We start from the raw sequence: 57,331 nt of genomic DNA, 5'->3' as shown, positions 1-57,331 counted from the left end.
CGGAATTGCAGGGTGCGCTCTAGGCCCATGCCAAAGGCAAAACCAGAGTATTCCTGTGGATCCACCCCTACGGCACGCAGCACATTGGGATTGACCATGCCGCAGCCGCCCCACTCGATCCAGCCCGCACCGCCCTTCTTATTGGGGAACCACACGTCCACCTCGGCGGAGGGCTCGGTGAAGGGGAAGTAATTGATGCGCATGCGGGTGCGCGTCTCCGGGCCAAAGAGCTCCTTAGCCAGGTGATCGAGGGTGCCGCGCAGGTGCGCCATCGTCAGCCCCTTATCCACCGCCAGCCCCTCTACCTGGTGGAACACCGGGGTGTGGGTGGCGTCCAACTCATCGGTGCGGAAAACGCGCCCCGGGCAGGCGATATAAAGCGGAACCTCGCGTTCCAGCATGGTGCGCACCTGCACGGGAGAGGTGTGGGTGCGCAGCACCTGGCGAGAATCCTCGGCACCCACGTAGAAGGTGTCCTGAAGAGTGCGCGCGGGGTGATCGGGAATGAAGTTCAAGGCATCGAAGTTGAAGTACTCCGCCTCCACCTCGGGCCCCTCGGCAATCTCCCAACCCATGCCCACAAAAATATCCGCGATGGCCTCGCTCAGCGTGGTAATCGGGTGCAGGGCGCCGGTCTGGCTGCGCGTGGTGGGCACGGTAACGTCCACCGTCTCCCGGCGCAGCACGGCCTCGGCGTGCTGGCGTTCCAGCACCTCTTTGACCTCGGCATAATGCTTCTCCGCTCGGCCTCGGGCCTGGTTCACCAGGCGGCCGGCGTCCTTGCGCAGGGCCTTGGGCAGGGAACCCAGCGCGCGGCGGGCCTGCATGATGGGCGCGCTATCGGAGAGGTGATCCCTGCGCGCCTGGGCCAACTCTTCCAGGTTCTTTGCAGCCTCGAAGGCCCCCAGTGCCACCTGCGCGGCGCGGTTGAGGGCTTCCTCGGTTATCTCCGGTGCGGAGTGCTCGGATTGTTGCTCAGCCACCGTGTACTCTTCCTGCTCTCTCGTATCTCTTGGACTCGTTTATTCTAGTCCGGCCACCCGGGCCTGCGTTCGGGCAGACTCATAAAGGCATATCGACGCCGCCGTGGCCAGATTCAGCGATTCCGCCCGGCCCCGAATGGGAATACGCACCCGGTGGTCGGCCTGACTCAACAACTCCTCCCCTAATCCGTGCGCCTCGTTGCCAAAGAGCCAGGCGGTGGGGGCTTCGAGGAGATCGCCGGCTTCATCGAGATCTACCTCTCCATCGGCGGCCGTCGCCAGTATCTGTAGCCCGCGGCTGCGCAGGGAATCCATCACCGCCTCCACCTGAGTTTCCCGCGATACCGGGAGGTGAAAGAGAGACCCTGCCGAGGAACGCACCACCTTATTGCCCAGGGGGTCCACCGTCTCTCCGGCAAAAACCACGGCGTTCGCCCCCATCGCATCGGAAACCCGAATCAGCGTGCCCGCGTTGCCGGGGTCCGAGGTGTGCACCGGCACCGACACCAAACGGGGCGTGCCCGTGAGTGCTCGCTTCATGGGCCACAGCACCGGATCGCAGACCGCGAAGATGCCGGTGGTGGTCACGGTATCGGATAGGGAACGCGCCGCCTTATCGCTGATCGGGTGCACGTACACGCTGAGGTACTGGGCGGATTTCACGATAGCCTCGTAGCGCTGCGCCGCCTGTTCGGTGACGTACACGTCCCGGGCGGCCCCCGTGGTCACCGCCGCTTCCACCGCGTTTTCCCCCTCCACGAGGAAGGCCTTTGCTTTGCGACGAGCCGCCGCCCGATGGAGCTTGGCCGCCGCGACGATGCGCGGGGTGCGCTCCGTAAAGGGAGCGGAGAAATCAAGAGACATGGCCCCGAGGATACCTGGGGCTAGATGAGTTCCCGCCCATAGGGATCGGTGGCATAGGTGCCCGAGCGCAGCAGAATCATCACGAACTCCACGAAAGCCCAGATCTTCACGGCGATCACGATGGGAATACCGATGAGAACGATAGATAGGGCGTATCCCACGATGGCGATGACGAGCTGAATAATAGCCCGCTGGCGGTATCCCAGATAAAAATTATGCACGCCGAACTCGCCCAAAAAGAAAGCCAAAAGGGCCGCCGCAATATAAGAACGCGGCGCCGGTAGCGGTTCTTGAAGATACTCAGGTGAGGTATATTGCTGGCCAAACTGCGGCATAGTCATGGTTATCCAGGATAAACGAATCCCCGCCAGCATGCACTGGCGGGGATTTTTATGGCAAGATCCGTTTTAGGCGGCCTTGGCCTTGGGGGCGTTCACGTCCTCCGGCAGAGCAGCCTTAGCCTTCTCGCAGATGGCAGAGAAGGTGGCAAAGTCATTCACAGCCAGCTCGGCCAGGATCTTGCGATCCACCTCGATCTCGGCCAGCTTGAGGCCCTGGATCAGGCGGTTGTAGGTGATGCCGTTCATACGAGCGGCGGCGTTGATGCGCTGAATCCACAGCTTACGGAACTCGCGCTTGCGGGCGCGACGATCCCGGTAAGAGTAGGTCATGGAGTGCAGCCACTGCTCCTTGGCCTTGCGATACAGGCGGGAGCGCTGACCACGGTAGCCCTTGGCGGACTTCAGGATTTCGCGACGCTTCTTCTTGGCATTCACTGACCGCTTAACACGTGCCACGGTAATACTCTTCTTTCAAATCTCGTTGGTGGTGTAGGGACAAGCGGCCTTTTAGGCCTGGCCGAGGAGACGCTTCACGCGCTTGGTATCCGGCTTGGCAACATCCACCGTGCCCTTGAGGCGACGGGTGCGGGTGGAGGGCTTGCCCTCCAACAGGTGACGGCGACCAGCCTGCTCACGACGCAGCTTTCCGGTGCCGGTCTTTTTGATGCGCTTAGCGGTGCCCTTGTGGGTCTTTTGCTTCATGGCTCGATCCTTACAATCCCTGATTAACGTGTTTACTTCTTACCCTTGCGAACCGGCCCCAGAACCATCGTCATGTTCCGGCCGTCCTGCTTGGGTTTCATTTCCACGACGCCCACTTCCTCGACGTCCTGGGCCAACCGATCCAGCAAGCGGAACCCCAGCTCCGGGCGAGACTGCTCACGGCCGCGGAACATGATCGTTACCTTGACCTTGGAGCCCTTCTCTAGGAACCGGACTACATTACCCTTCTTCGTCTCATAATCGTGATCGTCGATTTTGGGACGAAACTTCTGCTCTTTGACTACAGTCTGCTGCTGGTTCCGGCGTGCCTCGCGGGCCTTTTGATCCTGCTCGTACCGGTACTTCCCGTAGTCCATGATCTTGCAGACCGGGGGCTTGGCCTTGGGGGCGACCTCAACGAGGTCCAGATCAGCTTCGTAGGCCAGCTTGCGGGCATCATCAGTACGGACAATGCCTACCTGTTCCCCACCGGGGCCAACGAGGCGAACCTCGGGAACTCGGATTCGCTCATTAATGCGAGCTTCAGCGCTGATGTGTACTCCTCAAGTAGCAGGGTAAATAGTGTCATTCGTACCGCAACACATTTGGATATACATACCCAATGAAAAACCTGCATGTGTGCGCACATGCAGGAGAACATTACCGTTACAGAGTTCTTCTATAACATGACCCGTGGCCTACCTTTCTAAAAGGCGGCGTGGGGTGGGATGATCTCCTCTTGCGGCCCAAGCATAACGCTCTGGGCGGTAGTAACTGGCACTATAGCGGCTTTATACGGGGGTCGCAAATCAGCAGCGGGAACCGCCCTTGAGCTTTCCCTCCGCCAACAATTCCCGCAGACCACGAGCTATATCGTCAAGCATCGCTCGCCCCTCAGATTCCTGATCGTCCTGGGGATGCACATACATGGCAATACCAACCCCCTCCACTGTTCCCAGTTGGCGCATAGTAAATACACCGTCATCGTCCGGGCCCCAACCCCCCTTAAAGGCAGAACCCTCTAAGAGCCCCAGGCCGTACTTGTGCTCCTCGGATATTTCCCCCATCAATTCCACCACCGGATCGGCGCTGTCAATACACGCCAGGTGAGAGGCAAAGAGCGCCTGACCACTCAGAGGCCACGAGACCTCACCAAAAGACACATTCGAGCTATGCCCCCACTGCCGGGCCACGTCCGTGGGGTCACCCGCCTGAGAAAGAACCTTTTGCACGGCAGCGCTGGCCTCCGTGCTGCTGCCCAAGGAATCCCAGAGTTCCACCGAGGCATCATTATCGGAATAAGTGATGGCCGCTCGGGCAGTATCATCATCCGCCGTGCCCTCCTGGTAGGCGGCGATAGCAATGGGCACCTTGATCGTGGACCACGCGGCGCTATGCCCCGGATCGCCAGCGGAGTACACCTGCCCCCCGGATACCACCGCTATCCCGGCTTGACCTCCATGATGGGCGATGGCCCCCTCCACGATACGGCGCAGCTCCTTGCCCAGCTCGCTGCTTCCAGGCTCAGCCCCTCCACGCTCAGAGCCGGAAGATTTCTCCGTACTGGTGGATAAAGATTCCACGCGCGCAACGGGAGCGGGTTCGGTGGTAGGAGCACACGCTGTACACAGAGCGCTCACGACGATAGACGCGCCGATCATGCGGCATCGACTCACGGTGTAGGGCCTCCCCACGGGCAGATTTTTGGGAACGCCCCATCATAGCCTCAGAGCAAGTCCTTGAGAAAACGCCCAGTATGTGTACCTTCTGTGGCTGCCACGTCCTCCGGCGTGCCTTGAGCCACCACGCGGCCACCGCCAGAACCTCCCTCAGGCCCCATATCCACAATCCAGTCCGCAGACTTAATCACGTCCAGGTTGTGCTCAATGATGATGACGGAATTGCCCTTATCCACCAGGCCTTGAATCACCAGGAGAAGTTTGCGGATGTCCTCAAAGTGCAGGCCCGTGGTGGGTTCATCGAGGATATACACGGTGCGCCCATTGGAACGCTTTTGCAGTTCACTGGCCAGTTTCACGCGCTGGGCCTCACCGCCGGAAAGCGTGGTGGCCGATTGCCCCAGGCGCACATAGCCCAGCCCCACCTCCACCAGCGTATTGAGGTAGCGGTGAATGGAGGTGATGGATTCAAAGAAGCCCGCGGCCTCGGAGATAGGCATATCCAATACCTCCGCGATGTTCTTGCCCTTGTAGGTCACCTCTAGGGTCTCGCGGTTGTAGCGCGCGCCGCCGCAGGCCTCACAGGGCACGTACACATCGGGAAGGAAGTTCATCTCGATCTTGATGGTGCCGTCACCCTGGCAGGCCTCGCAGCGCCCACCCTTGAGGTTGAAGGAGAAGCGCCCGGCCTTATAGCCGCGCACCTTGGCCTCCGGGGTTTCGGCAAAGAGGGTGCGGATTTTATCGAATACGCCGGTGTAGGTGGCCGGATTGGAGCGCGGGGTACGCCCGATGGGCGATTGATCCACCTGCACCAACTTATCCAGGTGCTCCATTCCCTCTACGCGGCGAGCACGCCCTGGCACCTGGCGAGCACGGTTGAGCTCATTGGCCAGCACCTTGGCCAGAATCTGATTGACCAGCGTGGACTTTCCGGAGCCCGAAACACCCGTGACGCAGGCCAATACACCCAGGGGAATCTCCACATTGATGCCCCGGAGGTTGTTCTCCCTGGCGCCTACCACCTTGAGCATGCGGGAGCGGTCAATGGGGCGGCGTTGCTCTGGAACTCCGATCTCCCGGCGCCCGGAAAGATAGGCGCCGGTGATTGAATCCTCCGATTTCAGTATTCCCTCGGGTGCACCCTGATAGACCACCTCGCCACCGTATTCTCCGGCGCGCGGCCCCACGTCCACCAGCCAATCCGCGGCTCGGATGGTGTCCTCATCGTGCTCCACCACGATGAGGGTGTTGCCCAGATCGCGCAAGCGCTCCAGGGTGCCGATGAGGCGCTGATTATCCCGCTGGTGCAGGCCAATAGAGGGTTCATCAAGTACGTAGAGCACACCGGCCAGGCCGGAACCAATCTGGGTGGCCAGGCGAATACGCTGGGCCTCACCACCGGAAAGCGTGCCCGCAGAGCGATTCAAAGTGAGGTAATTGAGCCCCACGTCCAGCAGGAAACGCAGCCGAGCCTGAATCTCCTTGAGCACCGCCCCGGCAATCATCTCCTCGCGCTTACCCAGCACGAGGGTATCCAAAAAGCCAAAGGCGTCCTCAATGCTCAGCTCCGTGAGCCCGGCAATAGAAAGCTCCCCCTTCTCCGAGGCCAGGCGCACCGCCAGAATCTCCGGGCGCAGGCGCGCCCCCTGACAGGTGGGGCAGGCCACCTGGCGGGTATAGGCCAGGAACTTTTCACGGACGTTCTCGCTGGTGGTCTCCTCCATCTTGCGCTTGAGGTAGCCCATCACGCCTTCAAAGGGAGCCGTCCATTGCCTCATGCGGCCATAACGGTTCTTATAGCGCACCGTCACCTCGGTGGCGGTGCCGTTAATGAGGGCGTCGCGCTGCTGCTTGGTGAGCGCCGAATACGGGTCCTTGGGGTGGAACCCCAGGGCGTTACCCAGGCCCTCCACGAGTTTTTCAAAGTACTTGTGGTTGGGGCTGGTATGCCAGGGCTGTACCGCCTGGCTCACGGGCGCCTCGGGATCGGGAATGAGCAGGTCCTCATCAATCTCCATCGTGGTGCCCAGGCCATCGCAGGCCGGGCAGGCACCGAAGGGACTGTTAAAGGAAAAGGCGCGCGGCTCCAACTCCTCCACCTGCAAGGCATGCCCATTGGGGCAGGCCAACTTCTCAGAAAAGCGGCGCACCCGCTGCGGATCGTCCTCGGGCAGGCCCACGAACTCCAGGGCCACTACCCCATCGGCCAATCCCAGGGCGGTCTCCACCGATTCCGTGAGCCGCTGCTTTTGGGATTGCTTGACCTGGAGGCGATCTACCACCACATCAATATCGTGCTTGATCTGCTTCTTAAGGGTGGGAGGATCGCTCAGTGGGTACACCTGCGCGTCCACCCGCACGCGGGAATATCCCTGGGCCGCAATGTCCTCAAAGAGGTCCACGAACTCCCCCTTGCGGCGACGCACCACGGGGGCAAGAACCTGGAACTTCATCCCCTCTTCCAGGGCCAAAACCTGGTCTACGATCTGCTGCGGGGTCTGGCGCTCAATGGGGGCGTCGCACGTGGGGCAATGCGCGGTACCGGCGCGGGAGAAGAGCAGGCGCAGGTAATCGTAGATTTCCGTGATGGTGCCCACCGTGGAGCGCGGGTTACGGTTGGTGGATTTCTGGTCGATGGACACCGCAGGGGAAAGGCCCTCGATAAAGTCCACATCGGGTTTATCCATCTGGCCCAAAAACATGCGGGCATAGCTGGACAGTGATTCGATATAGCGGCGCTGCCCCTCGGCAAAGATGGTGTCAAAGGCCAGGGAGGATTTTCCCGATCCAGAAAGCCCGGTGAATACCACCATCGACTCCCTGGGAAGATCAACGTCTACCCCCTTGAGGTTGTGCTCCCGCGCACCCCGCACTACCAGGCGATCAGCCACAGCGTGTTCCATCCCTTCCACCGTTGAATCAACTGCACTCGAACATACCAACGATACGCACCGCCGCGCCAGCATCATTACTCTGTTGCTTATGAGCGAATTGCGCCTGCACCAGATTTCCGTGTCCAGCATGGACAATAATTGCTATCTCCTGGCCGCCCAGGGCGAGGGTTTGCTTATCGACGCCGCCGATAACGCCCCCGCGCTCCTCGATCTGGCGCGCGAGGCCGGGGTAAAAATTACCAAGGTTCTCACCACTCATCGGCACAAAGATCACACCAGGGCGCTAGCCGAGGTATTAGAGGCCACCGAGGCCACCCACTATGCCCCCTTCCTCGATTCCCCCGCGCTCCCCTGCCCGGTAGACGTGGAGCTCAACCACGGCGATGTGATCCACCACGCCGACCATGATTTCCCCGTGACCATCCTGCGCGGTCATACCCCCGGAGGAGCCGCCCTCACCGCCACGATCGGGGGTGCTACCCACCTCTTCGTGGGCGATAGCCTTTTCCCCGGCGGATTGGGAAAAACGACGTCGGAAAGCGATTTTGCAAGGCTATACAAAGACGTTACTACCAGGATCTTCGACGTGTACGAGGACTCCGCGCTCGTCCACCCCGGCCACGGCGCGGCCACTACTTTAGGGGAGGAGCGCCCTCACCTGCGGGTGTGGTGGGAACGCCGCTGGTAAAGCAACGCTAAAATAGCTCATCGTACCCAAATCTCTTTATGAAGGAGTGTGCGCAATGATCCGCAAACTCGCTCGCCCCGCGCTGGCATCGGTGTATGTTGCCGACGGCGTCGATACCCTGCTGAACACCGCTGACCACGTCGATGCCACCGAATCCGTGCTCAACCGCACTCGTTCCGTGCTGCCGCGCAAGTATGCCCGCCAGATTCCCCAGGACCCCGAACTGGTAGCCCGCACCGCGGGTGGCCTCAAGGTAGGCGCGGGTTCCTTGCTCGCCCTGGGCAAGCTGCCCCGCCTTTCCGCCACCACCCTGGCGCTGCTGGCCGTGCCCACCATCGTGGGCCGCCACGCCTTCTGGGAGACCCAGGAGCCGGAGGAAAAGAGCACCCGCCGCAATGGCTTCCTCACCGACGTCGCCCTGCTCGGCGGCCTGGCTATCACCAGCCTGGATAACGGTGGCAAGCCAGGCCTGAGCTACCGCGCTTCCGAGGCCGTCAAGTCCGCCACCACCTCCGCTAACGAGAATGGTTCTGCCATCAAGGAGTACGTGGAGGAAAACAAGGACGATTGGTTGGCCGCCGCCCGCGATAACGCCGAGGCTGCCAAGAAGAAGGTCGTCAAGGCCGCAGCCAAGGCCCAGGATAAGGCCGAGGCCGCTGCTAACAGCAAGAAGGCGAATAAGCTGCAAAAGCGCGCCACCAAGGCCTTGAAGAAGGCCCAGAAGAAGCTCAAGAACTTCGAGTTCTAAAAGGGTGCCGCCACATTCCTCTTACTCGGTGTAACCTTGACGGTTCCATAACGAGCCAAGGAGGATGTGCGTGCACAACAGCGAAGAGATCCGCCGCGAACAGGACTACGTGGATACCCTGTTCGCGCGCCTCGACGCAGAAGTAACCCAGGCCAATGAGCGCCTGCGGGAGATCGCGCTGAACATTGACCCCGCCAATCCCAAGGCGGAGGCCTTGGTGCAGCGTGAGACGGAATATCACTCGCTCAATGCCAAGCTAGATCGCCTGAACCTGGCGCAGATGGGCTTGGTTTTTGGCCGCATTGATATTGAGGGGGAAGGCGATAACCCCATCGGGGAGGGAATGGATCGCCGCTACATCGGCCGCATGGGCCTCGATGACCGCGAGGACCATTACCGCACCCTGCTGCTGGACTGGCGCGCTCCGATGGCCCGCCCCTTTTATCTGGCTACCACCGCACATCCCGAGGGCGTGCACCTGCGCCGCCATATCCGTACCAAGGGCCGCGAGGTCATCAGCATTGATGACGAGCATCTTTCCGGTGCCACTGGCCCCGGGGCAGAAGAACGCGGCGGAGTGGCCGGGGAGGCCGCCCTGCTTCATGCCATGCAGCGCGCCAGAACCGGCAAGATGCGCAATATCGTGGAGACGATTCAGCGCGAGCAAGACGAAATCATCCGCGACGATACCCGCGGGGTGCTCGTGGTAGAAGGCGGCCCCGGCACCGGCAAAACCGCCGTGGCCCTGCACCGCGTGGCCTATCTGCTCTACACCTGGCGCGAGCATCTGGCCCGCACCGGCGTGCTCATCGTGGGGCCCAATCGCACCTTTCTGGATTACATCTCCCACGTGCTCCCGGAGCTGGGAGAAACCGGCGTGGTGCTCTCCACCGTGGGCGAGCTCTATCCCGGCATGGTGCCCAGCCGCCAGGAGAGCCTGCTCTCCCAGGAAATCAAGGGCTCCGAGGAGATGGCGGTGATCCTGGCCGAGGCCGTCAAGGACCTCCAGCGCGTTCCCGATGAGGTGGTTCGCCTGCGCATCGACTCCCTCGACCTGGACATCGAGCCCGGCATGGTGAAAAAGTCGCGCACCCGCGCCCGGCGTTCCCGACGCCCCCACAACGAGGCCCGCGGTATCTTCCGCGAGCACCTCATCGAGCAGATCGCTCAGCAGATGGCCACCCGCATCGGAGCCGACCCCTTGGGTGGAAAAAACCTCCTCTCCCGCGCGGACGTCGATCAGCTCCACGATGACCTCGCGGAGGAACCAGCCGTGCTCGACCTCCTCGATGAGTTCTGGCCCGTGCTCACCCCCGGGGGCGTTCTTTCCGGACTCCTCGATTCCCCAGAGACCATCGCGCGCGTGGCCCGCGACTATGACGAGGAAACCCACCGCGCTCTGCTGCGCACCGAAAACGGCTGGGCTGCTTCCGACGCCGCCCTGCTCGATGAACTCGCTCACCTGCTGGGCGAGCCACCGGCAGTATCCGCCCAGGAAGAGGAACAACGCCGCATCGAAGAGGCCCAAGAGACCCTGGATATTCTCCAGGGCTCGGCGGTCACCGATAACGATGAGGTCTTTGAGGCCGAATACCTGGGGGCCTACGACGTCATTGACGCCCAGACCCTCGCTACCCGCCAGGAAGAGCGCGATATCCGCACCACCGCGCAGCGTGCCGGAGCGGATCGCACCTGGGCCTTCGGGCACATCATCGTCGATGAGGCCCAGGAACTCACTCCGATGGAATGGCGCATGATTTTCCGGCGCAGTCCCTCCCGATGGATGACGCTGGTGGGCGACCTCGCCCAAACCGGCTCTCCGGCCGGGGTAGATTCCTGAGAACAAGCCTTAGAGCCCTTCGTGGGCCAGCGCTTCCGCCACCACACCCTGAGCATTAATTACCGCACCCCGGCGGAAATCATGGAGGTGGCCGCCGAGGTATTGCGCGACATTGATCCCGAGGCCATTCCCGCCACCGCGATACGCTCCACCGGTATCCCCGTGCGGCATGTATCGGAGATACCACCGCGGCCGGAGGACGGGCGCTCCCACATCGTTATTACCCCCGATAACGTGAGCAATATTAAGGGTTTGGAGTTTGACCACGTGATCGTGGTACAACCCCAGGAGATTGTGGCGGCCTCACCCCAGGGCCGCCAGAACCTCTACGTGGCTATCACTCGCGCCACGCAGACGCTCACCATCGTGGACTAGGTTCTCCCCTAGTTCACGGTGTGGACGATCATGACGTCGCAATCGGACTGCCGGGCCACATCGGCCGGCACCGATCCGAGGAGACGGCCCGTGAGCGAGTTGATACCGCGATTACCCACGATGAGCAGATCCGCCTGGCTCTCGTTCACAATCTCCATCAACGCCTGCACCGGGGTCCCCCGGCGGATAGCGGTCTCCACCTTCTGCGCACCCGTTTCACGGGCGTGCTCTGCGGCAGCATCCAGATTCTTATGAGCCGGATCATTGCCCAGAATGGTCACGGAATCCTGGCGGAGGGTCTGGGAGGCTTCTTCCTTGCTCTCGTAGTAAGCGCAGCCGATGATGAGAGTGGCATCAAACGCCGCCGCAATCTTCGCGGCGCGCTCCACAGCCAGCATGGAGGACTTGGAGCCATCGGTGCCTACAACGATCTTCTGATAATTCTCGCTCATGAACCTTCCCTCTACGTTGAGATATTCGCTATCTAGCTTACGCCTGCTCTGTGTTCACGATCATCACATCCACCGGAGATTTCCGCGCCACGCCAGTGGGAATATTGCCGAAGATGCGTCCTGAAAGGCTGTGCATCCCCTTATTGCCCAGTACCAAGAGGTCCGCCTCCTTCTCCTTGGCCGCCTCCGTGAGCGCCACGATGGGGGCACCCGAGGTTTTGTACAGCTCAATGTCTGCGGCGCCCTCTTCCTCCGCCACCACACGAGCTTCTTCCAGGTACTCATCCGCCCGCTGCTTGCTCACCACGGGGACCGCCGTGGCCTCGGAGCCGGGGGAATTGAGCACAGAGCCGGAGGCCTCGTAATAGGCGCAGATGAGCACCAGTTTCGCCTCATAGACTCGGGCCAAACTAGCAGCCTTGCGCACCGCCACCAAGGCGGTATCGGAGCCATCGGTGCCGGAGGCCACGGTGTTGTACTTAATCATGCTTGCTCGCTTTCTCAGTCATGTTCTCAGTCATGTTTACATTCCCATTTCCTTGATACCACGCAGCTCCTTCTTCAGATCTGCGATCTCATCGCGCAGGCGACCAGCCAACTCAAACTTCAAATCTCGGGCGGCCTCCCGCATCTGAGCGGTGAGGTCGTCGATGAGCTTTTGCACCTCATCGGCGGGCATATCCTTCGCATTCGGACGCTCGGCCACCGCTGCGGAACCGGCATCGCCTTCCTCGCGTTCGTAGACCTGATCCAAGATGTCCGCAATCTTCTTGCGCAGCGGCTGGGGATCAATGCCGTGTTCCTTGTTATAGGCGATCTGCTTGGCCCGGCGGCGTTCCGTCTCGTCCAGGGCGTACTGCATGGAATCCGTCACGGAATCGGCGTACATGATGACCGTGCCCGAGACGTTACGGGCCGCGCGTCCAATCGTCTGAATCAGGGAACGCTCGGAGCGCAGGAAGCCCTCTTTATCCCCATCCAAAATCGCCACGAGGGATACCTCGGGAAGGTCCAGGCCCTCGCGCAGGAGGTTAATACCCACCAACACGTCAAACTCACCCAGGCGCAATTGGCGCAGCAATTCCACGCGCTGCAAGGTATCAATATCGGAGTGCAAATACCGCACCTTAATGCCGTTTTCTAGGAAGTAATCGGTGAGGTCCTCCGCCATCTTTTTCGTCAGCGTGGTTACCAATACGCGCTCGTCCTTGCGGGTGCGGGTGCGTATCTCATCCATGAGGTCATCAATCTGTCCCTTGGTGGGCCGCACGTCAATGGTGGGGTCCACCAGACCCGTGGGGCGGATCACCTGTTCCACAAACTCGCCGCCGGAGGCCGCCATCTCATAATCACCAGGAGTGGCGGAGAGATAGACCGTCTGGCCCACCCGATCTTCAAACTCATCGAAGGTCAGCGGGCGATTATCCACCGCTGAAGGCAGGCGGAATCCAAACTCCACGAGGTTGCGCTTGCGCGACATATCCCCCTCGTACATGCCCCCAATTTGGGGAACCGTCACGTGCGACTCGTCGATGATGGTGAGGAAGTCCTCGGGGAAATAGTCGATGAGCGTGGCCGGGGCGGAGCCCGCCTCGCGCCCATCAATATGGCGCGAGTAATTCTCGATACCGGAGCAAAAGCCCACCTGCTCGATCATCTCCAGATCGTATTCGGTGCGCATGCGCAGGCGCTGGGCTTCCAGCAACTTACCGCGGTTTTCCAAATCCGCCAGGCGCTCCGAAAGCTCAATTTTGATCTCCGAAACCGCCTTTTCCATGCGCTCCGGTCCCGCCACATAATGCGTGGCGGGGAAGATACGCAGCTGATCTACCTTGCGTACTTCTTCCCCCGTCACCGGGTGAATGTAATACAGGGAATCAATCTCATCGCCAAAGAACTCCACCCGCACCGCCACTTCCTCGTAGGCGGGAATGATGTCCACCGTATCGCCCTTCACTCGGAAGGAACCCCGAGCCAAGGCCACATCGTTACGGTCGTATTGAATATCCACCAGCAGGCGCAAAAAGCGGTCGCGCTCTACCTCTTCTCCCACTTCGAGCACCACCGAGCGATCTAAATAAGATTGCGGGGTACCCAGGCCATAAATGCAAGAAACAGAGGCCACCACCACGACATCGCGGCGCGAAAGCAAAGAGGAGGTGGCACGGTGGCGCAGCCGCTCCACATCCTCGTTAATGGAGGAATCCTTTTCGATATAGGTATCCGTCTGCGCGATATAGGCCTCCGGCTGGTAGTAATCGTAATAACTCACGAAGTACTCCACCGCGTTATGAGGCAACAGTTGGCGCAATTCATTGGCTAACTGCGCCGCCAGGGTCTTATTGGGGGCCATCACCAACGTGGGCCGCTGTTGCTGCTCAATCAGCCAGGCCGCCGTGGCGGATTTACCCGTGCCGGTGGCCCCCAAAAGCACCACGTCGCGCTCCCCCTTGCGCAGGCGCTCATCGAGTTCCTTAATCGCCGTGGGCTGATCTCCCGCTGGTTCATATTCGGAGACCACCTCAAAGGGCTTATCCGAGCGTTCAATCTCGCCCACCGGGCGAAACTCGGAATGGGATAGAACGGGGTGCTCAGCAGCAAAGGCCATAGGAAATAGTGTAGCGCCCCGCGCTTAACCCATATTCGCCAGCGCCTCGGGGTCCATCCACATCAGCTCCCAGCCGTGCCCATCGGGATCGTCGAAAGCCGCCCCGTACATCGGCCCCTCCTCATGAGGCTCCTTGGTGATAAGCCCACCGGCCTCGCGGGCGCGATTGACCAGGGTGGTGACGTCCTCGGCGGAATCCATCGAGATGCACACCAAGGCCTCGCGCGGGCCACCCGAGGCAACCGTCTCCCGCGAGTGGAAAGAAGCAAAGCGCTCCCGCTCCAGCAGCATCACCACGATGTGATCGCTCACTTCAAAGGACGCGGTGGATTCATCGCGGAAAACCTGGTTTTCCACGAATCCCAGCGCGCGGTAGAACTCCACCGCAGCCTTCACATCCGCCACGGGAAGATTGATAAACACCATGTCATGCCGCAGCCTCTCGGTCATAAGCGCATGATCCTTTCTATTAATTCCTGCACCTGAGATTCCAGAGCCGCCAGGCTACCACTGTTATCTATGAGCACGTCGGCTGCGGCATTGCGGGTGGCGTCGTCGATCTGCGCGGCTATACGACGCCGCGCGTCCTCCGGTTCCATGCCGCGCCCGCGCAGGCGCTCCACGCGGAGATCGGCGGGCACATCCACCACCACGGTGAGATCCATACCCCTGTGCAGGCCCTTATCCACCAGCAGAGGCATGTCATAGATCACCGCGCTGGCGCCCGCTGCTTCCGCCTGAGCAAAGCGGCGGGCGGTCTCTTCCTCAATGCGCGGGTGCATGATCGAGTTGAGGAGTTCGGTGCTCTCCGGCGTGGCAAAGGCGATGCCCGCCAGGCCCGCACGGTTGAGGGAGCCATCGGGATTCAAGATTTCCGCCCCAAAGGCTTCCGCGAGTTCCGCCAGGGCGGGCTGGCCGGGCTCCACGATGTCCCGCGCAATCTGATCCGCGTCCACCACCGGCAGACCCTGCTGTTCAAGCAACGCCGCCACGGTGGATTTCCCGCTGCCGATTCCCCCGGTGAGCCCGACCTTCTTCATCTCTTAAACCGCCTCGGTTTCCTTGGCCGCCACCTCTAGCAGGGCGTCGCCGGGGGCTACCTCGGTGGCCGAGGTGGCGTCGATAGCACCCCACTTCTTGTGGTTGGTCACCAGCACCGGAGTCACGGGGCTGTAGCCCGCGGCCTCGATGGCGGCGCGATCAAAGCGCACCAGGGGCTGCCCGGCGCTCACGCGATCGCCCTTGGCCACCAACAGTTCAAAGCCCTTGCCCTCCATATTCACGGTGTCAATGCCGATGTGAATGAGCAATTGCAGGCCATTATCCATTTTCAGGCCCACCGCGTGCCCGGTGGGGAAAGCAGCCATGACCTTCCCCTCCCCAGGGGCCACCACGGTATCCCCGCTGGGATCAATGCCCACGCCCTTGCCCACGGCACCGGCGGCGAAGGCGGCATCGGGGACCTCCGCAAGGGGCAGCACGCGGCCCGCGAGCGGGGCTGCCACGGAAGCGCTTTGCGACGCCGCCGCCGCGGGGGCGTCGGCGGCTGCGATACGCTCTTCCTCGGCCTCGTTGGCGGCCTCGCGCTCGGCGGCGATCTGGGCACGCACCTCCTCGCGCTCCTCCTTGGTGCGGTAATCCAGCAGCAGGGTGAGTGCGAAGGAGGTGGCGAAGGCTGCCGCGATGGCGAGGGAATAACCGTAGGTCGGGTCCATCGCGGTGACGGTGAGCAGGGAGGTAAACACGAAGGCATAGGCCTTAACGTTGAAGATACCCATGATGATGCCGCCCACGAGGCAGCCTGGGAGCAGGCGCCAGTAGGACTTGCGGAAGCGCAGCAGCACGCCGTAGAGGGAGGGCTCCGAGATGCCGCCGAGGAGGCCGGCGAACATGCCACCCGCGGAGACCTGGCGCATGGACTTATTGCCCTCGCGCCAGGAAATCACCATTACGGCGGTGACCACGCCGAAGCAGGCAAAGTTCCAGGCGCCCATCGGGCCCTGAATGAAGTCATAACCCAGCGTATTGATGTTCACGATCATGATGGCGTTGAGTGGCCAGTGCAGGCCCAACGGCACCAGGAAGGGGTAGATCAGCGGAATGACCACGGCCAGGATGAAGGGCGAGAGATCGTTGAGCCAGTAGAGGCCGTCCGCGATGGCATTGCCCACGCCGATACCGATGGGCCCCATGATGAAGGCCGTGGCCGGAATGAGGATCAGCAGGGAGATGAAGGGCACAAAGACCATCTGTATCGCCGCCGGAATGATCTTCTTCAAGCCCTTTTCCACAAAGTACAAGGCGATGGCCGCCAGCAGCGGCGGGAATACCTGGCCACCATAATCCTGAATGGTCATGGGCAGGCCGAATACATCCACCTGATACTGCATCTCACCGGCCACCGAGGTGGGAATCTCCCGGGCAACATCCTTGAGCCCGATGAACTCCGGGGTGAGCAGGGCCGCGGGGATCGCCGCCCCCACCCACTCATTGGCACCGAGCTTGCGGGCCGCGGTAGCGCCCACCATGATCGGCAGGAAGCAGAACACGGACTTCCACATGGCGTGCATGAACTGGTAGGTGGGAGGCTGCTCGCTCATGGGGGCGCGGAAATCCTGGAGCCCAAACCGATCAGCAAGCACCAGCATGGTGATGATGAGAGAGGCACCCAGGAGCGCCCAGAGCACCGGGCGGAAGGTATCGGAGAGGAACTCAAAGGCGTAGTCCACCCAGGAGTACTTGCTGCGCACTCCACCGTATTCCTTCTTGGCCGGGGCTTTATCGGATTCTCCCCGGTCCGCCATCGCGGGATCGCGCATGATCGCGCCGTAATAGTCAGCCACGCCCCCGCCCATGATTACTTGCAAACCAGTGCTGCCCTGCTTCACCACGCCGAGCACGGCAGGGTCCTTTTCCAGGGCTGCTACGTCCACCTGGTTTTGATCGTGGAGCTGAAAGCGCAGGCGAGTCGCACAATGGGTGAGGGAGGATACGTTATCCGCACCACCAATTTCTTTAAGAATGTGCTGCGAGGTCGCCGCCGTTGTGGAGGCCATAAAGCGTTCACCTTTCCAGAGAACAACGCAAATATGCCCCATCATAGAACGAAAGGACCGCCCGGCTCATACCGGGCGGTCCTTAAAGATAACTAGTGATTAGTTACCAGCGAGCTTCTCGCGCAGAGCGGCAAGCTGCTCGTCAGAAGCCAGGGAACCGGCCTCGGTCTCCTGGGATGCCGGAGCTGCATCCTGAGACTCGGAGGAGTAGTTCGTGGCCTCCTGCTCAGCGGCCTCCGCAGCGGCAGCGCGGTGACGCTCAATCTGAGCGGTGTGGAGCTGGAAGCGGCGCTCAGACTCAGCGTAGCGGGCCTCCCAGGCCTGACGCTGCTCGTCGTAGCCCTCAAGCCACTCGTTGATCTCGGGGGCGAAGCCCTCGGGGAAGATGTAGTTACCCTGCTCGTCGTAGGAGTCGGCCATACCGTACTTCGAGGGATCGAAGTCCTCGGTGTAGTCCTCGTCCGCCTGCTTGAGGGACAGGGAGATGCGGCGACGCTCCAGGTCGATGTCGATGACCTTGACCATAGCCTCTTCGCCCACGTTGACCACCTGGTCGGGCACGTCCACGTGGCGCTGAGCCAGCTCGGAGATGTGCACCAGACCCTCAATGCCCTCGTCCACGCGGACGAATGCACCGAAGGGCACCAGCTTGGTGACCTTGCCGGGCACGATCTGGCCCACAGCGTGAGTGCGGGCAAAGACGCGCCAGGGATCTTCCTGGGTGGCCTTCAGGGACAGGGAGACGCGCTCGCGGTCCAGATCCACGTCGAGCACCTCGACGGTGACCTCGTCGCCCACCGTGACCACCTCGGAGGGGTGGTCGATGTGCTTCCAGGACAGCTCGGAGACGTGCACCAGGCCGTCCACACCGCCGAGGTCCACGAAGGCACCGAAGTTGACGATGGAGGACACCACGCCCTTGCGCACCTGGCCCTTTTGGAGCTGGTGCAGGAACTCGGAGCGCACCTCGGACTGGGTCTGCTCCAACCAAGCGCGGCGGGAGAGCACCACATTGTTGCGGTGCTTATCCAGCTCGATGATCTTGGCCTCAAGCTCGCTGCCGATGTAGGGCTCCAGGTCACGCACGCGGCGCATCTCCACCAGGGAAGCGGGCAGGAAGCCGCGCAGGCCGATGTCGAGGATGAGGCCACCCTTGACGACCTCGATGACGGTACCGGTAACCGGCTCGTCGTTCTCCTTGAGCTGCTCGATGGTGCCCCAGGCGCGCTCGTACTGGGCGCGCTTCTTGGACAGGATCAGGCGGCCTTCCTTGTCCTCCTTGGTGAGAACCAGGGCGTCGATCTCGTCACCGATCTGAACGACCTCATCGGGATCGACGTCGTGCTTGATGGAAAGCTCGCGCGAGGGGATCACGCCCTCGGTCTTGTATCCGATGTCAAGCAGAACCTCGTCGTGATCGACCTTCACCACGGTGCCTTCAACGATGTCGCCGTCGTTGAAGTACTTGATGGTCTGATCGACCGCGGCGAGGAAATCCTCAGCGGAGCCGATGTCGTTGACGGCTACCTGAGGGACGTTGCTATTGGGCATATGCTCTTGTGCTCCGAATTAAGATAGGATCTAGAAAGCGGACAGGTGCGCGAGTCTCTTAAAACGCACAGTTTTAATCTCGTATCTGGAATCCTCACGCCCTCCTATCAAGGCGCACGAATCCCAGAACTTAGACACGCCTTTTACACCATACCGCCATAGCACAGAACAATCAAACGCTGCTAGTGCGCAGCCTCTTCCCAGCTCTGCCCCACCCCCACGGACACTTCCAGGGGCACCCGCAGGCTAATAGCTTGATCCATTTCCCGCTCCACGATCTCGCGCACCCGATCCAACTCTCCGTGCGCCACCTCCACCACCAACTCATCGTGCACCTGAAGCAGCACGCGGGAGCGCACCTCAGCCTCCGCAAGAGCGCGATCCACCCGAATCATGGCCACCTTAATGATGTCCGCCGCCGTGCCCTGAATGGGGGCATTCAGAGCCGCACGCTCGGCGTTTTCCCGCGCCACGCGGTTGGTGGAGGCCAGCTCTGGCAGGTACCGACGCCGCCCAAACAACGTGGAGGTATAACCATCACGGCGGGCCTGCTCCACCACCTCGTCCAGATAGCGCTTCACCCCGCCAAAGCGCTCAAAATAAGCCTCCATAATGCGCTTGGCCTCGCCTGCGGGAATGCCCAATTGCTGAGAGAGCCCGTAGGCCGAAAGGCCATAAACCAGGCCATAGGACATGGCCTTGACCCTGCGGCGGAGTTCGGGAGTCACGCCGTCGATAGGCACATCGAACACCTTGGAACCCACGTAATTGTGCAGGTCCTCCCCCTTGCTATAGGCCTCAATCAGGCCGAGGTCCTGGGAGAGGTGCGCCATCACGCGCATTTCAATCTGGGAGTAATCCGCCGTGAGCAAGGTTTCATAGCCCTCCCCCACGCGGAAGGCGGAGCGGATACGCCGCCCGGCGTCCGTGCGCACCGGGATATTTTGCAGATTCGGGTCGGTAGAACTCAGCCTTCCGGTGGAGGCCACCGTTTGATTAAAGGTGGTGTGAATACGGCCATCGGATTCCACGGCCTTAATCAGGCCCTCAAGGGTGGTTTTGAGTTTCTGGTATTCGCGGTGCGCCAGCAGATGATCCAGGAAGGGGTGCGGGTGATTCACCGCCAATTGCTCTATTTCCTTGGCCGCCGTGGAATAACCCGTCTTGGTCTTTTTGGTTTTGGGCAGGCCCAGGGTGTCAAAGAGCACCACCTGGAGTTGCTTGGGGCTGGAAAGATTGAGTTCCGGGTCACCCGCCAATTCCCGGGCCGCGGTCACTTCCTCTTCCACCTGCTCTACAAAGGAGGCCAGCTGTTCATCAAGGGTATCCACGTCCACGGCAATACCCGCGCGTTCCATGCGCTCCAAAATGCCGGTGAGCGGAACCTCTAGGTCCGCATAGAGCTCATATCCCGCAATCTCCTGCAACTGCGCAATGAGAACGGCGGTGAGCTCCAGTACCGCCACGGCTTGATTCACCAAGCCCTCTTCCAGGGAGCGCTTGGCGTGGCGCTGGTAGATGTCCTCCAACTCATAGGTGCGCTGGCCGGGACGCAGGAGATAGGCGGCGATGAGGGTATCGTGCTCCACCCCGCTCAGCCGGAAACCGCGCTGATACAGCTGCTTAGCCGCCTCCTTTGCCCCGTGAAGATACTTGGTGGCCTCGGAATCCAGCCATCCCGCCAGCGTCTTTTCCTCCTCCGGGCTCAACTCCGCAAGATTGAGCAATACCGCCTGGTATTCGGAATCCACGCAGGCGAGGTTTTCCTCACCATCGAAGGCCATCGCCACGCCGGAGCGCCCACGCAGCCACTCCACTCCCTCCGATACAAGGGTCACCTGGCGCTGCTCTTCCTCCGGCTCCGCCAGCTCCCCGGAGGTGGGCAGGGCGTCGAGCACGCGGCCGCGCAGCTGCGCCCCGAACTCCAATTCATCGAAGATTTCCGCGGCCTTGGCGACGTCGGCAGGCTGCAAGGCCAACTGCTCCACGGTGACGTCAAGCGATACATCGCGCACCATCTGCGTGAGTTCGCGGTTCATGCGCACCTGGTCAAGGCGCTCGCGGAAGTTATTTCCCGCCTTGCCCTTAATCTCCTCGGCGTGGTCAAGCAGATTGCTCAGCGTGCCGTATTGGCGAATCCACTTTTGAGCCGTCTTTTCCCCCACGCCGGGAATATTGGGGAGGTTATCGGAGGGGTCACCCCGCAGCGCCGCAAAATCAGGGTATTGCTCCGGGGTAAGGCCATACTTTTCCTCGACGGCCTCCGGCGTAAAGCGATCCAGCTCCGATACTCCCTTGCGCGGATAGAGCACCGTCACGGAATCGTTGACCAACTGGTAATAATCCCTATCACCGGTGACGATACGGGTATCAAAGCCCTCCGGGGTGGCGGTTACCAGGGTGGCGATGATGTCATCGGCCTCGTAATTTTCCTTGGTCATGGTGACAATACCCAAGGTATCGAGCACCTTTTGGATCAATCCCACCTGACCCCGAAAAGCCTCGGGGGCGGATTCGCGCTGGGCCTTGTACTCGGGAAACATCTCCGTGCGGAAGGTGGAACGACCCACGTCAAAGGCCACACCCAGGTGCGTAGGCTGCTCCTCCTTCACCAAGTTCGCCAGCATGGAAAGGAAACCATATACGGCGTTGGTGTGTTGCCCGCCAGCGGTGGAGAACTTTTCCACCGGCAGGGCATAGAAGGCGCGGAAGGCCATCGAGTGACCATCGATCAACAGCAGGCGTTGGGACATGCCCACGAGTGTAGAGGGAGGGTGGGACGCCACGCGATTTCCACTGTCCCGAGGGCATAGTCTAGGATAATCAACCAGTGCGCCCCTGTAGCCCAATTGGCAGAGGCAATGGATTCAAAACCCATTCAGTGTGAGTTCGAGTCTCACCAGGGGCACTTTCATCACACCCCGGTTAAGCAGGTTGAATGGCCCGCTGGCTGGGGTTTCTCATTTCCCTGCTCGTGGCGAATACAGCCAAAACAGGGGTTTGCTGCCGCGCATGCCGTGGAATTATCGTGGGATTACCGCACCATTCAGTCAGCGCCCACAATGGCCTCCCATGAAAACGCAGGCGCCTTCCCACAGAGATCAAAAGCAACCAAAGTAGCCCATCAATACCCAAAGGGAGAAACCCTTTTGGGGGTATTCGGTTGCGCAATCCCTCAAAGCTCGTAACCTTATGCGCGTATTCCAGCCCTTCCCCGCCGAGAGGAATCTACAACAATGAAGCGCCCCTTCCTCGCCGCTACCACCGCCCTCACATTGGCCGCCGGGATTATCGCTCCCGCCACCGCCTCTGCCGGGGAGTTCCTTGACCAGAACCGCACCGTTTTTGACGAGCCCCAGTGCCCGAGCACCACGGAAACCGATAACGAGTTCCTGGGCAAGAAGCAGAGCGTATTCGATAACTGCAAGACCGAGGAGACCAAGCCCACTAAGCCCGGCAAGGATTCCAAGGACGAAAAGAAGGACTCCGATAAGGAGAAGGCGGAAAAGGACGAGTCCACCGAGTCCCCCAAGGAGGACACCGACTCCACCGCCTCCGAGGACAAGAAGCCCGAGAAGAAGTCTCCGCTGGGTGATATTGATAAGGAAAAGCTCAAGGAGCAGGTGCAGTCCTCCGCCGAGGGCTACAAGACCGTACAGCCGATCATCAAGGGCGTGCTGAAGGTTCTGCACATCGTGCGCAAGATTTTCATTCCCTTCCCCTGATCCTTCCCCTCGTTCCTGCTGCGCGACCCAGGCTTTGAGTAAAGTGTGCACTCATGGCCTGGGTCTTAGCTTTATAAATTGGCTCTGAGCCGCATAATGGATATTATTCACAAGTCAATGATTATCCATTTATGCCTCCGGCCACCCACACCGGAGATCGCAGCAGTATAAACGAGGTCAGGAAGGTTCCTTCTTCTCTATGCCCCCCTCCCCTCTCGCAATAGCAACGAATATTATCAAGGGCGCATGCATCGGCATGGCCGAGCTGGTCCCCGGCATCTCGGGCGGCACCGTAGCCCTCATCGTGGGCATCTACGAAAAGGCCCTGCACACGGGCAACGCGCTTATCGACGCCGTGCGTACCCGCTCCCGGGAGGCCCTGCGCGCCGTCGATTGGCCCTTCCTCATCGCCGTGGGCGTCGGCATGCTTGGTGCCATCTTCCTGCTTTCCGGCGTCATCCATTCCTTTGTGGAGGGCCAGCCCCAGGTGTCCAAGGCCCTCTTCTTGGGCATGGTGGCGGCCTCGTTGAGTGTTCCGCTGCGCATGATTGGTCTGGCGGAGATTCGGCGCCGCTCCCTCGTGCTCGCCCCGGTATTCCTGCTCTGTGCGGCGCTCAGTTTTCTCGCCACCGGTTTTACCTCGGAGCCGGTGGATAATCCCTCGCTGATCGTGGTGTTTTTTGCCGCCATGATTGCGGTGTGTGCCCTGGTTCTTCCTGGTCTTTCCGGTTCCTTCCTGCTGCTGGCGATGGGCCTTTACCAGCCGGTGATGGGCTCGCTGAGTGACCGCGAATGGAGCGTCATCGTGGTCTTTGCACTGGGGGCCATGACGGGCCTGGTGGCCTTTGTCAAGGTGCTCGATAAGATGATGCGCGATCATCACACCATGACGCTCACGGTCATGGCCGGGCTCATGCTCGGTTCGCTGCGCGCCCTGTGGCCCTGGGAAACCGTGGTACCGGGTACCGAGCTTTCCGTGTGGATAGCGCTGCTCATCGGTGCGTCCATCGTTACCACCATCATCGTGGTGGGTAATAAAAAGGAAAAGCAGTGAGGACCTCGCGCGCGCTCACCGCCCTCATCGCCGCCCTGGCCCTCGGCCTTTCCGGCTGCGTCACCAACGAGGAACCCGGCACCCCCGAGGGCTGGGTTCCCATTACTCCCCCGGCCTCACCCGAGGTGGAGGCCCTGGTGCCCGCCGAGGTGCGCGAGAGCGGAGAATTAGTGATTGGTTCCAATCCTCCTTTCCCTCCCTTTGAGTTCAAGGATTCCAGCGGAAATATCATCGGCGTGGAAATGGATTTGGCCCGCGCGGTGGCCTCCGCGATGGGGCTGGAATTGCGCATTATCCAGCAGGACTTCTCCAAGATTCTGCCCGCCGTGGACGCCGGAACCATTGACATGGGTGCCACCGGTTTTACCGATACCCCGCAACGGCGGGAGAACTACGACTTTGTGAATACCCTCTACGCCGGTATTCAGTGGGCGCAACTCACCGATGGGGAGGCCATTGACCCCGAGCGGCCCTGCGGACTCACCGTGGCGGTACAGCGCACCACCGTCTCTGAGACGGATGATCTGCGACCCAAGAACGAGCGCTGCCTGGAAAATGGGGAAAAGCCCATCGAGATCCTGGCTTATGACACCTCGGACTCCGCCGCCACCGCCCTGGTGGTGGGCCGCGCCGATGCGCTTTCTGCCGATTCCCCCGTGACCGCCTGGGCCATAGAAAAGGCCGGCGGGGCCATTACCAAGACCGGCCCGATGGTGGCGGCCGCGCCCTATGGCTTCGCCACCCCCAAGGGTTCGGAACTCAGCGCCGCCGTAGCCGCCGCCATGCAGTACCTCATTGACACCGGGGATTATCAGAAGATTCTCGGCCAGTGGAATATCACCGACGGCCTGCTCACCCAGGCCACGATCAACGAGGAGCCGGTATCCCATGCCTAATTCTCCCTCCCAACCAGCCCCCATCAAGGCCGTTCCGCTGAGGCATCCCGGCCGCTGGGTCACCGCAGCCATTGTGCTGGGCCTCGCCGCCTGGATTCTCATTGGTGCCGCCACCAACGAGGCCTTTGGCTGGGATATTTACCGCTCTTATCTCTTTGACACGCGCATTGCCACCGCCGCGCTCCACACGCTGCTCATCACGGTGCTCAGCATGGTGATCGGCTTGGTGGGTGGCGTGGCCCTGGCGGTCATGCGCATGTCCCCCAATCCCGTTCTCCGCGCGGTGGCCTGGGTATTCCTGTGGATCTTCCGCGGCACTCCTATCTATGTGCAGTTGGTGTTCTGGGGACTCATGGGTTCCCTCTACGAGGTCATTCGAGTTGGCCCCGCCGAGGTGAGCCTGGAAAACCTGCTGAGCAATGCCTTCCTCCTAGCCGTCATTGGCCTGGGGCTCAACGAGGCCGCCTATATGGCGGAGATTGTGCGCTCCGGTATCCAGGCGATCCCGGAGGGCCAGTTCGAGGCGTCGAAAGCCCTGGGCATGGGCTGGTGGCTGACCATGCGGCGCACGGTACTGCCCCAGGCCATGCGGATTATCATTCCGCCCACGGGAAATGAGTTCATCTCCCTGCTGAAAACTACCTCCCTGGTGGTGGCTATTCCTTATACCCAGGAGTTGTACGGGCGTTCCATTGATATTTCCAATGCCCTTTTTGCTCCCGTGCCCATGCTCATGGTGGCTGCCACCTGGTATTTGGTGATTACCTCCCTGCTCATGGTGGGCCAGCATTACCTGGAAAAGTATTACGAGCGCGGTTCCACCAGGGAACTCACGGGGCGGCAATTAGCGGCGTTGGCGGATGCCGAGGGCACCTTGCCGCGCAATATCAGCGTGATTAAGCAAGCGGATAATCGGAGGAAATAAAATGAGCACTCCCATGATCGAAGCCCGCCAGGTGTGGAAGTCCTTTGGCAAACTCGACGTGCTCAAGGGCATTGACCTCAGCGTTCCGCACGGCTCCGTCACCTGCCTCATCGGCCCCTCGGGTTCCGGCAAATCCACCCTTTTGCGCTGCGTCAATCACCTAGAAAAAATCACCGCCGGACGGCTCTATGTGGACGGCCAACTCATCGGTTATGAGGAGCGCAAGGGCGTTCTCTACGAAATCACCGAGAAGCAGGCCGCCCGCCAGCGTTCCGGCATCGGCATGGTGTTCCAGCAATTCAATCTCTTCCCCCACCGCACGGTGATAGAAAACATCATCGAGGCCCCCATTCACGTCAAGGGCGTCGACCCGGAGAAAGCCCGCACGCAGGCCCTCGACCTCCTCGATCAGGTAGGCCTAGCGCACAAGGCGGAGGCCTACCCCGCCCAACTCTCCGGCGGGCAGCAACAGCGCGTGGCCATCGCCCGTGCGGTGGCGATGGAGCCCAAGCTCATGCTTTTCGACGAGCCCACCTCCGCCCTCGACCCCGAATTGGTGGGGGAAGTGCTGCGCGTGATGAAGGACCTCGCCGGGCAGGGCATGACCATGATGGTGGTCACGCACGAGATGGGCTTTGCCCGCGAGGTCTCCGATCAGGTGGTGTTCATGGCAGACGGCACCGTGGTGGAGGCCGGAACCCCGGAGCAGGTGCTGGATAATCCGCAGCAGGAGCGCACCAAGAGCTTCCTCTCTACCCTGCTGAAATAACCCGAAATAGGCCAAGGGCCCGCCTTACGGCAGGCCCTTTTATTCGCTTGCTTCTTTTTATCGGGGATTCTCCGCGCACGGTTTTTGAGCTTTAAATGCTCCTCAAGCCGCTGCGGGTTCATCTTCCACATGCTGCGATCCTGGGACAAGCGCCACCTCCTCTCAACGCCTCATTGGGCTTGAGAGTACTTGGCTTCCACGGCCTCCACCACATGCGGGGGCAAAAGGCCGGAGATGTCGCCACCGTAGCGCGCCACCTCTTTGCACAGCGTGGAGGAAATATAACCGTATTTCTCATCGGTGAGCAGGAAGAAGGTATCCACCCCGGAAAGCCGCCGGTTCATCTGAGCCATAGGCAATTCATATTCATAATCGAGGGAGGAGCGCAGGCCCTTCACCAGGGCGGTCACCTTATGGGCGGTGGTGTACTCCACCAGCAATCCACCCCAGTTATCCACGCGCACATTGCCCAAATGCGCCACCGCCTCCTCAAGGAGGCTCATGCGCTCCGCCACGCTGAATAGGCCGCTCTTTTTATTCGGGTTGGCCGTGACCAAAACGATCACCTCATCGAACTGCGCGGCGGCGCGCTCAAAAATATCGAGGTGGCCCATCGTCACCGGGTCAAAGGAGCCGGGGCATACTGCTTTCATTCTTCTTCCCTCCATACGGCCATGTCCATGCGGGCAATACCATAGGTTCGCTTTTTTAATTTCTGCCCCGTGGGGCTAAAGCCCTCCGGCCATTGCGTTTCCGGTGACTTCACGTGCCGCTCGATGACCACCACGGCCCCCGGAGCCAGGGCCGGAATGAGGGCGGCAAGCATAGCCTGCACGTCCTCATCTGACAGGTCATAAGGCGGATCGGCCAGCACCATGTCAAAGAAAGCCCTGGGGGCGCGGGCCACGTAAGTAGATGCCTTGGCTTCTTCCACCTGCACCCGGGGATGGCCCACTTTCTGAGCGTTCTCCTTAATCACCTTGACCGCCGGGGCGTGGGACTCCACGAGCACCACCTCAGCGGCTCCCCGGGAGGCCGCCTCCAAGCCCAGGGCACCGCTGCCGGCAAAGAGGTCAAGCACTCGCTTATCCTCAAAACCAAAGCGCACCTGCAAGGAGGAAAAGAGCCCTTCCTTGGCGCGGTCAGAGGTAGGGCGGGTGCCCTGCGGGGGAACTTTGAGGGTGCGGCCTCGGGCCTGGCCGGAAATAATGCGTGCCATGAGCTAACACTCTAACTTTTCTCTAGGAAATCCTGGCTATCCGGGGCAATATCGGCGGCAAAGTGTTCGGCCAGGGGGCGGTTGCGCGCCACCAGGGCGGCGGCGTCGCGGTTGGTGCGCGCGATCAATTCCTGATCCTCGAAGAGATCGAGCAACTTTATCTGGCGGTTACGCCCCGATTGAGCCTCACCCAGCACATCGCCCTCCTGGCGCAGTTTGAGATCCTGCTCGGCCAGCTCAAAGCCGTCGGTGGTGGCCGCCACCGCCTCCAAGCGCTCCCAGCCGCTCTCCTCCGGAGTCATCGCCGTGGCCAGCAGGCACAGGGAATCAAAGCCGCCGCGCCCCACGCGGCCGCGCAGCTGATGGAGCTGGGAGATGCCAAAGCGCTCGGCCTCCATAATCATCATCACGGTGGCATTGGGTACGTCCACGCCCACCTCCACCACGGTGGTGGATACCAGCACGTCAATCTCACCGGCCGCAAAGCGGCTCATCACCTCGTCCTTCTCGGCCGCGGGGAGTTTTCCATGCAGCACCTCCACCCGGAGGTCGGGGAGAATACGGGCGGCCACCTCGATCACGCCCCCCTCCCCCTCGATGCGGGGGCACACCACATAACCCTGGTGCCCGGCGCGCACCTCTTCCCTCATGCGGTCCCAGGCGCGTTGCACCCAGGTGGGTTTGGACTCGGGCACCACCCAGGTGCGAATGGGGCGTCGCCCGCCGGGCAGTTCGCGCAGGGTGGATACTTCGAGGTCCCCGAATACCGTCATGGCGATGGTGCGGGGAATGGGGGTGGCCGTCATCACCAGCAGGTGCGGGTTGCCGCCTTTGAGGCGCAGCCTATCGCGCTGTTCCACCCCAAAGCGGTGCTGCTCATCCACCACCACCAGACCCAGGCGGAAGAACTCTACGGAATCTTGGATGATGGCGTGGGTACCCACCACGATGTCGGCCTGACCGGAGACGATGGCCAGCAGGGCCTCCTTGCGCGCGGCGGTGCTCATGGAGCCGGTGAGCAGCACCACGGAGGCCGCCACCCCGGCGCGCATGAGGGTTTCGGTGAGCGAGCGGGCGTGCTGGGTGGCCAGCACCTCGGTGGGGGCGAGCAGGGCGCATTGGTGGCCGTTATCGACCACCTGGAGCATGGAGAGCAGCGCCACGATGGTTTTACCGGAACCCACCTCACCCTGGAGGAGGCGGGACATGGGAGTGGTGTGGCTAAGATCGGCCGATATTTCTGCTACCACCTGGCTTTGGCCTGGGGTGAGTTCAAAGGGTAGGGCGGCAAGTAGCCCATCGCGCAGGCCCTGGGGTTGAGCGGGGCTGGGTAGCGCGGTGCGCTGGGCGGCGTCGGCTCGGCGCAAGGCCATGACGCAGCCCAGGGCGAGGGCTTCGTTGTATTTGAGGCGCAGGCGGTGGGGTTCTGGGCCTTCGGGGCCGGGCTGGTGGATACCACGCAGGGCTTCGTCGAATCCCACGAGATCGGCGGGCACCTCGTCGAGGGGTTCGGGGACAGGCGGCAGGGTTTTCAGGGCGCGGTCAATAGCGTCCATGATCCGCCAGGAGGTGAGCGTTTTGCGCGCGGGATATACCGGCAGGTATTCACGTTCGGCCAGGATTTCCGCGATGTGTTCTCCATTTCCGCGCTGTGCGGTGGGGCCGATGAGCACGTAAGAGGGGTGCTGTAATTGGGGGAGGTCACGGTAGTAGCGCAGCTTCCCGGAGAACATTCCCTTAGTGCCGGGGGTGAGTTGCTGGCTGATCCAGCGGGATTGAAAGAAGGTGGCGGCGAGCTCATGGGTGCCGTCGGTGAGCATGACGCGGGTGAGGAGTTTTCCCGCCCGGGTGTAACTTTCCTTCACCGAGCGCACCTCCCCCACGCAGGTGACGTGCTCGCCTTCCTCGGCCCCCTCCACGCTGACTCCCGAGCCGTTGCGCGAGTATATGCGCGGATAATATTCCAGGAGCTCCTGGCCGGTGCTCACGCCCAGGTGCCTGTGCACGGCGCGGGCCTCTTTGGCTTCCAAGATCGCGCTCAGGTGGCGTTCATCGCTCCAGCCGAGCATTACTCCACTCCAATTTCTGCGGCGGTGGCAAGGTTATCGGCCCGATAGGCCATGAGCTCGACGCCGAGTTCCTCGCTCAGCGCGGCGGCATCAACCTCCACATCGGGGCGCAGAAGTAAGGTCACCAGTTCCCCGCCCTCGCGGAGGAGTTCGCGGCACGTGGCGGCGATTTCCTGGGGATCATCGACGGCGGCGGTGCGCATGGCGGCCACGGTCTCGCGCATCACCTGCGTTGCCTCGTGTTGAGGGAGTTCAGGGTTGTACACGGCTAGGGCTGCGATGCCCTCCACCAGGTGTTTCGTGGGCACGGTGGCGGGGCTATCGACGTCGCTCAGCCCATTGGGGAGCACGATGGCCTCGCGGTGTGGCCTGTGGCCCGGCGCGATCACCTCGGCCCCGGCCTCCTGGAAAAGCCGTTCCATGCTGCCCGTGGGGGCCACCGCGATCACCCCAGGGCGTTCTTCCTCCTCGTGTTCTGGCAGGGCCTCTAGGCGTAGATTGCTCACCTCACCAAGCCCAAAGGCGCGCTCAATGAGTTCCCCGCTGCGGCGGGAGTGAATGTGCACGATGGAGCGATGATCCTCCCCCGGGCTCATCACCAGGCTGGTGCCCAGGGGTGCGATGGCCGCTTTCAGCCGTTCGGCATCGCCTTGATAGGAAAACATGATTTCCAGGTGTGGTTCTGCCGTGGGGGCCTGGAGGCTATCGCGGAGGGCGTCGAGAAGCACCACGAGGCCCTGGCCGCCGGCGTCCACCGAGCCTTTGAGCGCGGGAAGTTGCGCAGGCGTGCGGGCCAGAGCGCGGTGGGCGGCCTCGGTGGCGGCGCGGACCACGCGGTGAAGCTCCTCCTGCTCAGCGGCCTCCGCAGCGGCAGCGCGGTGACGCTCAGGATGGTGCCCTCCACGGGCTGCGCGATGGCGCCGTGCACGAGGTCAAAGGCGCGGTTTAAGGCGGCGGTGACCTCGGGGCCGCGCAGCGTCTCCCGAGGAGATTCCGCCAGGCTGCGCAGTACCTGGGCGAGCACCATGCCGGAGTTGCCTCGCGCGCCTGCCGACGCCCCCCGTGTCAATGCCGAGGTGACCTGGGCGGCGGTGGCGTCCTGAGGCAAAAGTGAGAGCTCGGAGACCGCCGCCTGCATGGTGTGGGCCATATTGGAGCCCGTATCGGAATCCGGAATGGGAAAGACGTTGAGGCGGTTAATCTCCGGGCTGCGCTCCTCTAGGCGAAGAGCGGCACACCGAGCCCAGGCCGCGAGGGCGGGGCCATCGAGCTCCGTGATATATGCCATGCTGTACTACCCTACAAGCGCCAATCCACCGGGGTGGCTCCCCGCTGCTCCAAGAGCGCATTGGCGCGGCTAAAGGGACGCGACCCGAAGAAGCCCCTAGAGGCAGATAGCGGCGAGGGGTGCGGCGATTCGATGGTGGGGGTGTCCCCGAGGAAGGCGCGAGCGGTCTGGGCATCGCGCCCCCACAGGATCGCCACCAATGGGCGATCGCGCTCCACCAGGGCGATGATGGCGGCCTCGGTGATCTGCTCCCACCCCTTGCCACGATGGGAGGCCGGGGCACCGGGCCGCACGGTGAGCACGCGGTTAAAGAGGGCAACCCCCTGGCGGGACCAGGCGGTGAGATCGCCGTCCTGGGGTTTTTCTAAACCCAAGTCTGTGGAAAGCTCCGTGAAAATGTTATTGAGGCTCTTGGGCAGGGGGCGTACCCCCGGTTGGGTGGAAAAGGAAAGGCCCATCGCATGACCAGGCGTGGGGTAAGGGTCCTGGCCGATGATGAGCACCTTGACCTCATCAAAGGGGTACTGGAACACGCGCAAGACATCGTTGCCGGCGGGAAGATAACCACGCCCGGCGGCGTTTTCCGCACGCAAAAAATCTCCCATGCGGTGAATCTGATCGGCCACCGGGGCGAGAACAGGCTGCCAGCTCTCATGGACGGGAAGGCTCATGGATTAAAAGCTTAGCCACCCCTCCTGGTACGTGGGTATGGCTCCCCCCACGCTCACTCCGCTGCCGCGCTGCACCACGCCAATGCTGCGAAAACCCGAGGGAACATCGCCGCCGGTGGTGGCCACGATGGTGTGATCCTCTCCCCCGCTGAGCACCCAGTGCCAGGGGTCAATCCCCAGGTGCTCGCCCAGGCGCACCATCTGTTCGCTGGGGGCAATGGCCTGCGGGTCAAGGTCGATGGCCACCCCCGAGCGGCGCGCCATCGTACTCAAATCAGCGATGAGACCATCGGAGTTATCCGTGGCGGCGGTGGCCCCGGTGGCCCGCGCAATCATGCCGCGGCCCGGCGGAATCTGCGGGTGGGTATGGGCGTCCCGAAAGGCCACAAACTCAGGGGGCACCTGGCGCCCATAGCGCTCCAAGAGGGCCAGGCCTGCGGCGGAGTCCCCCAGCGCGCCTGCGGCCACGAGCCTTTGGCCGGGGCGGGCGGCGTCGATAGTAAGCGGGCGGCGATTTCCCCCCAGCGATCCCACGGCCGTGACGGCAAGCACCAAGTTTTCCCCGGCGGTGAGATCACCGCCCACGAGCTCCGCGGAGAACTGCTCCACCTGTTCTTCCACCCCCTCCGCGATCTGGCGGATGAGGGCCACGGGAGTATCCACCGGGGCGGAAAGGGCGAGCAGGGCGCTGATCGGGCGCGCGCCCATCGCCTCAATATCCGCGAAGTTCTGCGCAATGGCTTTGCGCCCCACCTCGCGGGGGGTGGACCAATCGAAGCGGAAGTGGCGGCCCTGCACGAGCATGTCCGTGCTCACCACCACCCTGGAATTGGGCTGCGCGCTCACCAGCACGGCCGCATCATCGCCATTGGCTCTGGAGGGCGCAGCCTCCATGATTTCCCGGATCACCTGGTGTTCTCCGACCTCGGCTATGGTGGGGCCAGACGGCGAGGTCGGCATGAACGGGTCCTTTCATTAGACTCACAAGCCATGAGCGATGTGGACAATGCTAATGATTTTAACCGCACCCCCATCTATATTGCCCTGACACTGGCCATTCTCGCCGTCATCGGCGCGCTCATCGGGGCCCGGGTGGTATTCCACCGTGCGGTGCACCAGCCCATCGCGCTCTCCACTATCGACGCCCCCCAGGCGCAATCCCAGCAGTGCACCGACCTGTTAGACCGGCTTCCCGAAAAAATCGGGGACTACGAGCGCGCAGAATTAGCCGATCCCGCCCCTGCGGGAGCCGCCGCCTGGGCCCGAACCTCCCAGGATCGCATTACGCTGCGCTGCGGAATCGAACCCACCGAGCTTTATACCCGCGTATCCTCCCCCGAGACGATCGACGGCACGAGCTGGCTGCAAATATCCGATGCCGAAACCCAGCTGAGCACCTGGTACACCGTGGACCGCAACCCCACCGTGGCGATTACCGCCGAGGGGCTCAACCCCGTTCAAGACGTGGCCGCCGCCGTGGCCGAACTCCCCCAGGAAGAGCACCAGCCCCACCCCCTGCCCCTGGATACCGTGGCCACCCCCGAGCAGGAACGCTGCACGAGGCTGCTGCGCAATCTCCCCGAGCGCCTGGGCGATCACGCCCTCAACGAGAAGAACGAGGCCAAGGCCGTGTGGACGGCCCCCGGAGCCGAACCCATCACCCTGGCCTGCGGGGTGGAGATGCCTGACGCCTACCAGCCGGGCCAGCAACTCACCCAGATCAACGGGATACCGTGGTTTGAGGACTCCGGCACCTCCTACGCCCTGGGCCGCGAGGCCATCGTGGCCGCGCATATACCGCCTGCCCTGGGTAATGCGCCCATCGTGGAGCTCAGCGCGGCGATCACCAGCAACCTTGAAGCTAGCAGTGAGTAGCCAGAGCCGTATCCACCATCGTGTTCAGAAGATTCTGGTAGCTAACTCCGCTGGCCTCAAAGACCTTGGGGTACATGGAGATGGGGGTAAAACCCGGTAGCGTATTGATCTCATTGAGCATGGGGCCGGATTCCGTGACAAAAAAGTCCACGCGCGCCAGGCCCTTGCAGCCCAGGGCCCTAAAGGCCGTCAGGGCCATCTCCTTGAGAGCCGCAGTGTCCTCCGGGTTAAGGCGGGCCGGAATCTCCGCGGACACCACGTTATCGCGGTACTTGGTCTCAAAACCATAGAACCCTTCCTCCGAATCCTCCGTGCCGATCAAGCGCGCCGGTTCCGAGGCCACGAGGGTGCCATCCGGGTACTCCAAAACCCCCACTTCCACCTCGGCGCCCACGATTTCTGCCTCCACGATGACCTTGGCGTCCTGCTCGCGGGCCAGAGCCAACGCGGCATCCAGCTCCTCCCATGCCTCCACCTTGGAAATGCCGATGGAGGAGCCTCCCCTGGCGGGTTTGACGAATACCGGCAGGCCCAGGCGCTCCTTTTCCTCCTCGCTGAGGCTGCGCGTGCCCTCCACAATGGCCTCGGCCGTCACCGGAAGGCCCGCGGCCACCACCAATTTCTTGGTGTACTCCTTATCCATGCCACAGGCGGAGGCCAGTACCCCCGGCCCCACATAGGGGATTCCCGCCAGTTCAAAGAGGCCCTGTATCGTGCCGTCCTCCCCATGAGGGCCGTGGAGTACCGGGAAGATCACATCGGCGGTGGCGTAGGTGCCGCGCCCGTCGGTAAAGCGCAACGCCCCGCGATGCGCCGGATCGAGGCTGAGAGCCACCTCGTCCGCCTGCGCTACCTCGGGTAGTTCCTCCCCTGCCACCGGATCGGTGCTTCCCACCACCCACCTGCCCTGGCGCGTGACCCCCACGGGAATAACCTCATAGCGCTGCTCATCCAGGTGGCTCATCACCGCGGCGGCCGAAATGCAGGAGATCGAGTGTTCCGGGGAGTTGCCGCCGTACACCACGGCCACGCGGATCTTATCCGTCATTATTTACTCTGCTTTCTTTGATCGTTCCATCAGCGAAGTCATCATCTCATTCACCGACATTCCATCGTGGCACACGGCATGCACCGCCTGAGTAATAGGCATCTCTACTCCGTGCTTGCGCGCCAACTCCGCAATAGAGGTGGAGGAAAGAACTCCCTCGGCCACCTGCCCTCCGGTGGCCTGCCGGGCTTCCTCCATCGTGCCGCCTTCCCCCAAGCGTGCACCAAAACGATGATTGCGCGAAAGAGGAGAAGAGCACGTGGCCACCAAATCCCCCAGACCCGCCAGGCCCGCCAGCGTGCGTGGTTGTGCTCCCAGCGCCTGCCCCAGGCGAGTAATCTCCGCCAGGCCCCTGGTAATCACGGTGGCTAGGGTGTTATAGCCCAGCCCCAGCCCAGTGGCGATGCCGCAGGCCACGGCGATCACGTTCTTACAGGCACCGCCGACCTCACAGCCGATCACGTCCGTATTGGTATAAGGACGCAGATATTCGGTGGATAGCGCGTGTTGCAAGGAGCGGGCGCGGGACTCCTCGGTGCAGGCGATCACGGTGGCGGCCACCTGCTCCTGGGCGACCTCCTTGGCCAGATTGGGGCCGGTGAGAACGGCGATGCGCTCGGGGGCTATCCCGGCATCCTCGATCACCTGGTTCATGAGTTTTCCGGTGCCCACTTCCACTCCCTTAGAAATGCTCAGCACCGTGGCATCAGTGGGAATGGCGCTGCCCCATTGGGAGAGATTGGCGCGCAGCGTTTGGCTGGGCACGCCCAGGACAACAACCTCCGCCCCCGCCAGCACCTCCTCCGGGTGGGCGCTGGCCTCAATGCTCTCCGGCAGGGCGATCTCCGGCAAATAATCGGCGTTGACGTGCTCGGCATTGATCTTGTTCGCTAACTCCTCACGCCGCGCCCATAAGCGCACGGGATGCCCGGCATCGGCCCATACCTTAGCCAGGGTGGTGCCCCAGGACCCCGCCCCCATCACCGCTACCGCCACCACTGATTGCTCCCTTCCTCGCGCGCCCGAACGGGTGTGTCCCGGCTAACTTCCTCTTCGAGCATAACGATCCCGCGCGCCGTGGTGGCACAAACCGCCCTCCACAGGGGACAATGGCCAAAAGAACATCGGCCCTTGGGAAGGAACGACGATTAATGGGCAATCTTTCTGCCGCCGTGTACCTCGATGGCGAATACCACAGTATCCCCAAAGACCCCGCCGGGGAGTTTCCGCGCTCCACCCTGGCCGCCGGTGCCGTGTTATGGCGGAAGCAAGGAGAAGCAATAGAGGTAGCCGTGGTACACCGCCCGCACTACGATGATTGGTCCCTGCCCAAAGGCAAGGTAGACGCCGGGGAATCCCTGCCTACCACGGCCGCCCGCGAGATTTATGAGGAGACCGGATACGAGGCCACCCTGGGCCGCCTACTGGGAAAGGTCACCTACCCGGTCAAGGACCGCACGAAGGTGGTGTGCTACTGGCTCGCCCTCGTGAGCGCGGGTGAGTTCCAGCCCAACGAAGAGGTAGACGAGCTGCGCTGGGTTGACCTCGATAGCGCCCGCGCCCTGCTGAGCTATGACGTGGATGTGGCCGTGATCGACCGGGCCGCCGAGCGCCTGGCGTCTGCGACCACCTCCACCGTGATTTTGGTGCGCCACGGCCGTGCACACCAGCGCCGAAACTGGGCGGGCGACGATGATCGCCGCCCCCTGGATAAGAAGGGGCGCCGCCAGGCCGAGATGCTTGTGCCGCTGCTGCTGGCCTATCGCCCGGATTCCCTCTACAGCGCCCAACCGGACCGCTGCCAATTAACCGCCGCTCCCCTGGCCGATGAGCTCGGCCTGAGCATCACAGTAGATCCCCTCTACGGCGATGAGGGCTGGGAGAATAATCCCGAGCAGGCGCAGCGGGCTTTAGAGGAAGTAATAGCGAGGGGCGGCACCTCCGTGGTGGTCAGCCAGGGAATCTCCATTCCCCAGGCCATAGCCCGGTTGGGCGGTCTGTTTCTCGATGACATTGAGGCCAAGAAGGCCAGTTGCTGGGTGCTCTCCTTTAGCGAGGGCACCCTCACGGGCGCGGATTACCTCACGAGCCCGCTGCCGGTGAAGTAACGCGCGGTTTGAAGGCCGCGCGCCGGCCCTCAAAACCCGTGATCTCCTCTTCCTTGCGCAGGGTCAGGCCAATATCGTCAAGCCCCTCCATGAGCCGCCACCGGGTGTAGTCATCCACTTCAAAGGGGTAGATGTTATTTCCGGCTTGGACGGTGCGTTCCTCTAGATTCACCGTCAGCGGCAAGCCCGGCTCTTGCTCCATCTGCTTCCAGAGCAGTTCTATATCGCTTTCCTCCATGATTCCGGCCAGCAGGCCCGCTTTGCCCGCATTGCCGCGGAAAATATCGGCAAAGCGGGGCGAGAGCACCACGCGGAAGCCATAATCCATCAGCGCCCATACGGCGTGCTCGCGGGAGGAGCCGGTGCCAAAGTCCGGCCCCGCCACCAGCACGGAGCCGTTCTTATAGGTCTCCTGATTGAGCACAAAGCCGGGATCGTTGCCGCGCCAGTTGGCAAAGAGGCCATCCTCAAAGCCCGTGCGGGTTACCCGCTTGAGATACACGGCGGGAATAATTTGGTCCGTATCCACGTTGCTGCGTTGCAGCGGAACGCCCACTCCGGTGTGGGTGGTGAACTTTTCCATGCCTTATCCTCCTGCTTCTAGATGTCGGCCGGGCTGGCCAGGTGTCCGGCGATGGCGGTGGCGGCGGCCACCGGCGGGGAGACGAGGTGCGTGCGTCCGCCGGGTCCCTGGCGGCCCTCGAAGTTGCGGTTTGAGGTAGAAGCCGAGCGCTCCCCTGTTTTGAGCTGATCTGGGTTCATGCCCAGGCACATGGAGCAGCCCGCCGTGCGCCAATCCGCACCGGCCTCAATAAATACGCGGTCCAGGCCCTCTTTTTCCGCCTGCTGCTTGACCATCGTGGAGGAGGGGACCACCATCATGCGTAGGCCCTCGGCTATGCGACGCCCCCGCAGAATCTCCGCCGCGGCCCGCAGGTCCTCAATGCGGGCGTTGGTGCAGGACCCCAGGAACACGGTGTCAATGGCAATATCGCGCAGCGGGGTTCCGGGGGTGAGATCCATGTAGTCCAGGGCCTTGGCGGCGGCGGCCTTCTCGGCGTCGCTCGTAAAGTCCTCTGGATCGGGCACGGAGGCGGAAAGCGGCAGACCTTGACCGGGGTTGGTACCCCAGGTAACGAAGGGGGTGAGCGCGTCGCCGTCGATATGCACCACGGTGTCGAAGGTGGCTCCCTCGTCGGTGGGCAGCGTTTTCCAGTACTCCACGGCGGCGTCCCAGTCCGCCCCGGTGGGGGCGAGTTCGCGGCCCTTGACGTATTCAAAGGTGGTCTCGTCCGGGGCGATCATGCCGGCGCGGGCTCCGGCCTCGATGGACATGTTGCAGATGGTCATGCGGGCTTCCATTGAGAGCTTGCGGATCGCCTCGCCTCGATATTCAATGATGTGGCCTTGACCGCCGCCGGTGCCGATCTTGGCGATGATCGCCAGAATGAGGTCCTTGGAGGTCACTCCCGGTTGCAGTGTGCCGGAAACCTCAATGGCCATCGTCTTAAAGGGCTTGAGCGAGAGCGTCTGGGTGGCCATGACGTGCTCCACCTCGGAGGTACCAATGCCCATCGCAATCGAGCCGAAGGCCCCGTGGGTAGAGGTGTGGGAATCGCCGCACACGATGGTCATGCCCGGCTGCGTGGCCCCCAACTGCGGACCCACCGTGTGCACGATACCCTGGCGCACATCGCCCATCGGGTGCAGGCGGATACCGAACTCCTCGCAGTTCTTGCGCAGGGTAGCCACCTGGGTGCGCGAGGTGAGGTCCGCAATATCCAAGAGATTGCCGCCGATAACCCCCTCGGTGGGCACGTTATGGTCCTCGGTAGCCAGGTGCAGATCGGGGCGGCGAATCTTGCGGCCCGCCATGCGCAGGCCGTCGAAGGCCTGTGGGGAGGTCACCTCGTGCAAGAGCTGCAAGTCAATATAGATAAGATCCGGCTCCCCATCCTTGCCTGGGGAGACGATGTGATCGCGCCAGACTTTCTCCGCCAGCGTCAACTTCTCACTCATGGCAGCGCTCCTATCCCATTAGGTGAAACCTTTGTGTCACTACATGAGATACCTTAGCGCATGACGTGCACTGCTTCACCTTACCGCACCCTAATTTCCCACCCTGCGGAATGATAAGATCGCGGTATGGGACACTACGACGCCTCCGGAATCAAGGTGCTTGACCGCGCCGTCTCCATCATGATGGCGGTGGCGCACCAACCGCGCAGCCTCACCGAACTCTGCGCGGCCACCGAGCTACCGCGCGCCACTGCCCATCGCCTAGCCACCGCCCTAGAGGCTCACCGCCTCCTCGTCCGCGCCGCCGATAGCAAATGGTCGCTGGGCCCCACCTTCACCGCCATGAGCGCAGGCTCCAAGAATCAGCTTATCGACGCCGCCATGCCCACCATGTCCGCACTCATGGAAAAAACCGGGGAATCCGTGCAGCTCTATCAACTGACCGGCACCTCGCGCACCTGTATCGCCGCCTTAGAGCCCTCCTCCGGGCTGCAAAACACCGTCCCCATCGGCTCGCGCATGCCGCTCACGGCCGGGTCCGCGGCCAAAATATTCCTCACCTATTCCTCCTCAGAGTTACGCGCGGCCATTCTCCCCCAGGCCTCCTTTGATGGTGAGGCCCTGGAACAGGTACGCCAGCGCGGCTGGGCCGATTCCATCGGGGAACGCGAGGTGAGCCTAGCCAGCCTTTCCGCCCCCATCTTCAACTCCGCCGGAGAGTTCCTGGCCGTTCTCTCCCTTTCCGGGGTTTCCGAAAGGCTACGCCCCAGCCCAGGAGAGCTCTGGGGAGCAGAAATCATCCGCTCCTCACAGGAGCTTTCCCAGGGCCTTTAGGCCTTGCGCTGCCCCTTGAGGAAGTTCCAGGTCATATTGGCCGCGTCCGGGTTGGTGTACCACTCGTGCACGCCACCGGGAACCACTACTTCTTCCACCGGGCTCACGCACCCGGTATGTGAGGTGGTATTGCCATTGCGAACCTCGCCCGTGCAGCCATTTCGAGCCGCGTAGGACGCCACCACGTCCTTGGTGCGCGCCACCGGAACACCGTGGCGGGAGCCGCCCTCGTAGGGAGCGGTGGGATCGGCGTCCCCGTGAATATCCATGTAGGGCACGGCACCATTGGCGCAGCCCTGGTGCGTGGGCAGGTAATACGCGCCGGAGACCACGGCCACGCCGGCTACCAGATCGGGCGCCTGGCAGGCCAGGGTGGAGGCCATGCCGCCGCCATTAGACATTCCCGCGGCGTAAATGCGGCTGCGATCCACATTCAGCACCAAGGAAACCTGATCCACGATCTGACGCACCGCGGCAATATCCTGCTCCGCGGTGGTCTTGGCGTAGGGGCCGCCCGCCCAGGCATTCTCCACCCCGCGCGGATAGATCACGATGGCCTCATCGGCCGCCCCAGAGGTGGCGTAGTTGGAATAACCACGGAACTTCTCCGGGCTATCGCCCCAACCGCCAAAGGCCAGCAGCACCGGGGTGGGCTTGAGCGGATTGTAATTACGGCTCACGCTCACCAGATAGCTGCGATCCGGCCCGTTGGGCACCGGCAGCGTGATCTCACGGAGTTCACCGCTGAGCAGCTGCTCAGGCAGGGAGCTGAGTTCTGCGGGCAATTGCAGAGCCGAGGCGGTGGCGGTACCTGCGGCGAGGAGGGAAAAGCTGGCCGCCACGGCGGCGAGCGTAGTTTTGAGGCGCTTCACATCGCACTACTTTAGACGAAAGTAGGCCACCCCGCGCAACCGGGAAAAGCAGAAGATCCTCGCCCGAAACAGGCGAGGATCTCTTAAAAGTACCCCGTACGGGATTTGAACCCGTGTTACCGGCGTGAGAGGCCGGCGTCCTAGGCCGCTAGACGAACGGGGCTCGTCGTGCTGACTGGGATTACAGTAGTGTAAGCGCAGCCAAGGGCACAAACTAGCTGTTCACGGGCACTTTTATCTCGGCATCGGGCTCACCGGTGGCGCGGTTACGCAGATCGCGGCGCACGATCTCAATGCTCCACATCCACACGATGTGCCCAAAGAACTCCGAGGCGTGCTCCCCCAACGGTTGATCCCACGGAGCCGGAATCACGTCCAGGGCGGGCATGAGCACAATGTGGAAGGCCGCGTACACCACAACGCCGAAAACGGCCCCCTGCCACATCTTGATCGCGGGCCAATACTCCGCCACCACGCAATAAAACATCGCAAAGGAAATAGCGAAGGCAAAGTGAAGGATAAAGCTCACATAGGGCAGTTCATTGCCCAAATACGTGTAGGTGGCGTGCGTGCTCTCGGGGCTCATGCCCAGCATCTCTAAGAGCGCCTGCGGCGGATTGGTGGCATCGCGCTCGGGGGTGCGCGGAGGAAAAGGAACCTCCCAGCCAAACTTAACGATGCCGGAGAAGAATCCGGCGATGATACCCACCCACAGGGCGGTGCCTAAGTGACGGCGGGCAGGGTCAGTGATGGTTCCCAAGGCTGGAAGGGACACGGGCGAGGGCCTACTTTCATATCCATACATGCAAAAATCCCCCACCGAAAGTACTCGGTGGGGGACGCGATGGTACCCCGTACGGGATTTGAACCCGTGTTACCGGCGTGAGAGGCCGGCGTCCTAGGCCGCTAGACGAACGGGGCGCGGCGATACAATCGCAGCTGGCCTACCAGGACTCGAACCTAGAATGACGGTACCAGAAACCGTAGTGTTGCCAATTACACCATAGGCCATTGTTGCTTCCCAGCGGTTTTCCTTGCTGAGCAACGGGGAATACTATAACCACAACCCCTAAAACCGCACAAACCACCAGGTAACAACGTTTTCTTTAAGCGCTAAAGGGAGTATTTTCCCGCGCCGCGCGCAGGCGAGCCAGGGTGGATTCCTTGCCCAGCAGCTCCATCGACTCAAAAAGCGGCGGGGATACGGCCGCACCCGTAATTCCCACGCGCAGCGCGCCATAGGCCTTGCGCGGCTTCAATTCCATCTCCTCAATCAGAGCCGTGGAGAGAACCTTCTCAATCTCCTGGTGATTCCACTCCGAGACCGCCTCCAAGCGCTCAATGGAGGTATCCAGCACCGCCACGGCGTCCTCCTTGAGGTTTTTGCGGGCGGACTTCTCATCGAGCACGAGGTCCGCATCCGCCACCGCGAGGAACCTCATCAGGCCATAGGCATCGCCAAGCACCTTGATACGGGTATGTACCAGCTCGGCGGCAAAAGCAAACTTGTCCTCTGGGTAGTCCGCCGGGAAGTCGGTGTGCTCGTTGAGGTAGGCGCGCAGGCGTGAGCGGAACTCCTCCGGCTCCAGCAGGCGAATCTGATCGGCGTTAATGGCCTCCAGCTTCTTCTGGTCAAAGCGCGCGGGATTACCCAGCACATCGGCCACATCGAAGGCCTCCACCATCTCCTCGCGGGAGAAAATATCCTTTTCGGCGGAAAGCGACCAGCCCAGCAGGGCAAGGTAATTGAGCATGCCCTCGGGGATAATGCCGGCGTCTACGTGGTTGAAGAGGTTGGACTCGGGATCGCGCTTGGAGAGCTTCTTATTGCCCTCCCCCATCACGAAGGGCAGGTGCGCGAACTGCGGGATCGCGGTGGCCACGCCAATGCGGATCAGCGCCTCATAGAGGGCCAGCTGGCGCGGGGTGGAGGAAAGCAGATCCTCGCCGCGCAGCACGTGGGTGATGCCCATGAGGGCATCGTCTACGGGGTTCACCAGCGTGTACAGGGGCTGTCCATTAGAGCGGGCCACCACGAAGTCCGGCTGAGTTTCCGCCTTGAAGGTCATCTCGCCGCGCACCAGGTCGGTCCAGGACCAATCGTGCTCGGGCATGCGCAGGCGCCACACGGGCTTGCGCCCTTCGGCCTCGAAGGCGTCGATCTGTTCCTGGGTGAGATCGCGGTCAAAGTTGTCGTAGCCCAACTGCGGATCACGCCCGGCGGCGAGGTGGCGTTCCTTGACCTCCTCAGCGGTGGAATAGGCGGGGTAGACCTCCCCGGCGTCGATAAGCTTTTTCAGTACCTCCGCATAGATGTTCATGCGCTGGGACTGACGGTAGGGCTCCTGGGGGCCGCCGACGTCGATGCCCTCATCCCAGTCCAGGCCCAGCCAGCGCAGGGACTTGATGATGGCCTCGTAGGATTCCTCGGAATCGCGCGCGGCGTCGGTATCCTCAATGCGGAACACCATGCGCCCGCCCGTGTGCCGGGCATAGGCCCAGTTAAACAGGGCCGTGCGGACCATTCCCACGTGCGGGGTGCCGGTGGGCGAGGGGCAAAATCTCACGCGAACTTCACTCATGCCCTCTATTTCACCACACCCAGAACATTAAGGTTGTGGGCGCCCGCGCAGCAGGGTAGGGATAAAAAGATGATAAAGAACCTCTCCATCCACGATCACCGCCTCGATGTGCCGCTCAACCGCACCGATTCCGCCGATAATCGCCGCATTGACATTTTTGCCCGCGTGCTCAGCACCGACCCGCAACTGCCCTACCTCCTCTACCTCCAAGGTGGCCCCGGCTTTGAAGCCCCGCGCATCAATGCCCCCTGGATTCCCACCGCCCTAGAGCGCTACCAGGTGGTGCTGCTCGATCAGCGCGGCACCGGGCTTTCCACCCCGGTGAGCGAGCCCCAGCCCGCGGAATACCTGCGCCACCTGCGGGCCGATTCCATCGTGAATGATGCCGAGGACCTGCGCGAGCACTTAGGCATCACGCGTTGGTCGGTGCTGGGGCAATCCTTCGGCGGCTTCACCACGCTGCGCTACCTCAGCGTCCACCCCGATTCCCTGGAACACGCCTTCTTCACCGGGGGCCTGCCCTCGCTTACCCGCTCCCCGGAGGAGATTTACCGCGCCACCTACGATTCCCTGCGCCGCCACAGCGAGGACTACTACCGCCGCTTCCCCCACCACCGCACCCGCATGGCCGAGCTCATCGAACGCGCCGAGCGCGGAGAACTGGTGCTTCCCGACGCCGAGGTGGTCACCCCCTCACGCCTGCGCAGCGTGGGCCATCTTTTGGGCTCCAATGAAGGGTGGCAGTCTCTTTATAGCCTGCTCGATCTCCCCTGGGATTCCGCGGCCTTTGCCCATGACCTCGCCGCCCTGCTCCCCTTCCAAGGCCGAAACCCGCTGTACTACGTGCTCCACGAATCGTGCTACGCCAATGGCACCGCAACCAACTGGGCTGCGTACCGGGCCCTGCCCCAGGAATACCAGGATGACCCCACCCTGCTCACCGGGGAGCACGTTCACCCCGAATGGCTCGATACCGTACCGGCTTTCCGCCCCTGGAAAGCCGTGGCCGAGGAGATCGCCCAGACGCAGTGGCCCGAGCTGTACGACGCCGCGGCATTGAGCAGCGCACGCGGTGCGGCGGCGATCTACGCCCGGGACGCCTATGTACCCCTGGACTACTCCCTCGATACCGCCGACCACATGCCCGAGCTACGCACCTTCATTACCAGCGAACACGAGCACAATGGTCTCAGCGCCAGCGGCGGCGGGGTACTCAAACACCTCTTTGAGCTCAGCGACGGCACACGGCTGCGCTGAGCGTCTGGGGGGCGTCGAGCTGCGGGTAGGGTGCCCGCTTAGGCGCGCTCCACGGGGTTGCCGAGCTTGCCCACCCCAGGAATCTCGATCTCGATGAAATCCCCCGGCACCATCTCGGCGGTGCCCGCGGGCGAACCGGTGCAGATAATATCGCCGGGAAGCAGGGTGATCGAGGCGGTGATGAACTCGATGATCTCGCCCAGATTCATAATCATCTGGTTGGAATTGGAATCCTGCTTCACCTCGGTGACGCCCTCGTGCGTGAGGCGCGCCTTGATGGGCAACTCATCCACGTTATCCAGGTGAGTTTCAATCCAGGGACCCAGCGGGCAGAAGGTATCAATGCCCTTGGCTCGCGCCCACTGCCCATCGGAGAATTGCAGATCGCGCGAGGAAACATCATTGACCACCGTGTAGCCCAGCACCACGGAACGCCAATCCTCGGCCTTCACGTTCTTACAGGGCTTGGCAATCACCAAGGCCAGCTCGCCCTCAAACTCCACCCGGGTGGCAAACTCGGGGATCTTAATGGGTGCGCCCGGCCCCACCACCGCTGTGGGCGGCTTGAGGAAGAGCGTGGGCGGCAGCGTCTCCGCCGACTTCTTAAAGACTTCCGCCACGTGATCGGCATAGTTACGGCCAATGGCCACCACCTTGCTCGGCAGCATGGGGGCCAGCAAACGCACCTCGCTCAGCGGCCACTCCTTGCCCGTGTACTTCGGCGGAGTAAAAGGGGTCCCCTCAATCTGCTTCGCAGTGGTGCCCTCATCATCAATAACGCAAAAACACATACCCTCGGGGGTAGCAATTCGACCAAAACGCATGAGCATCATCGTACAACTGCGAACAAAAATAAGGGGGTTCAGCCGAACTCCTGCCGCTGACGGCTGGACCTAAAGCGTATAAATACTGCTATGACCCTCCTTCTCATGCTCTCTGGGCTGCTGCTCGCCACGGTGGTTGTGGTAGCCCTCGGTGACCGCTGGGGGCTCCCCTGGCCGGTTTTACTCACGCTCGTCGCCGCAGGCGGCATGTTCCTTCCCCGGCCGCCGGAACTCGATATTCCGGTGGACCTCATGCTGCCCATTTTCCTGCCGCCCCTTCTCTGGGCATTGGCTCGGCGCACCTCCTGGTCAGTTATCAAGACGCAGACCACCACCATCATCTGGATGTCCGTGGTACTGGTCTTTGCCACCATCGCCGCGCTCACCGGTTCCATTCTGCTTCTGCTGCCAGGGGTGGGCGTCGCCGGAGCCATCGTGCTCGCCGCCGCGCTTGCGCCCCCGGACCCGGTGGCCGTAGATGCCGTGGCAGAACCCGTGGGTATTCCTAAGCGCATCACCACCTCGCTGCAAACCGAGGGGCTTTTCAACGACGCCGCCTCCATCGTGGCCTTCCACGTGGCGCTAAGCGCCGCCATCGCCGGTTCCGATGTCTCCTGGTTGCACGGCCTAGGTAGCTTTGCTTGGTCGGTGGTGGGTGCCATCATCATCGGCCTCCTCGTGGGGCGCGCCGCCGCCTGGTTCACCGATCACGTGGATGATACCGCCGCGCGCAACGCCTTCACCTGGGTGCTTCCCTTTGCCGTCTACATTCTGGCCGAGGAGGTCAGTGCCTCCGGCGTTATCGCCATCGTCATCGCCGCCGTGGAGATGAACTCCCGAGCCTCCTTGGGGGCCGAGGATCGCCTCTCCGGCGAGGCCTTCTGGGAACCCGTGGAAATGCTCTTTACCGGCGTGGCCTTTGGCCTCATCGGACTCAACGTGGGCACCGCTATCGAGGAGGTGGGCTCTCACCTCTGGCACGCCGTATGGGTGGGCGCGGTGCTTTCCGTCGTGGCGATACTCGTGCGCTTTGCGTGGCTCTCCTTAGCTATGCGCGCGCACATGAAGCGCGGACGCACATTCGCCGCTCCCCTGCGCCGCCAAGAGGTACTGCTTATGACCTGGGCCGGTATGCGCGGGCTTGTCACCTTGGCGCTCGTGCTCTCTATTCCAGCTACCATCTCCGATACCCTGCACCACGAGGCCTCCGTCATTGCCCTGATGGTTTTGCTCTGCACGATGGTGATTCCCGGCCTCACCCTGCCGTGGCTCATGCGCAAACTCAACCTGGAAAATGGTCCCGATGCCTCCGGCGATCAAGCCCTTGAGGCTTTACGACGCCGCGCCCGCAACGCTTCCTATCAGTACATGCAGCAGCAATCCACGCAGCTCCCGCCCGAAGCTCTCGACGCCATGAGCGGCTGGATAGAGCGCCAATTCGACAGCGAGGAAGAACGCCATGAAGAACTCACCCGCTGGCGCGATACCGCCGGAAAGATCAGGGTGGGCGCACTCGAAGCCGCCCAGCAGGAATTGCTCACCGCACGCTCGGAGCGCGGAGTCAACCCCGCCTACGTGGACGAAGTATTGGGCTCCATCGACAGAATGCTCCTGGCGGCAAAGAAATAAAGAGGCCAAACTACCCCGGATGTAACGTTCCTCGCCTAAACTGCCATTACCCTGTGTAACCCCGCCGTATGCGAAAGGCCCGCCCTGCCATGTCCGAAGAATACAAAGCGCCCACCTGGAAAACGATCCTCGCCTGGATCTCCGTAGTGCTCGGTGGGCTCACCCTCCTCGGCGGCATTATTTCCGGCGGGGGCTTTGTGCACGTGATCGGCACTACCCTCCTGGCCGCCGGTGTGGCTCTCCCCGGAGCGTGGTGGTTCTACTGCGAAAAGCGCGATAAAGCCTTCCGCGAAGCCACCATTGATTACCCCGAAGCCACCGGCGAACCCGATGACCAAACTCGCGTATTCTTTACGGCCCCACCCGAGCCTGAAAAGTTCCCCCGCCGATGGCCTATCATCGCCGCTTGCTCCGTCTTCCTGCTCATTGTGGGAGGCCTGCTTTCCCCCTCTAAGCCGGACGAGGAAGAAAGCAACCCCACCTCCACCCAGGAAACCAGCCTGAATCCCTCACGCACCATCGCGGCAACTAAGACTCCCACCTCTGCCAGGGAGGAACCCGCCGAAGAGGAAGAAAACACCGAAGAGGAGCCCTCCACCGAAGAAGCCGCAGAGGATAACGAACGACGTAGTACCAACACCGACCTCGACGAACGAGGCGAACCCCAGCGCGTGACCGTGAATCGGTCCGCGCCCCAGGAAAACCCCGAGGCAGAAAGCGACCCGGAGCCGGAAAACGTGGAGGCCCCGGCCAAAGAAACACCGGCGGAGGACAATGCAGGCGCTGCGGAAGAAGCAGCGGAGACTCCCGCCCCGGAGGCACCTGCCCCTGCTCCTGAGGCTCCCGCGGCTGAGGAAAACACCAGCGGCGTGTACTACAAAAATTGCGCGGAGGCCCGCGCGGCTGGAGCCGCGCCCCTCTACCCCACCACGCCGGGATACAGCCTCGACCTCGATAGAGATGGCGACGGTGTGGCCTGCGAGAACTAGTCGGGGTTCCTCGGGGGCTGCGCGGCGGGACTCACCCCCGTTTATGCGGGGAATACTTAGTCACTTTCCAAATTAATAAAGTGAACATGCGCATCTTCGCTCGAACGGAAGCTCTCAACAATGACGCCTCCCCGATACCGGACCGCAATACCATCATCTAGCCCTATACCCGGTGGCAGTTGCTTTCTAGCTACAAGATCGCTATACACCTCCGGCCGGCCAGGCTCGGAATTATAGTGTGGACAAAATCTACCCGATATTATTCCCAGACCATCATTAAGCGGTTTCAACGAACCAAACGAGTCAGTTACGCATGATTCAAACCAACATGCAGCGCCCGCACTTATACCAGAAAGAATCGTTCCATTACGGTGAGCTGCTAGGAGGGCGGAATCAAACTCATGTAGCCGCCAAATATTCAACATATTGGCCGTATTGCCACCACCGACATATATAATGTCCATTGGTTTTAGAAATTCAGTTAGATCGTCTATAGAACGAACAGCTCGACGTAATGAGGGCGGCACCGGAATCCTTCCATCGATTCATAAAACCGCCTAATATACGTTGGAGAATCGCCGCTCGCCGTGGGAATAAAGCACACATTGGGATTTTTCACACCCGAGCCGCTAATTAAATACTCATCCATCCCATCATCGGAGGAATCCGAGAACCCTCCCCCGAGCAAGACAATATCTTGATTGTAACTCATATCTCACCTCTCTAGTAATACTAAAATAATGGCAGGGGTAATAACCTACGATTGGCGAAGGTAATACGAACAACAATAATATAATACTAATCAGAGAAAACGTAGTGCGCATGCCAATGGAAACCGCCTGCACCAGCGGTAAAGTTCCCAAAGGAACCTAGAAAAGCCGAGCTCAACCTAGCAACAAACATAACTCTCCAAGTGGCTTCTCAGTAGTAAAGCTATCCCCGCGTATGCGGGGAATACGATCGCACCGCCCCCGAGCTTAAGTGGTTCGAGGGCTCACCCCCGCGCATGCGGGGAATACCGGTAGAGGCGGCGCGGGCTGCTGCGGGGGATAGGCTCACCCCCGCGTATGCGGGGAATACCGCGGCCTGGTACCACCCGGCTCCATGAGACCAGGCTCACCCCCGCGTATGCGGGGAATACGACGAAAGGAGGTGAAGGAAGATGAAGCCGTACGGCTCACCCCCGCGTATGCGGGGAATACTGGGATTTGAAACAAAAACAACCCACACACACCGGCTCACCCCCGCGTATGCGGGGAATACTACGTTTGACCAGGTGAGGGACTGTGGTTAAACGGCTCACCCCCGCGTATGCGGGGAATACTGATGGTCAGCACCCACAGCTCCAGGCCCGTACGGCTCACCCCCGCGTATGCGGGGAATACACTTGCCCACCTGCAAGATTCTCAAGCCCAGACCAATTCTACATACATCTTCCAGCGCTATACCGCTGCCGCAATCCGATCTCCCACCTCAGCGGTCACGATCTCACCAGAGCGCTCCCCCACGTCAGCAGCCACGGCCTTCTCAATCCGCTCAGCACCTTCTTCATCTCCCAAATGCCGCAGCAGCAAAGCAGCGGAAAGAATCGCGGCGGTGGGGTCGGCAATCCCCTTGCCCGCGATGTCGGGCGCGGAACCGTGCACCGGCTCAAACATGGAGGGGTTGGCCCCCGAGGCGTCGATATTGCCCGAGGCCGCAAGGCCAATGCCTCCAGTAATGGCCCCAGCCAGGTCGGTGAGAATGTCGCCAAAGAGGTTGTCGGTGACAATCACGTCGTAGCGCTCGGGTTTGGTCACCATGTAAATAGTGGCGGCGTCGATGTGGTTGTATTCCACGGTCACATCGGGGTATTCGCGGGCCACTTCGTCCACGGTGCGCTGCCACAGCCCACCGGCGTTCACCAGCACGTTAGTCTTATGCACTAGGGTGAGGTGCTTGCGGCGCTGGGAGGCGCGTTCAAAAGCATCGCGCACCACGCGCTCCACGCCAAAGCGGGTGTTCTGCGAGACTTCAGAGGCCACCTCATGCGGGGTTCCCTCGCGCAGGGTTCCGCCGTTGCCGCAGTAAAGGCCTTCGGTGCCCTCGCGCACCACGATGAAGTCAATGTCTCCGGGTTTTGCCAGTGGCGACGCCGCCGTGGGGTACAGCACGGCCGGGCGCAGGTTTACGTGGTGGTCGAGAGCAAAGCGCATTTTCAGCAGCAGCCCGCGTTCCAAAATGCCGGGGGCCACTTCGCCGGGGGCGCCGATAGCGCCGAGCAAGATGGCGTCATGCTCACGCAGGGCGGCGAGGTCGGCGTCGCTGAGCAATTCCCCGGTGCGCAGGTAGCGGCGTGCGCCGAGGTCGAACTCCGTAGTGTCGATGTCCGAGCGCACGGCGCGGAGCACTTTGAGGGCTTCTGCGGTTACCTCGGGGCCGATGCCATCACCGGGAATCACTGCAATTCTCATTTTATGGGATTCCTTTCTCACATAATGAACATGTGAGGTCAGTCTACAGCGATGGCGGCCCCGGTGCAGCCACCCGCCCTAGTCCAGGGAAAGCTGGAAGGCGGTGGCGCCCAGGGCAGCGGAGATGGAATCGAGCAAATCCTGTGGAACCTCCGCCTGCACGCGCAGAATCAGCATGGCCTCATCTCCGCTGGCGGCCTGGGTCAGAGCGGCGGCCTCAATGTTGATGCCCTGCTCGCCCAGCATGGAGCCCACCGTGCCCAGGGCGCCGGGGGCGTCGGTATAGCGCAGGAAGATGTTGCGGCCGGTGGCGCGCATGTCCACACCGCGGCCGTCGATACGCACGATCTTCTCCACGCGCTCTAGGCCCGGCAGGGCGCCGATCACGCTGGCCTGTGCGCCGTCGGCACCAATGACCTTGACCTCCACCACGGAACGGTGGAAGGCGGACTCCGAGTGGGTTTCCACCTTCAATTCCACACCGCGCTCCTCCGCGATGCGCGGGGCGTTCACAAAGGTCACCGGCACCTGAGAGATACCGGCAAAGAGGCCACGCAGAGCGGAAAGCCCCAGCCCATCGACCTTTTCCGTGGAGAGTTCGCCGCGGGCGGAAACGATCACGGTATCCGGGGCGGCACCCAGCAGGGAGCCCGCCAGCAGGCCGAGCTTACGGGTGAGTTCCATCCAAGCGGCCACCTCCTCGCCCACGCGACCGCCGGAAACGTTCACCGCATCCGGCACGAACTCGCCAGCCAGGGCCTTGAGCACCGAGGCCGCCACGTCCGTACCCGCGCGATCCTGGGCCTCCACCGTGGAAGCGCCCAGGTGCGGAGTCACCACTACCTCGTCTAGGGCAAAGAGCGGGGAATCCGTGCAGGGCTCCGTGGCGTAGACGTCAAAGCCCGCGCCGCGAATCGGACCGGAGGTAATGGCCTCGGCCAGGGCCTGCTCGTCTACCAGGCCGCCGCGCGCGGCATTAATGAGAATCTGCCCCTCCTTGGCCTTGGAGAGCAGCTCGGTGCCAAACATGCCCGCTGTCTCCTTGGTCTTGGGCAGGTGAATGGTCACGAAGTCGCTGCGGCTCATCAGATCTTCCAGATCGGTGAGTTCCACACCCAGTTGCGCGGCGCGAGCGGGGTTGGCGTAGGGGTCGTAGGCGAGGATTTCCGCGACGTCGAAAGCCTGGAGACGCTGCGCAAAGAGTTGGCCGATGTGCCCGAACCCCACAATGCCCACCGTCTTGCCAAAGATTTCCACGCCCTTGAAGTTCGAGCGCTTCCAGGTTGCCTCGCGCAGGGTGCGATCAGCCGCCGGAATCTGACGCGCGGTGGAGAGCAGCAGGGCGATGGCGTGCTCGCAGGCGGAGTGGATATTGGAGGTGGGGGCATTGGCCACCATCACTCCGCGCTCGGTGGCGGCCTCCACATCCACGTTATCCAGGCCCACCCCGGCGCGCCCCACGATCTGAAGGTTGGGAGCGGCCTCAAGAACCTCGCGGTCTACCGTGGTGGCGGAGCGCACCAGCAAAGCGTGAGCCTCCGGCACAGCGGCGAGGAGTTCCGCGCGGTTAGGGCCATCGACCCAGCGCACCTCCACGGCATCCCCGAGCGCATCGACGGTGGATTGAGACAGCTTATCGGCAATAAGAACAACAGGAAGGGACACGGGGAACGACTCTCCTTGAACGATCAGAGCGAATACTTCCGATCATTCTACGACGAGCACGCCACCGTGTCCCATTTTCTATTCACTGGTAGGAAACGAACCAGGGGCGCGGCTCCACCGCGTAGGTCTGCTCCGGGGTGAACATGGGGGTATCCTCATCAAAAAAGTTCTTCCACGCCATGAACCAGTCCGGGCTCAATCCCTGGCGCATGACGTTCCAGGTATCGAACTTCTCCTCCGAGACCCCGTGTCCATCGGCGTGGAGCACATAGGCCAGCTCCGGGTGATCGGTGCGGATATTTTCTCGATCCCGCAGCATTTGCAGCTGGAATTGGTGGAGCACAAAGGACTTCTGCGGGAGGTTATTCTCCTTGGTCAAGGTAGCCAGCCAATCGGCCACGGCATTGACCTCCTCGGCCTCCACGCTGCCCACGCGGCTCAGCGGTTCTTCCTCCGCGCCGATGCGCCACTCCGGGTCAAGGGCCAGGCCGACGTTGGGGCGCTTAAGCAGGTCCTCGTACCTCTTAGCCTGGTCGAGGAAGTTCGCGCGTCCCGCCTGCAAATCCAGCACGGCGTAGCCCCCGGCCTCGGTGATGGCGTCGATATAGGGGGTGAGTTCTTCCGGAGCGGCCTCATTGGAGTAATCGCCGTCCTCGCCGGGGAACTCAGAGGCCACCGTGGCGATGATCTCGAAGGCTGGAATCACCGGCTCGGCGGGGTTGAGTTCCTGGTACTGAGACACGAGGTCGCGCACATAGGCCACGGATTCCTCCGGGGCGTACTCCCCCATCACGCCCAGGGCGCCGCCGGAGGGGTGCCCGTAGAGGGCGATCATGCGGCGGCCCGGGAATACCATCGTCCCGCCGCCGGGGAGCTCGGTGCTCACGGTTTGGGCCAGCTCAATCTTTTCCGCCAGTTGCTCCCCGGTGCCAAAGCCCGCACCCAGGCCCACCAGGGGTTGATCTTCCAAGCCGGCCACCATCTTGGTGGCCTCCTCATTGATGCGAGGATCGGGATAAGCCATCATCCGCACCTGCGCGCCGTAGGCCCTGGCATTAGCGACGTCGAGAAGCGGAGACGCCGGGGAGGCCACCACGATGGGCGCGGCCTGGCCGTCGCGGGCGCTCTGCACGGGGAAGCTATCGGTGTCCTCGGTTTCCTCGCTGCTGTTCTCCTCCGGCTCGGGTAGCCAGCCGGGGCTCAGCGCGGTGGGCTCCGAGGGGTTGTAATCTGCCGCTGCCTTGGCCATATCCGCCAGGGACTCCACGGAGGATTCCTCAAAGTGCAGGGAGGTCAGGGAACTCAGCGCCTCGAAAGTGCCGGGGTCCTGGATGAGATCAACCTCGGAGGGCAGCCCAGAAATATCCGCCTTGCCCACCACAAGCACCTTGGTGGCTCCCAGGCGGGAAATCTCCTTGACGATCTGCTCCGAATTATCGCCATTGAAGCCCAGCACCGGGGCATGCGAAGCCATTGACAGGGATACCGCGCGGAGGCGGGGGGCGTCGGCACCGCCCACCACGACGGCGGTCTCGGAGCTATCGAAGAACAATTGCGAGGATTCCACCCCGGAGTTATCCGCTCCCGCGAGCACCTGGGGGCGATCGCCAAATCGCTCGTCCACCCGGCGGCTGCGGTTTTCCGTCTTGGCTGCCTCCACGGAATCCGCCGGGGCCGCCGCGCTATCGGTGGTGTGTTGCTGCGTGGTGCCCTGCTCCTCCTGCGACGAGGAACAAGCCGCCAATGCACCAGCCGCCATACCCAAGGCAGTCAGCACGCCTACTGTTCCGCGAAACTTCACTCAACTATCCCCTTTTTCTACTCGCCTGATCTGGCTATTCTTTTTCTTCGCTCATGGTAGCCAATGCGCCCTCGCCGCTTCGGATCACGTCTTTGCCCATCGCCTGAGAGATAAGACGCACCAGGCGCTCCGCGCGATCTTCCAGGAACTCCTGCGCCTGCCCGGAATGGAGCAGCTCGGAATCGAGGTGGTGCGTGCTCAAAACGGCATCGAACTCATCGTCCTCCATGAGGGACTTCGATTGTACCCGCGGTAGATACCGCGCGGGGCTGAAACCGTCCAGCACCACCTCCGTGCGCTTACCCATCGGGGTTCGGTTCAGCACTCCACCGGCGAGGTTGGGGGCAACGCCGTGCTCCCTGCACCACTGCTCCGGGAAAATCTGCGCATAGGTGGGGTTGAGATCGCGGAACGTCCAGCGATCGAAGGGAGCGGAGGTGCGCCAATCGCGGGCTCCGCGGCTCATCAAGAGTGCGTAGATACCGTGGAATATTCCCGAGGTTTCGTCCACGGTGTATAGGCGCTCCTCATGGAATACCGCATCGCGTACCGTCTTGGGTTCGTCCTCCGTCTCTTCCTTGATCCACGCACTCACCTGATCGACGTCGTTAGCCATGCGATTCACCACGGCCGCGGAGCCATAGAGCTCGCCAAGGACCCCGGACCAGAACCAGCGGTCGAGGCGATCCCAAGCCTTCGAGGTAGTCAGTGCCGCGGGCGTATCCGAGAGCAGCGCGAGGATGACCGAAAGCGGCACGATCTGCGCAGCATAAGGCACCTGGGTGAGGTCAAAGATGCAGCGCTGGATGAGGAACTCCGCGGCCTCCCTCATGGTGATCCGAATATCGCGCGCGGCCTTGCGATACTCCGCCAAACTCAGTGCCAAAATATCCTCGCGGTTGCCCGCGGCATGCCCCTTGCGGGCCGTGGCGAGGAGGGAAACGGCGGTGAGGAAGGCCGTGCGATCAATTCCATCCAGGGCCGGGTACTTACGCAAAGCTCGCTGCGTGTCCTCCCAATCCTGGGCCAGGGAGAAGTTCTCATCCTCCGTGGCAAAAACGGCGGTGAGCAGTTCAAAAACGTCCATTTGCAGGCCCGCCGAGTTCGCCTGGGCAAAAATGGACCCCACCCCGGCGCGAGCGGTCTCCCGCGAGAGGCGAATCATCGGTACGGAATAAGCTGCCAGGGGGTAGACGATCTTGTTATAAAAGGACTTCACCGCGGCACGGGTGGATTCATCGGCGCCGTCGATGAGGTCAAAGAGCTTATTGGTGGCTCCCTCTCCCAGCAGCGTGGAAACGGGAATGCAGTGCTCCCCCACCTCTGCGGGGCCGAAGTGCGAGCACACCCTGCCGTCCTCGGCCACGGCAAATACGGCCTCATCCGGGAGAACATCGGCCGAGGTGGCCTTTTCTACATCCACGTAGAAGGCTCGGCGCACCTTGCGGCCTCGAAAGTTCACGCCGGTAACGAAGCCTTCCCCCTGAAGCGTGTGGTACAGGGTGGTGAGGCGTTGCTGGCCGTCAAGGAGCAACATTCCGGGGGCCGCGCCGGTATCCGGGGCGCCATCGAGCGGGCGCGAGCGAAAGCGCATGGGGGTATTGCGGGTATCCAGCGCCATAAAACAGCCCACGGGATAACCACGCAGAACGGTAACCACGAGAGATCGAATCCGATCAACGTCCCAGGAATAATCTCGCTGGAAATCGGGGAGCTGAATGTCCCCTCGATCAATGCGGGCAAAGAGGTCAGAGAGGCCATAGCTCGGCGTGGAAAAACCCATAGCCACCATGCTACTGTGCTGCGCTTAGTGCCCGCATACCTCCTCGTGCTCCCGGTGGCCCGGCTCTTCTATCTGAATCGTGGCGTGCTCAATTCCCATCTCCCGCAGTGCGGCCTGCGCGGCGTCGAGTACGCGGGAGGCGTTACCCCGCGCCACCACCAGGTGGCAGGTAGCCAGGGGGTGATTGCCGTCGGTAGACCACAGATGTAGGTCGTGCACCTCGCACACCCCCGACACCCGGCGCAGGCGCTCCTCCACCTCCCGCGTATCGACGCCCTCCGGGGCCTGGTTGAGCAGCACCCTCACCGAGGTGGAGGCCAGGGATACCGAGCGCGGGATCACCAGCGCCGCGATGATGAGGGAGGCGATGGTATCGGCGGCGATGAAGCCAGTGAAGTGGATAATGACCCCGGCCACGATCACGGCCACCGAACCCAGCAAATCGGAGAGCACGTGGAGGTAAGCACCGCGCATGTTGAGGCTATCGTGCTGGCGGCGCACCAAAATCGTGGCGGAAAGGCCATTGGCCACCAGGCCGATCACGGCCACCAGCAGCATCATGGAGGTATCAATCTCCGCGCCGCTGCGGAAGCGCCCCAGGGCCTCCACCACGATCCAGGCGGAGATCAGGGTGACGGCCACCGCATTGATGGCGGCGGCCAGCACCTCTACCCGGCGGTGCCCAAAGGTGGCGCGGCTGCTGGGCGGGCGGCGTCCGATGAGCAGGGCCAGCAGGGCGAGGATGAGCCCCGTGGAATCCGAGAGCATGTGCATGGCGTCGGAAAGCAGGGCCAGGGAGCCGGAGAAGAGTCCGGCGAAGAGTTCCGCAAAGAAAATAGTCCCTGTGAGGGCAATGACCCCCACCAGGGACTTCAGCGAGGTAGGCGCGTGATCGTGACCACTCATGGTCGTAGAGTATAACGCCCCTCCAGGCTTATTCAAAGCCTTTTGAGAATACTTTTTTAGGCAGTCTCATTGAGCGGGGTCTTGACCCAGCTCATCAGGTCGCGCAGCTTGGTACCGGTCTCCTCAATCGGGTGCGCGGCGATCTTCTCGCGGCGGCCTTCCAGATCCTTGTTACCGCCCTCAACGTTGGCGATGAGCGCCTTCACGAAAGTGCCGTCCTGAATATCCTTGAGCACCTCACGCATGCGATCCTTGGCACCCTCGTCCACCACGCGGGGGCCGGAGAGGTATCCGCCGTACTCCGCGGTATCGGAAACGGAGTAGTTCATGTTGCCAATGCCACCCTCGTAGATGAGATCCACGATGAGCTTCATCTCATGCAGGCACTCAAAGTAGGCCATCTCCGGCGCATAACCGGCCTCGGTGAGCACCTCAAAACCGCTCATGATGAGGTATTCCAGGCCACCGCAGAGCACGGCCTGCTCGCCAAAGAGATCCGTCTCCGTCTCCTCACGGAAGGAGGTGGGGATCACGCCGGCGCGGGCACCGCCGATGGCCGCAGCGTAGGACAAAGTGAGGTCGCGGCCCTCACCCTTCGGGTCCTGATCCACCGCGATGAGGCAGGGCACACCCTTGCCATCGACGTAGGTGCGGCGCACCAGGTGACCCGGCCCCTTGGGGGCAACCATGCCCACGGTGACGTTGGCCGGGGGCTCGATGAGGTTGAAGTGAATGTTCAGGCCGTGGCCGAAGAAGAGGGCGTCACCATCCTTGAGGTTCGGGGCGATCTCCTCGGTGAACAGGCTGGCCTGGGTGGTATCGGGGGCCAGGATCATGATGACATCAGCCCAGGCGGCGGCCTCGGCGTTGGACTTCACCTCAAAGCCGGCCTCACGAGCCTTCTCGGCGGAACGCGAACCCTCGCGCAGGCCCACCACGACCTCCACGCCGGAATCGCGCAGGTTCTGCGCGTGCGCGTGACCCTGGGAGCCGTAACCGATGACGGCCACCTTGCGCCCCTGGATGATGGACAGATCGGCGTCAGCGTCGTAGAGAACTTCGATAGCCATGAGAGTTACTCTCACCTTTCTTTCAAGAGGAATACCGGAAGGTTCTTTGCCTTCACCCTACCGGATTATTTCAATATATGGGACAAACCCCGCCCTAATGTCTCACCAAATGAAACATTAGGGGCGAGAAGAAGCAGGCGCGAGGGTACGCGGACCGCGATTCAGGGCAATCTGGCCGGATTGCAGCATCTCCCGGATACCGAAGGGCTCCAGGAC

Annotated in this window: 51 protein-coding genes, 4 tRNA genes, 2 pseudogenes and 1 CRISPR repeat array (2 of these 58 only partly in view); of the genes and pseudogenes, 15 read left to right on the top strand and 42 right to left on the bottom strand. The window is 62.1% G+C overall.

Annotation, left to right across the window (positions count from 1 at the left end):
- From pheS to uvrA, 8 genes are all read right to left on the bottom strand, one after another.
- On the bottom strand, nt 1-983 hold the 5' portion of the coding sequence (pheS, locus tag Clow_RS06695) for a phenylalanine--tRNA ligase subunit alpha (RefSeq protein WP_055177995.1). 76 nt of this gene lie to the left of the window's left edge; 983 of the gene's 1,059 nt are visible here — the first part of the coding sequence; the start codon lies at nt 981-983; the stop codon falls past the left edge of the window.
- 39 nt (nt 984-1,022) lie between these two features.
- Nucleotides 1,023-1,847, bottom strand: coding sequence for a TrmH family RNA methyltransferase (locus tag Clow_RS06690; protein ID WP_055177993.1), 825 nt, complete (start codon nt 1,845-1,847; stop codon nt 1,023-1,025).
- Nucleotides 1,848-1,867: 20 nt separating this feature from the next.
- The gene (locus Clow_RS06685) at nt 1,868-2,188 is read right to left on the bottom strand and encodes a TM2 domain-containing protein (protein ID WP_156334716.1); all 321 of its coding nucleotides are present in this window, start codon (nt 2,186-2,188) and stop codon (nt 1,868-1,870) included.
- Between the two features lie 66 nt (nt 2,189-2,254).
- Nucleotides 2,255-2,644, bottom strand: a complete 390-nt coding sequence (gene rplT, locus Clow_RS06680) for a 50S ribosomal protein L20 (protein ID WP_055177989.1) — start codon at nt 2,642-2,644, stop codon at nt 2,255-2,257.
- A 51-nt stretch (nt 2,645-2,695) separates the two neighbouring features.
- Nucleotides 2,696-2,890, bottom strand: a complete 195-nt coding sequence (gene rpmI, locus Clow_RS06675; RefSeq protein WP_018118582.1) for a 50S ribosomal protein L35 — start codon at nt 2,888-2,890, stop codon at nt 2,696-2,698.
- A 32-nt stretch (nt 2,891-2,922) separates the two neighbouring features.
- A complete protein-coding gene (gene infC / locus Clow_RS06670) occupies nt 2,923-3,444 on the bottom strand; it encodes a translation initiation factor IF-3 (RefSeq protein ID WP_082418577.1) in 522 nt (173 codons plus the stop codon).
- A 255-nt stretch (nt 3,445-3,699) separates the two neighbouring features.
- The gene (locus Clow_RS06665; protein ID WP_156334714.1) at nt 3,700-4,473 is read right to left on the bottom strand and encodes a serine hydrolase; all 774 of its coding nucleotides are present in this window, start codon (nt 4,471-4,473) and stop codon (nt 3,700-3,702) included.
- Nucleotides 4,474-4,616: 143 nt separating this feature from the next.
- Nucleotides 4,617-7,463 carry an excinuclease ABC subunit UvrA gene (gene uvrA, locus Clow_RS06660; RefSeq protein WP_055178044.1) on the bottom strand — a complete coding sequence of 949 codons (2,847 nt, stop codon included), beginning with the start codon at nt 7,461-7,463 and terminating at the stop codon, nt 4,617-4,619.
- 91 nt (nt 7,464-7,554) lie between these two features.
- Between uvrA and Clow_RS06655 the strand changes: the two genes are divergently transcribed.
- The 3 genes and pseudogenes from Clow_RS06655 (at nt 7,555) to Clow_RS06645 (ending at nt 11,117) form a co-directional block, all read left to right on the top strand.
- Nucleotides 7,555-8,154 carry an MBL fold metallo-hydrolase gene (locus tag Clow_RS06655; protein WP_055177979.1) on the top strand — a complete coding sequence of 200 codons (600 nt, stop codon included), beginning with the start codon at nt 7,555-7,557 and terminating at the stop codon, nt 8,152-8,154.
- Between the two features lie 55 nt (nt 8,155-8,209).
- A complete protein-coding gene (locus Clow_RS06650) occupies nt 8,210-8,902 on the top strand; it encodes a DoxX family protein (protein ID WP_055177977.1) in 693 nt (230 codons plus the stop codon).
- Between the two features lie 64 nt (nt 8,903-8,966).
- Nucleotides 8,967-11,117 (top strand): annotated as a pseudogene (locus tag Clow_RS06645) (HelD family protein).
- A gap of 8 nt (nt 11,118-11,125) precedes the next feature.
- Here the strand turns inward: Clow_RS06645 and Clow_RS06640 are convergent.
- From Clow_RS06640 to polA, 8 genes are all read right to left on the bottom strand, one after another.
- The gene (locus Clow_RS06640; protein WP_055177975.1) at nt 11,126-11,569 is read right to left on the bottom strand and encodes a universal stress protein; all 444 of its coding nucleotides are present in this window, start codon (nt 11,567-11,569) and stop codon (nt 11,126-11,128) included.
- A 37-nt stretch (nt 11,570-11,606) separates the two neighbouring features.
- Complete coding sequence (locus tag Clow_RS06635) at nt 11,607-12,056, bottom strand: universal stress protein (protein ID WP_055177973.1); 450 nt, start codon at nt 12,054-12,056, stop codon at nt 11,607-11,609.
- 36 nt (nt 12,057-12,092) lie between these two features.
- Nucleotides 12,093-14,177: an excinuclease ABC subunit UvrB gene (uvrB, locus tag Clow_RS06630; protein WP_055177971.1), complete on the bottom strand. Its 2,085-nt coding sequence runs from the start codon at nt 14,175-14,177 to the stop codon at nt 12,093-12,095.
- Nucleotides 14,178-14,201: 24 nt separating this feature from the next.
- Entirely contained in the window at nt 14,202-14,627 is a 426-nt protein-coding gene (locus Clow_RS06625) for a VOC family protein (protein ID WP_055177969.1), read from the bottom strand.
- Nucleotides 14,624-15,217: a dephospho-CoA kinase gene (coaE, locus tag Clow_RS06620; RefSeq protein WP_055177968.1), complete on the bottom strand. Its 594-nt coding sequence runs from the start codon at nt 15,215-15,217 to the stop codon at nt 14,624-14,626. Before coaE ends, Clow_RS06625 begins: the two co-directional genes overlap by 4 nt.
- 3 nt (nt 15,218-15,220) lie before the next feature.
- Nucleotides 15,221-17,233 (bottom strand): glucose PTS transporter subunit IIA, encoded by a 2,013-nt coding sequence (locus tag Clow_RS06615; RefSeq protein ID WP_055177966.1) that lies wholly within the window; start codon nt 17,231-17,233, stop codon nt 15,221-15,223.
- Nucleotides 17,234-17,332: 99 nt separating this feature from the next.
- On the bottom strand, nt 17,333-18,784 hold the full coding sequence (gene rpsA / locus Clow_RS06610; protein ID WP_055177964.1) for a 30S ribosomal protein S1: 1,452 nt from the start codon (nt 18,782-18,784) through the stop codon (nt 17,333-17,335).
- Nucleotides 18,785-18,966: 182 nt separating this feature from the next.
- Nucleotides 18,967-21,537 (bottom strand): DNA polymerase I, encoded by a 2,571-nt coding sequence (gene polA, locus Clow_RS06605; RefSeq protein ID WP_055178043.1) that lies wholly within the window; start codon nt 21,535-21,537, stop codon nt 18,967-18,969.
- Between the two features lie 81 nt (nt 21,538-21,618).
- Here polA and Clow_RS06600 point away from each other — a divergent pair.
- The 6 genes from Clow_RS06600 (at nt 21,619) to Clow_RS06575 (ending at nt 26,153) form a co-directional block, all read left to right on the top strand.
- Nucleotides 21,619-21,692, top strand: a tRNA-Leu gene (locus Clow_RS06600).
- A gap of 328 nt (nt 21,693-22,020) precedes the next feature.
- Nucleotides 22,021-22,509 carry a hypothetical protein gene (locus Clow_RS06595; protein WP_055177962.1) on the top strand — a complete coding sequence of 163 codons (489 nt, stop codon included), beginning with the start codon at nt 22,021-22,023 and terminating at the stop codon, nt 22,507-22,509.
- A 256-nt stretch (nt 22,510-22,765) separates the two neighbouring features.
- Nucleotides 22,766-23,563, top strand: coding sequence for a DUF368 domain-containing protein (locus Clow_RS06590; protein WP_245625720.1), 798 nt, complete (start codon nt 22,766-22,768; stop codon nt 23,561-23,563).
- Nucleotides 23,560-24,459, top strand: a complete 900-nt coding sequence (locus Clow_RS06585) for an ABC transporter substrate-binding protein (protein ID WP_055177958.1) — start codon at nt 23,560-23,562, stop codon at nt 24,457-24,459. The genes Clow_RS06590 and Clow_RS06585 overlap by 4 nt, the downstream gene beginning before the upstream one ends.
- Nucleotides 24,452-25,384, top strand: a complete 933-nt coding sequence (locus tag Clow_RS06580) for an amino acid ABC transporter permease (protein ID WP_055177956.1) — start codon at nt 24,452-24,454, stop codon at nt 25,382-25,384. The genes Clow_RS06585 and Clow_RS06580 overlap by 8 nt, the downstream gene beginning before the upstream one ends.
- A 1-nt stretch (nt 25,385) precedes the next feature.
- A complete protein-coding gene (locus tag Clow_RS06575; RefSeq protein ID WP_055177954.1) occupies nt 25,386-26,153 on the top strand; it encodes an amino acid ABC transporter ATP-binding protein in 768 nt (255 codons plus the stop codon).
- Nucleotides 26,154-26,323: 170 nt separating this feature from the next.
- Here Clow_RS06575 and coaD read toward each other — a convergent pair whose 3' ends face one another.
- The 7 genes from coaD to Clow_RS06540 are packed head-to-tail and all read right to left on the bottom strand — an operon-like array spanning nt 26,324 to nt 32,360.
- Nucleotides 26,324-26,806, bottom strand: coding sequence for a pantetheine-phosphate adenylyltransferase (coaD, locus tag Clow_RS06570; protein ID WP_055177952.1), 483 nt, complete (start codon nt 26,804-26,806; stop codon nt 26,324-26,326).
- Complete coding sequence (gene rsmD / locus Clow_RS06565) at nt 26,803-27,372, bottom strand: 16S rRNA (guanine(966)-N(2))-methyltransferase RsmD (protein ID WP_055177950.1); 570 nt, start codon at nt 27,370-27,372, stop codon at nt 26,803-26,805. Before rsmD ends, coaD begins: the two co-directional genes overlap by 4 nt.
- 11 nt (nt 27,373-27,383) lie before the next feature.
- Nucleotides 27,384-29,441: an ATP-dependent DNA helicase RecG gene (locus Clow_RS06560; RefSeq protein WP_055177948.1), complete on the bottom strand. Its 2,058-nt coding sequence runs from the start codon at nt 29,439-29,441 to the stop codon at nt 27,384-27,386.
- Nucleotides 29,441-30,037, bottom strand: coding sequence for a hypothetical protein (locus Clow_RS11420; RefSeq protein ID WP_245625723.1), 597 nt, complete (start codon nt 30,035-30,037; stop codon nt 29,441-29,443). Before Clow_RS11420 ends, Clow_RS06560 begins: the two co-directional genes overlap by 1 nt.
- A gap of 35 nt (nt 30,038-30,072) precedes the next feature.
- The gene (locus Clow_RS12070; protein ID WP_082418575.1) at nt 30,073-30,729 is read right to left on the bottom strand and encodes a DAK2 domain-containing protein; all 657 of its coding nucleotides are present in this window, start codon (nt 30,727-30,729) and stop codon (nt 30,073-30,075) included.
- An 11-nt stretch (nt 30,730-30,740) separates the two neighbouring features.
- Complete coding sequence (locus Clow_RS06545) at nt 30,741-31,400, bottom strand: uracil-DNA glycosylase (protein ID WP_055177943.1); 660 nt, start codon at nt 31,398-31,400, stop codon at nt 30,741-30,743.
- Between the two features lie 3 nt (nt 31,401-31,403).
- Nucleotides 31,404-32,360: a thiamine-phosphate kinase gene (locus Clow_RS06540; RefSeq protein WP_055177940.1), complete on the bottom strand. Its 957-nt coding sequence runs from the start codon at nt 32,358-32,360 to the stop codon at nt 31,404-31,406.
- A gap of 30 nt (nt 32,361-32,390) precedes the next feature.
- On the opposite strand from Clow_RS06540, the gene Clow_RS06535 reads away from it, so the two are divergent.
- Nucleotides 32,391-33,275 carry a DUF3515 domain-containing protein gene (locus Clow_RS06535; RefSeq protein ID WP_055177938.1) on the top strand — a complete coding sequence of 295 codons (885 nt, stop codon included), beginning with the start codon at nt 32,391-32,393 and terminating at the stop codon, nt 33,273-33,275.
- Here Clow_RS06535 and Clow_RS06530 read toward each other — a convergent pair.
- Both Clow_RS06530 and Clow_RS06525 read right to left on the bottom strand, forming a co-directional pair.
- Nucleotides 33,262-34,323, bottom strand: coding sequence for a D-alanine--D-alanine ligase family protein (locus Clow_RS06530; RefSeq protein ID WP_055177936.1), 1,062 nt, complete (start codon nt 34,321-34,323; stop codon nt 33,262-33,264). The two genes, Clow_RS06535 and Clow_RS06530, sit on opposite strands and share 14 nt — an antisense overlap.
- Nucleotides 34,324-34,326: 3 nt before the next feature.
- Nucleotides 34,327-35,322 carry an NAD(P)H-dependent glycerol-3-phosphate dehydrogenase gene (locus Clow_RS06525; RefSeq protein WP_156334709.1) on the bottom strand — a complete coding sequence of 332 codons (996 nt, stop codon included), beginning with the start codon at nt 35,320-35,322 and terminating at the stop codon, nt 34,327-34,329.
- Nucleotides 35,323-35,474: 152 nt separating this feature from the next.
- On the opposite strand from Clow_RS06525, the gene Clow_RS06520 reads away from it, so the two are divergent.
- The gene (locus Clow_RS06520) at nt 35,475-36,431 is read left to right on the top strand and encodes a bifunctional NUDIX hydrolase/histidine phosphatase family protein (protein ID WP_156334707.1); all 957 of its coding nucleotides are present in this window, start codon (nt 35,475-35,477) and stop codon (nt 36,429-36,431) included.
- On the opposite strand, the gene leuD is transcribed toward Clow_RS06520, so the two are convergent.
- Nucleotides 36,406-37,014 (bottom strand): 3-isopropylmalate dehydratase small subunit, encoded by a 609-nt coding sequence (gene leuD / locus Clow_RS06515; RefSeq protein ID WP_055177932.1) that lies wholly within the window; start codon nt 37,012-37,014, stop codon nt 36,406-36,408. The genes Clow_RS06520 and leuD overlap by 26 nt on opposite strands.
- A 17-nt stretch (nt 37,015-37,031) precedes the next feature.
- Nucleotides 37,032-38,450 carry a 3-isopropylmalate dehydratase large subunit gene (gene leuC, locus Clow_RS06510; RefSeq protein WP_055177929.1) on the bottom strand — a complete coding sequence of 473 codons (1,419 nt, stop codon included), beginning with the start codon at nt 38,448-38,450 and terminating at the stop codon, nt 37,032-37,034.
- A 126-nt stretch (nt 38,451-38,576) separates the two neighbouring features.
- Between leuC and Clow_RS06505 the strand changes: the two genes are divergently transcribed.
- Nucleotides 38,577-39,284, top strand: a complete 708-nt coding sequence (locus Clow_RS06505) for an IclR family transcriptional regulator (RefSeq protein ID WP_055177928.1) — start codon at nt 38,577-38,579, stop codon at nt 39,282-39,284.
- On the opposite strand, the gene Clow_RS06500 is transcribed toward Clow_RS06505, so the two are convergent.
- From Clow_RS06500 to gltX, 6 genes are all read right to left on the bottom strand, one after another.
- Nucleotides 39,281-40,156: a CE1 family esterase gene (locus tag Clow_RS06500; protein WP_055177926.1), complete on the bottom strand. Its 876-nt coding sequence runs from the start codon at nt 40,154-40,156 to the stop codon at nt 39,281-39,283. The two genes, Clow_RS06505 and Clow_RS06500, sit on opposite strands and share 4 nt — an antisense overlap.
- 90 nt (nt 40,157-40,246) lie before the next feature.
- Nucleotides 40,247-40,319 (bottom strand) — tRNA-Glu (locus Clow_RS06495).
- Nucleotides 40,320-40,370: 51 nt separating this feature from the next.
- Nucleotides 40,371-40,931, bottom strand: a complete 561-nt coding sequence (locus Clow_RS06490) for a YagU family protein (protein ID WP_245625719.1) — start codon at nt 40,929-40,931, stop codon at nt 40,371-40,373.
- A gap of 70 nt (nt 40,932-41,001) precedes the next feature.
- Nucleotides 41,002-41,077, bottom strand: a tRNA-Glu gene (locus Clow_RS06485).
- Nucleotides 41,078-41,095: 18 nt separating this feature from the next.
- Nucleotides 41,096-41,167: transfer RNA gene (locus tag Clow_RS06480), tRNA-Gln, on the bottom strand.
- Between the two features lie 95 nt (nt 41,168-41,262).
- Nucleotides 41,263-42,738, bottom strand: a complete 1,476-nt coding sequence (gene gltX / locus Clow_RS06475; protein ID WP_055177923.1) for a glutamate--tRNA ligase — start codon at nt 42,736-42,738, stop codon at nt 41,263-41,265.
- 69 nt (nt 42,739-42,807) lie between these two features.
- On the opposite strand from gltX, the gene Clow_RS06470 reads away from it, so the two are divergent.
- Nucleotides 42,808-43,995, top strand: a complete 1,188-nt coding sequence (locus Clow_RS06470) for an alpha/beta fold hydrolase (protein WP_055177921.1) — start codon at nt 42,808-42,810, stop codon at nt 43,993-43,995.
- 38 nt (nt 43,996-44,033) lie between these two features.
- Here Clow_RS06470 and Clow_RS06465 read toward each other — a convergent pair whose 3' ends face one another.
- A complete protein-coding gene (locus Clow_RS06465) occupies nt 44,034-44,819 on the bottom strand; it encodes a fumarylacetoacetate hydrolase family protein (protein ID WP_055177919.1) in 786 nt (261 codons plus the stop codon).
- Nucleotides 44,820-44,897: 78 nt separating this feature from the next.
- Between Clow_RS06465 and Clow_RS06460 the strand changes: the two genes are divergently transcribed.
- Together Clow_RS06460 and Clow_RS06455 are read left to right on the top strand one after the other, a co-directional pair.
- Nucleotides 44,898-46,448: a cation:proton antiporter gene (locus Clow_RS06460; protein WP_281175666.1), complete on the top strand. Its 1,551-nt coding sequence runs from the start codon at nt 44,898-44,900 to the stop codon at nt 46,446-46,448.
- Nucleotides 46,449-46,537: 89 nt separating this feature from the next.
- Complete coding sequence (locus Clow_RS06455) at nt 46,538-47,437, top strand: excalibur calcium-binding domain-containing protein (protein ID WP_055177915.1); 900 nt, start codon at nt 46,538-46,540, stop codon at nt 47,435-47,437.
- A gap of 56 nt (nt 47,438-47,493) precedes the next feature.
- Here Clow_RS06455 and Clow_RS12235 read toward each other — a convergent pair.
- The 8 genes and pseudogenes from Clow_RS12235 to ilvN form a co-directional block, all read right to left on the bottom strand.
- Nucleotides 47,494-48,149: pseudogene (locus Clow_RS12235) on the bottom strand (Type 1 glutamine amidotransferase-like domain-containing protein).
- A gap of 278 nt (nt 48,150-48,427) precedes the next feature.
- Nucleotides 48,428-48,823: direct repeats of the CRISPR family, unit length 30 nt; unit sequence CGGCTCACCCCCGCGTATGCGGGGAATACT.
- Between the two features lie 56 nt (nt 48,824-48,879).
- Complete coding sequence (locus Clow_RS06450; RefSeq protein ID WP_055177913.1) at nt 48,880-49,890, bottom strand: 3-isopropylmalate dehydrogenase; 1,011 nt, start codon at nt 49,888-49,890, stop codon at nt 48,880-48,882.
- Nucleotides 49,891-49,968: 78 nt separating this feature from the next.
- On the bottom strand, nt 49,969-51,555 hold the full coding sequence (gene serA, locus Clow_RS06445) for a phosphoglycerate dehydrogenase (protein ID WP_055177911.1): 1,587 nt from the start codon (nt 51,553-51,555) through the stop codon (nt 49,969-49,971).
- 82 nt (nt 51,556-51,637) lie between these two features.
- Nucleotides 51,638-53,314 carry a hypothetical protein gene (locus tag Clow_RS06440; RefSeq protein ID WP_055178040.1) on the bottom strand — a complete coding sequence of 559 codons (1,677 nt, stop codon included), beginning with the start codon at nt 53,312-53,314 and terminating at the stop codon, nt 51,638-51,640.
- Nucleotides 53,315-53,390: 76 nt separating this feature from the next.
- Nucleotides 53,391-55,139, bottom strand: coding sequence for a GmrSD restriction endonuclease domain-containing protein (locus Clow_RS06435; protein WP_055178039.1), 1,749 nt, complete (start codon nt 55,137-55,139; stop codon nt 53,391-53,393).
- 24 nt (nt 55,140-55,163) lie between these two features.
- Complete coding sequence (locus tag Clow_RS06430) at nt 55,164-56,045, bottom strand: cation diffusion facilitator family transporter (RefSeq protein ID WP_055177909.1); 882 nt, start codon at nt 56,043-56,045, stop codon at nt 55,164-55,166.
- Between the two features lie 56 nt (nt 56,046-56,101).
- Nucleotides 56,102-57,115, bottom strand: a complete 1,014-nt coding sequence (ilvC, locus tag Clow_RS06425; protein ID WP_055177907.1) for a ketol-acid reductoisomerase — start codon at nt 57,113-57,115, stop codon at nt 56,102-56,104.
- 117 nt (nt 57,116-57,232) lie between these two features.
- Nucleotides 57,233-57,331 carry the end of an acetolactate synthase small subunit gene (gene ilvN, locus Clow_RS06420; RefSeq protein ID WP_055177904.1) on the bottom strand. It continues 426 nt past the right edge of the window, so the window shows 99 of its 525 coding nt (coding positions 427-525); its start codon lies beyond the right edge, outside the window; it ends in the stop codon at nt 57,233-57,235.

The sequence above is a fragment of the Corynebacterium lowii genome (assembly GCF_001412085.1).
GTDB classification, from domain to species: domain Bacteria; phylum Actinomycetota; class Actinomycetes; order Mycobacteriales; family Mycobacteriaceae; genus Corynebacterium; species Corynebacterium lowii.
Note: the sequence above shows the minus strand (reverse complement) of the source record. Positions and strands in the feature narration are given on the sequence as shown.

Excerpts from the sequence above, each read along its gene's own strand:
- ilvC (WP_055177907.1), bottom strand. The coding sequence starts at position 57,115 with ATGGCTATCGAAGTTCTCTACGACGCTGACGCCGATCTGTCCATCATC.
- Clow_RS06580 (WP_055177956.1), top strand. The coding sequence starts at position 24,452 with ATGCCTAATTCTCCCTCCCAACCAGCCCCCATCAAGGCCGTTCCGCTG.
- rsmD (WP_055177950.1), bottom strand. The coding sequence starts at position 27,372 with ATGGCACGCATTATTTCCGGCCAGGCCCGAGGCCGCACCCTCAAAGTT.
- Clow_RS06625 (WP_055177969.1), bottom strand. The coding sequence starts at position 14,627 with ATGACCGAGAGGCTGCGGCATGACATGGTGTTTATCAATCTTCCCGTG.
- Clow_RS06455 (WP_055177915.1), top strand. The coding sequence starts at position 46,538 with ATGTCCGAAGAATACAAAGCGCCCACCTGGAAAACGATCCTCGCCTGG.
- Clow_RS06545 (WP_055177943.1), bottom strand. The coding sequence starts at position 31,400 with ATGAGCCTTCCCGTCCATGAGAGCTGGCAGCCTGTTCTCGCCCCGGTG.
- Clow_RS06615 (WP_055177966.1), bottom strand. The coding sequence starts at position 17,233 with ATGGCCTCCACAACGGCGGCGACCTCGCAGCACATTCTTAAAGAAATT.
- Clow_RS06640 (WP_055177975.1), bottom strand. The coding sequence starts at position 11,569 with ATGAGCGAGAATTATCAGAAGATCGTTGTAGGCACCGATGGCTCCAAG.
- Clow_RS06685 (WP_156334716.1), bottom strand. The coding sequence starts at position 2,188 with ATGACTATGCCGCAGTTTGGCCAGCAATATACCTCACCTGAGTATCTT.
- Clow_RS06540 (WP_055177940.1), bottom strand. The coding sequence starts at position 32,360 with ATGCCGACCTCGCCGTCTGGCCCCACCATAGCCGAGGTCGGAGAACAC.
- leuC (WP_055177929.1), bottom strand. The coding sequence starts at position 38,450 with ATGAGTGAGAAGTTGACGCTGGCGGAGAAAGTCTGGCGCGATCACATC.
- Clow_RS06590 (WP_245625720.1), top strand. The coding sequence starts at position 22,766 with ATGGCCGAGCTGGTCCCCGGCATCTCGGGCGGCACCGTAGCCCTCATC.
- Clow_RS06560 (WP_055177948.1), bottom strand. The coding sequence starts at position 29,441 with ATGCTCGGCTGGAGCGATGAACGCCACCTGAGCGCGATCTTGGAAGCC.
- Clow_RS06530 (WP_055177936.1), bottom strand. The coding sequence starts at position 34,323 with ATGACGGATAAGATCCGCGTGGCCGTGGTGTACGGCGGCAACTCCCCG.
- Clow_RS06575 (WP_055177954.1), top strand. The coding sequence starts at position 25,386 with ATGAGCACTCCCATGATCGAAGCCCGCCAGGTGTGGAAGTCCTTTGGC.
- Clow_RS06535 (WP_055177938.1), top strand. The coding sequence starts at position 32,391 with ATGAGCGATGTGGACAATGCTAATGATTTTAACCGCACCCCCATCTAT.
- Clow_RS06520 (WP_156334707.1), top strand. The coding sequence starts at position 35,475 with ATGGGCAATCTTTCTGCCGCCGTGTACCTCGATGGCGAATACCACAGT.
- Clow_RS06430 (WP_055177909.1), bottom strand. The coding sequence starts at position 56,045 with ATGAGTGGTCACGATCACGCGCCTACCTCGCTGAAGTCCCTGGTGGGG.
- Clow_RS06440 (WP_055178040.1), bottom strand. The coding sequence starts at position 53,314 with ATGGCGGCTGGTGCATTGGCGGCTTGTTCCTCGTCGCAGGAGGAGCAG.
- uvrB (WP_055177971.1), bottom strand. The coding sequence starts at position 14,177 with ATGGCCTTTGCTGCTGAGCACCCCGTTCTATCCCATTCCGAGTTTCGC.
- Clow_RS06650 (WP_055177977.1), top strand. The coding sequence starts at position 8,210 with ATGATCCGCAAACTCGCTCGCCCCGCGCTGGCATCGGTGTATGTTGCC.
- leuD (WP_055177932.1), bottom strand. The coding sequence starts at position 37,014 with ATGGAAAAGTTCACCACCCACACCGGAGTGGGCGTTCCGCTGCAACGC.
- rpsA (WP_055177964.1), bottom strand. The coding sequence starts at position 18,784 with ATGCCCAATAGCAACGTCCCTCAGGTAGCCGTCAACGACATCGGCTCC.
- Clow_RS12070 (WP_082418575.1), bottom strand. The coding sequence starts at position 30,729 with ATGGCATATATCACGGAGCTCGATGGCCCCGCCCTCGCGGCCTGGGCT.
- Clow_RS06635 (WP_055177973.1), bottom strand. The coding sequence starts at position 12,056 with ATGATTAAGTACAACACCGTGGCCTCCGGCACCGATGGCTCCGATACC.
- coaE (WP_055177968.1), bottom strand. The coding sequence starts at position 15,217 with ATGAAGAAGGTCGGGCTCACCGGGGGAATCGGCAGCGGGAAATCCACC.
- Clow_RS06470 (WP_055177921.1), top strand. The coding sequence starts at position 42,808 with ATGATAAAGAACCTCTCCATCCACGATCACCGCCTCGATGTGCCGCTC.
- gltX (WP_055177923.1), bottom strand. The coding sequence starts at position 42,738 with ATGAGTGAAGTTCGCGTGAGATTTTGCCCCTCGCCCACCGGCACCCCG.
- Clow_RS06655 (WP_055177979.1), top strand. The coding sequence starts at position 7,555 with ATGAGCGAATTGCGCCTGCACCAGATTTCCGTGTCCAGCATGGACAAT.
- Clow_RS06690 (WP_055177993.1), bottom strand. The coding sequence starts at position 1,847 with ATGTCTCTTGATTTCTCCGCTCCCTTTACGGAGCGCACCCCGCGCATC.
- coaD (WP_055177952.1), bottom strand. The coding sequence starts at position 26,806 with ATGAAAGCAGTATGCCCCGGCTCCTTTGACCCGGTGACGATGGGCCAC.
- Clow_RS11420 (WP_245625723.1), bottom strand. The coding sequence starts at position 30,037 with ATGAGCCCGGGGGAGGATCATCGCTCCATCGTGCACATTCACTCCCGC.
- Clow_RS06435 (WP_055178039.1), bottom strand. The coding sequence starts at position 55,139 with ATGGGTTTTTCCACGCCGAGCTATGGCCTCTCTGACCTCTTTGCCCGC.
- polA (WP_055178043.1), bottom strand. The coding sequence starts at position 21,537 with ATGTCCCAACGCCTGCTGTTGATCGATGGTCACTCGATGGCCTTCCGC.
- Clow_RS06450 (WP_055177913.1), bottom strand. The coding sequence starts at position 49,890 with ATGAGAATTGCAGTGATTCCCGGTGATGGCATCGGCCCCGAGGTAACC.
- Clow_RS06595 (WP_055177962.1), top strand. The coding sequence starts at position 22,021 with ATGAAGCGCCCCTTCCTCGCCGCTACCACCGCCCTCACATTGGCCGCC.
- Clow_RS06505 (WP_055177928.1), top strand. The coding sequence starts at position 38,577 with ATGGGACACTACGACGCCTCCGGAATCAAGGTGCTTGACCGCGCCGTC.
- rpmI (WP_018118582.1), bottom strand. The coding sequence starts at position 2,890 with ATGAAGCAAAAGACCCACAAGGGCACCGCTAAGCGCATCAAAAAGACC.
- Clow_RS06465 (WP_055177919.1), bottom strand. The coding sequence starts at position 44,819 with ATGCGTTTTGGTCGAATTGCTACCCCCGAGGGTATGTGTTTTTGCGTT.